Source organism: Bradyrhizobium sp. Bra64 (assembly GCF_024519875.1).
GTDB classification, from domain to species: domain Bacteria; phylum Pseudomonadota; class Alphaproteobacteria; order Rhizobiales; family Xanthobacteraceae; genus Bradyrhizobium; species Bradyrhizobium japonicum_G.
The window spans coordinates 169,083-223,746 of sequence record NZ_JALJRD010000004.1; the positions used below are offsets into that span (position 1 = coordinate 169,083).

The 54,664-nt window shown below is 64.6% G+C and carries 62 protein-coding genes and 1 riboswitch (2 of these 63 only partly in view); of the genes, 30 read left to right on the plus strand and 32 right to left on the minus strand.

Features of this window, described 5'->3' with window-relative positions; all coding sequences use genetic code 11:
• The 5 genes from NR187_RS15740 to NR187_RS15760 all read right to left on the minus strand — a co-directional run.
• Positions 1-102: the 5' end (the start) of an outer membrane protein gene (locus NR187_RS15740; RefSeq protein ID WP_211381534.1), read on the minus strand. The gene continues 723 nt to the left of window position 1, outside the view; 102 of the gene's 825 nt are visible here — the first part of the coding sequence; the start codon lies at positions 100-102; its stop codon lies beyond the left edge, outside the window.
• A 167-nt stretch (positions 103-269) separates the two neighbouring features.
• Positions 270-1,100, minus strand: coding sequence for an outer membrane protein (locus tag NR187_RS15745; protein ID WP_211381533.1), 831 nt, complete (start codon positions 1,098-1,100; stop codon positions 270-272).
• 228 nt (positions 1,101-1,328) lie between these two features.
• Entirely contained in the window at positions 1,329-2,576 is a 1,248-nt protein-coding gene (locus tag NR187_RS15750) for an MFS transporter (RefSeq protein WP_211381532.1), read from the minus strand.
• Positions 2,577-2,860: 284 nt separating this feature from the next.
• Positions 2,861-4,204 (minus strand): phosphoglucosamine mutase, encoded by a 1,344-nt coding sequence (glmM, locus tag NR187_RS15755; RefSeq protein WP_211381531.1) that lies wholly within the window; start codon positions 4,202-4,204, stop codon positions 2,861-2,863.
• Positions 4,205-4,422: 218 nt separating this feature from the next.
• Complete coding sequence (locus NR187_RS15760; RefSeq protein WP_199580841.1) at positions 4,423-4,590, minus strand: hypothetical protein; 168 nt, start codon at positions 4,588-4,590, stop codon at positions 4,423-4,425.
• A 123-nt stretch (positions 4,591-4,713) separates the two neighbouring features.
• Between NR187_RS15760 and NR187_RS15765 the strand changes: the two genes are divergently transcribed.
• Entirely contained in the window at positions 4,714-5,850 is a 1,137-nt protein-coding gene (locus NR187_RS15765; RefSeq protein ID WP_211381530.1) for an alpha-hydroxy acid oxidase, read from the plus strand.
• A 245-nt stretch (positions 5,851-6,095) separates the two neighbouring features.
• Here NR187_RS15765 and NR187_RS15770 read toward each other — a convergent pair whose 3' ends face one another.
• From NR187_RS15770 to NR187_RS15780, 3 genes are all read right to left on the minus strand, one after another.
• Positions 6,096-6,929, minus strand: coding sequence for a shikimate dehydrogenase (locus NR187_RS15770; protein ID WP_211381529.1), 834 nt, complete (start codon positions 6,927-6,929; stop codon positions 6,096-6,098).
• Positions 6,930-7,024: 95 nt separating this feature from the next.
• Positions 7,025-8,779, minus strand: a complete 1,755-nt coding sequence (locus tag NR187_RS15775; protein WP_211381528.1) for a SulP family inorganic anion transporter — start codon at positions 8,777-8,779, stop codon at positions 7,025-7,027.
• Between the two features lie 76 nt (positions 8,780-8,855).
• Positions 8,856-9,128, minus strand: a complete 273-nt coding sequence (locus NR187_RS15780) for a helix-turn-helix domain-containing protein (RefSeq protein WP_211381527.1) — start codon at positions 9,126-9,128, stop codon at positions 8,856-8,858.
• A gap of 334 nt (positions 9,129-9,462) precedes the next feature.
• On the opposite strand from NR187_RS15780, the gene NR187_RS15785 reads away from it, so the two are divergent.
• Positions 9,463-9,684, plus strand: coding sequence for a hypothetical protein (locus tag NR187_RS15785; protein ID WP_372703115.1), 222 nt, complete (start codon positions 9,463-9,465; stop codon positions 9,682-9,684).
• A gap of 86 nt (positions 9,685-9,770) precedes the next feature.
• Here the strand turns inward: NR187_RS15785 and NR187_RS15790 are convergent, their stop codons facing one another.
• On the minus strand, positions 9,771-11,699 hold the full coding sequence (locus NR187_RS15790) for a diguanylate cyclase (RefSeq protein ID WP_211381526.1): 1,929 nt from the start codon (positions 11,697-11,699) through the stop codon (positions 9,771-9,773).
• A 712-nt stretch (positions 11,700-12,411) separates the two neighbouring features.
• Between NR187_RS15790 and NR187_RS15795 the strand changes: the two genes are divergently transcribed.
• Entirely contained in the window at positions 12,412-13,335 is a 924-nt protein-coding gene (locus NR187_RS15795; protein WP_211381525.1) for a helix-turn-helix domain-containing protein, read from the plus strand.
• 79 nt (positions 13,336-13,414) lie between these two features.
• Here the strand turns inward: NR187_RS15795 and NR187_RS15800 are convergent, their stop codons facing one another.
• The 3 genes from NR187_RS15800 to NR187_RS15810 form a co-directional block, all read right to left on the minus strand.
• Entirely contained in the window at positions 13,415-15,463 is a 2,049-nt protein-coding gene (locus NR187_RS15800; RefSeq protein ID WP_211381524.1) for an elongation factor G, read from the minus strand.
• A 152-nt stretch (positions 15,464-15,615) separates the two neighbouring features.
• Positions 15,616-16,095, minus strand: coding sequence for a DUF992 domain-containing protein (locus NR187_RS15805; protein WP_211381523.1), 480 nt, complete (start codon positions 16,093-16,095; stop codon positions 15,616-15,618).
• Between the two features lie 157 nt (positions 16,096-16,252).
• Positions 16,253-17,455, minus strand: a complete 1,203-nt coding sequence (locus tag NR187_RS15810) for a pyridoxal phosphate-dependent aminotransferase (protein WP_211381522.1) — start codon at positions 17,453-17,455, stop codon at positions 16,253-16,255.
• A 559-nt stretch (positions 17,456-18,014) separates the two neighbouring features.
• Between NR187_RS15810 and NR187_RS15815 the strand changes: the two genes are divergently transcribed.
• From NR187_RS15815 to NR187_RS15840, 6 genes are all read left to right on the plus strand, one after another.
• Positions 18,015-18,665 carry a glutathione S-transferase family protein gene (locus NR187_RS15815; protein ID WP_211381521.1) on the plus strand — a complete coding sequence of 217 codons (651 nt, stop codon included), beginning with the start codon at positions 18,015-18,017 and terminating at the stop codon, positions 18,663-18,665.
• Between the two features lie 152 nt (positions 18,666-18,817).
• Positions 18,818-18,994 (plus strand): hypothetical protein, encoded by a 177-nt coding sequence (locus NR187_RS15820; RefSeq protein WP_211381520.1) that lies wholly within the window; start codon positions 18,818-18,820, stop codon positions 18,992-18,994.
• A gap of 37 nt (positions 18,995-19,031) precedes the next feature.
• A complete protein-coding gene (locus NR187_RS15825; RefSeq protein WP_211382440.1) occupies positions 19,032-19,226 on the plus strand; it encodes a hypothetical protein in 195 nt (64 codons plus the stop codon).
• A 129-nt stretch (positions 19,227-19,355) separates the two neighbouring features.
• Positions 19,356-20,168, plus strand: a complete 813-nt coding sequence (locus NR187_RS15830; protein WP_256807013.1) for a PAS-domain containing protein — start codon at positions 19,356-19,358, stop codon at positions 20,166-20,168.
• A 90-nt stretch (positions 20,169-20,258) separates the two neighbouring features.
• Positions 20,259-20,714, plus strand: a complete 456-nt coding sequence (locus NR187_RS15835) for a GNAT family N-acetyltransferase (protein WP_211381518.1) — start codon at positions 20,259-20,261, stop codon at positions 20,712-20,714.
• Between the two features lie 256 nt (positions 20,715-20,970).
• A complete protein-coding gene (locus NR187_RS15840) occupies positions 20,971-21,912 on the plus strand; it encodes an aldo/keto reductase (RefSeq protein ID WP_211381517.1) in 942 nt (313 codons plus the stop codon).
• Between the two features lie 18 nt (positions 21,913-21,930).
• Here the strand turns inward: NR187_RS15840 and NR187_RS15845 are convergent, their stop codons facing one another.
• From NR187_RS15845 to NR187_RS15860, 4 genes are all read right to left on the minus strand, one after another.
• Complete coding sequence (locus NR187_RS15845; RefSeq protein WP_256807014.1) at positions 21,931-22,254, minus strand: antibiotic biosynthesis monooxygenase; 324 nt, start codon at positions 22,252-22,254, stop codon at positions 21,931-21,933.
• A 68-nt stretch (positions 22,255-22,322) separates the two neighbouring features.
• Positions 22,323-22,694 carry an endonuclease domain-containing protein gene (locus NR187_RS15850; RefSeq protein WP_211381515.1) on the minus strand — a complete coding sequence of 124 codons (372 nt, stop codon included), beginning with the start codon at positions 22,692-22,694 and terminating at the stop codon, positions 22,323-22,325.
• 63 nt (positions 22,695-22,757) lie between these two features.
• Entirely contained in the window at positions 22,758-23,975 is a 1,218-nt protein-coding gene (locus NR187_RS15855; RefSeq protein WP_256807078.1) for a DUF1501 domain-containing protein, read from the minus strand.
• Positions 23,976-23,980: 5 nt separating this feature from the next.
• Positions 23,981-25,549, minus strand: coding sequence for a DUF1800 domain-containing protein (locus NR187_RS15860; RefSeq protein WP_256807015.1), 1,569 nt, complete (start codon positions 25,547-25,549; stop codon positions 23,981-23,983).
• Positions 25,550-25,664: 115 nt separating this feature from the next.
• Here NR187_RS15860 and NR187_RS15865 point away from each other — a divergent pair, with 115 nt between their 5' ends.
• Positions 25,665-25,871 (plus strand): cysteine-rich CWC family protein, encoded by a 207-nt coding sequence (locus NR187_RS15865; RefSeq protein ID WP_256807016.1) that lies wholly within the window; start codon positions 25,665-25,667, stop codon positions 25,869-25,871.
• Between the two features lie 32 nt (positions 25,872-25,903).
• Here the strand turns inward: NR187_RS15865 and NR187_RS15870 are convergent, their stop codons facing one another.
• The 3 genes from NR187_RS15870 to NR187_RS15880 form a co-directional block, all read right to left on the minus strand.
• On the minus strand, positions 25,904-26,602 hold the full coding sequence (locus NR187_RS15870) for a glutathione S-transferase family protein (RefSeq protein ID WP_211381513.1): 699 nt from the start codon (positions 26,600-26,602) through the stop codon (positions 25,904-25,906).
• A 175-nt stretch (positions 26,603-26,777) separates the two neighbouring features.
• Complete coding sequence (locus NR187_RS15875) at positions 26,778-27,008, minus strand: hypothetical protein (RefSeq protein WP_211381512.1); 231 nt, start codon at positions 27,006-27,008, stop codon at positions 26,778-26,780.
• Positions 27,005-27,784, minus strand: coding sequence for a sulfite exporter TauE/SafE family protein (locus NR187_RS15880; RefSeq protein WP_211381511.1), 780 nt, complete (start codon positions 27,782-27,784; stop codon positions 27,005-27,007). The genes NR187_RS15875 and NR187_RS15880 overlap by 4 nt, the downstream gene beginning before the upstream one ends.
• Positions 27,785-27,950: 166 nt before the next feature.
• Between NR187_RS15880 and NR187_RS15885 the strand changes: the two genes are divergently transcribed.
• The 3 genes from NR187_RS15885 to NR187_RS15895 all read left to right on the plus strand — a co-directional run bounded on the left by NR187_RS15885 (position 27,951) and on the right by NR187_RS15895 (position 29,486).
• The gene (locus tag NR187_RS15885; protein ID WP_256807017.1) at positions 27,951-28,868 is read left to right on the plus strand and encodes a LysR substrate-binding domain-containing protein; all 918 of its coding nucleotides are present in this window, start codon (positions 27,951-27,953) and stop codon (positions 28,866-28,868) included.
• A 122-nt stretch (positions 28,869-28,990) separates the two neighbouring features.
• Positions 28,991-29,209 carry a hypothetical protein gene (locus tag NR187_RS15890; RefSeq protein WP_211381509.1) on the plus strand — a complete coding sequence of 73 codons (219 nt, stop codon included), beginning with the start codon at positions 28,991-28,993 and terminating at the stop codon, positions 29,207-29,209.
• A 46-nt stretch (positions 29,210-29,255) separates the two neighbouring features.
• Positions 29,256-29,486 (plus strand): hypothetical protein, encoded by a 231-nt coding sequence (locus tag NR187_RS15895; protein ID WP_211381508.1) that lies wholly within the window; start codon positions 29,256-29,258, stop codon positions 29,484-29,486.
• A gap of 33 nt (positions 29,487-29,519) precedes the next feature.
• On the opposite strand, the gene NR187_RS15900 is transcribed toward NR187_RS15895, so the two are convergent.
• A complete protein-coding gene (locus tag NR187_RS15900; protein WP_211381507.1) occupies positions 29,520-30,761 on the minus strand; it encodes an FRG domain-containing protein in 1,242 nt (413 codons plus the stop codon).
• 343 nt (positions 30,762-31,104) lie between these two features.
• On the opposite strand from NR187_RS15900, the gene uvrB reads away from it, so the two are divergent.
• Positions 31,105-34,071 (plus strand): excinuclease ABC subunit UvrB, encoded by a 2,967-nt coding sequence (uvrB, locus tag NR187_RS15905; protein WP_306235503.1) that lies wholly within the window; start codon positions 31,105-31,107, stop codon positions 34,069-34,071.
• Positions 34,072-34,460: 389 nt separating this feature from the next.
• Here uvrB and NR187_RS15910 read toward each other — a convergent pair whose 3' ends face one another.
• From NR187_RS15910 to NR187_RS15920, 3 genes are all read right to left on the minus strand, one after another.
• Entirely contained in the window at positions 34,461-34,847 is a 387-nt protein-coding gene (locus NR187_RS15910; protein ID WP_211381505.1) for a hypothetical protein, read from the minus strand.
• Positions 34,848-35,054: 207 nt separating this feature from the next.
• Positions 35,055-35,252 carry an SEC-C metal-binding domain-containing protein gene (locus NR187_RS34980; protein WP_372703140.1) on the minus strand — a complete coding sequence of 66 codons (198 nt, stop codon included), beginning with the start codon at positions 35,250-35,252 and terminating at the stop codon, positions 35,055-35,057.
• Positions 35,253-35,354: 102 nt separating this feature from the next.
• Positions 35,355-35,597: a hypothetical protein gene (locus NR187_RS15920; RefSeq protein WP_211381504.1), complete on the minus strand. Its 243-nt coding sequence runs from the start codon at positions 35,595-35,597 to the stop codon at positions 35,355-35,357.
• A gap of 297 nt (positions 35,598-35,894) precedes the next feature.
• On the opposite strand from NR187_RS15920, the gene NR187_RS15925 reads away from it, so the two are divergent.
• The 5 genes from NR187_RS15925 (at position 35,895) to NR187_RS15945 (ending at position 39,210) form a co-directional block, all read left to right on the plus strand.
• Positions 35,895-36,347 (plus strand): nuclear transport factor 2 family protein, encoded by a 453-nt coding sequence (locus NR187_RS15925; RefSeq protein WP_256807018.1) that lies wholly within the window; start codon positions 35,895-35,897, stop codon positions 36,345-36,347.
• Between the two features lie 203 nt (positions 36,348-36,550).
• The gene (locus NR187_RS15930) at positions 36,551-36,991 is read left to right on the plus strand and encodes a nuclear transport factor 2 family protein (RefSeq protein ID WP_256807019.1); all 441 of its coding nucleotides are present in this window, start codon (positions 36,551-36,553) and stop codon (positions 36,989-36,991) included.
• A gap of 270 nt (positions 36,992-37,261) precedes the next feature.
• The gene (locus tag NR187_RS15935) at positions 37,262-38,176 is read left to right on the plus strand and encodes a hypothetical protein (protein ID WP_211381501.1); all 915 of its coding nucleotides are present in this window, start codon (positions 37,262-37,264) and stop codon (positions 38,174-38,176) included.
• 314 nt (positions 38,177-38,490) lie between these two features.
• Entirely contained in the window at positions 38,491-38,913 is a 423-nt protein-coding gene (locus NR187_RS15940; protein ID WP_211381500.1) for a hypothetical protein, read from the plus strand.
• Positions 38,914-39,072: 159 nt separating this feature from the next.
• On the plus strand, positions 39,073-39,210 hold the full coding sequence (locus tag NR187_RS15945; RefSeq protein WP_211381499.1) for a hypothetical protein: 138 nt from the start codon (positions 39,073-39,075) through the stop codon (positions 39,208-39,210).
• Between the two features lie 39 nt (positions 39,211-39,249).
• On the opposite strand, the gene NR187_RS15950 is transcribed toward NR187_RS15945, so the two are convergent.
• From NR187_RS15950 to NR187_RS15960, 3 genes are all read right to left on the minus strand, one after another.
• Positions 39,250-39,396 carry a hypothetical protein gene (locus NR187_RS15950; protein WP_211381498.1) on the minus strand — a complete coding sequence of 49 codons (147 nt, stop codon included), beginning with the start codon at positions 39,394-39,396 and terminating at the stop codon, positions 39,250-39,252.
• Between the two features lie 200 nt (positions 39,397-39,596).
• On the minus strand, positions 39,597-40,079 hold the full coding sequence (locus tag NR187_RS15955) for a MaoC family dehydratase (RefSeq protein ID WP_211381497.1): 483 nt from the start codon (positions 40,077-40,079) through the stop codon (positions 39,597-39,599).
• Positions 40,079-40,531 (minus strand): MaoC family dehydratase, encoded by a 453-nt coding sequence (locus NR187_RS15960; RefSeq protein WP_211381496.1) that lies wholly within the window; start codon positions 40,529-40,531, stop codon positions 40,079-40,081. Before NR187_RS15960 ends, NR187_RS15955 begins: the two co-directional genes overlap by 1 nt.
• A gap of 181 nt (positions 40,532-40,712) precedes the next feature.
• Here NR187_RS15960 and NR187_RS15965 point away from each other — a divergent pair, with 181 nt between their 5' ends.
• Entirely contained in the window at positions 40,713-41,009 is a 297-nt protein-coding gene (locus NR187_RS15965) for a DUF4282 domain-containing protein (RefSeq protein ID WP_211381495.1), read from the plus strand.
• 119 nt (positions 41,010-41,128) lie between these two features.
• Here NR187_RS15965 and ychF read toward each other — a convergent pair whose 3' ends face one another.
• The 4 genes from ychF to NR187_RS15985 form a co-directional block, all read right to left on the minus strand.
• Positions 41,129-42,226 carry a redox-regulated ATPase YchF gene (gene ychF, locus NR187_RS15970; RefSeq protein WP_211381494.1) on the minus strand — a complete coding sequence of 366 codons (1,098 nt, stop codon included), beginning with the start codon at positions 42,224-42,226 and terminating at the stop codon, positions 41,129-41,131.
• Between the two features lie 5 nt (positions 42,227-42,231).
• Positions 42,232-42,837: an aminoacyl-tRNA hydrolase gene (gene pth, locus NR187_RS15975; RefSeq protein WP_211381493.1), complete on the minus strand. Its 606-nt coding sequence runs from the start codon at positions 42,835-42,837 to the stop codon at positions 42,232-42,234.
• A gap of 58 nt (positions 42,838-42,895) precedes the next feature.
• Entirely contained in the window at positions 42,896-43,612 is a 717-nt protein-coding gene (locus NR187_RS15980; protein ID WP_211381492.1) for a 50S ribosomal protein L25/general stress protein Ctc, read from the minus strand.
• Positions 43,613-43,774: 162 nt separating this feature from the next.
• A complete protein-coding gene (locus NR187_RS15985) occupies positions 43,775-44,329 on the minus strand; it encodes a hypothetical protein (RefSeq protein ID WP_211381491.1) in 555 nt (184 codons plus the stop codon).
• A 336-nt stretch (positions 44,330-44,665) separates the two neighbouring features.
• On the opposite strand from NR187_RS15985, the gene NR187_RS15990 reads away from it, so the two are divergent.
• Complete coding sequence (locus tag NR187_RS15990; RefSeq protein WP_211381490.1) at positions 44,666-45,016, plus strand: hypothetical protein; 351 nt, start codon at positions 44,666-44,668, stop codon at positions 45,014-45,016.
• Between the two features lie 57 nt (positions 45,017-45,073).
• Here NR187_RS15990 and NR187_RS15995 read toward each other — a convergent pair whose 3' ends face one another.
• The gene (locus tag NR187_RS15995; RefSeq protein WP_211381489.1) at positions 45,074-45,337 is read right to left on the minus strand and encodes an accessory factor UbiK family protein; all 264 of its coding nucleotides are present in this window, start codon (positions 45,335-45,337) and stop codon (positions 45,074-45,076) included.
• A gap of 157 nt (positions 45,338-45,494) precedes the next feature.
• On the opposite strand from NR187_RS15995, the gene NR187_RS16000 reads away from it, so the two are divergent.
• The 8 genes from NR187_RS16000 to NR187_RS16035 all read left to right on the plus strand — a co-directional run bounded on the left by NR187_RS16000 (position 45,495) and on the right by NR187_RS16035 (position 53,356).
• Positions 45,495-46,226, plus strand: coding sequence for a dienelactone hydrolase family protein (locus tag NR187_RS16000; RefSeq protein WP_211381488.1), 732 nt, complete (start codon positions 45,495-45,497; stop codon positions 46,224-46,226).
• Between the two features lie 206 nt (positions 46,227-46,432).
• Positions 46,433-47,278 (plus strand): prolipoprotein diacylglyceryl transferase, encoded by an 846-nt coding sequence (gene lgt, locus NR187_RS16005; RefSeq protein ID WP_211381487.1) that lies wholly within the window; start codon positions 46,433-46,435, stop codon positions 47,276-47,278.
• A gap of 21 nt (positions 47,279-47,299) precedes the next feature.
• The gene (locus NR187_RS16010) at positions 47,300-48,418 is read left to right on the plus strand and encodes a class I SAM-dependent methyltransferase (RefSeq protein ID WP_211381486.1); all 1,119 of its coding nucleotides are present in this window, start codon (positions 47,300-47,302) and stop codon (positions 48,416-48,418) included.
• Positions 48,415-49,182 (plus strand): peptidoglycan editing factor PgeF, encoded by a 768-nt coding sequence (gene pgeF / locus NR187_RS16015; protein ID WP_211381485.1) that lies wholly within the window; start codon positions 48,415-48,417, stop codon positions 49,180-49,182. Before NR187_RS16010 ends, pgeF begins: the two co-directional genes overlap by 4 nt.
• 122 nt (positions 49,183-49,304) lie before the next feature.
• Positions 49,305-49,919 carry a hypothetical protein gene (locus tag NR187_RS16020; RefSeq protein WP_211381484.1) on the plus strand — a complete coding sequence of 205 codons (615 nt, stop codon included), beginning with the start codon at positions 49,305-49,307 and terminating at the stop codon, positions 49,917-49,919.
• A gap of 202 nt (positions 49,920-50,121) precedes the next feature.
• Complete coding sequence (locus tag NR187_RS16025) at positions 50,122-51,075, plus strand: ribose-phosphate pyrophosphokinase (protein ID WP_211381483.1); 954 nt, start codon at positions 50,122-50,124, stop codon at positions 51,073-51,075.
• A gap of 221 nt (positions 51,076-51,296) precedes the next feature.
• Positions 51,297-52,325 carry a putative zinc-binding metallopeptidase gene (locus tag NR187_RS16030; RefSeq protein ID WP_211381482.1) on the plus strand — a complete coding sequence of 343 codons (1,029 nt, stop codon included), beginning with the start codon at positions 51,297-51,299 and terminating at the stop codon, positions 52,323-52,325.
• Complete coding sequence (locus tag NR187_RS16035) at positions 52,322-53,356, plus strand: ATP-grasp domain-containing protein (RefSeq protein WP_211381481.1); 1,035 nt, start codon at positions 52,322-52,324, stop codon at positions 53,354-53,356. The genes NR187_RS16030 and NR187_RS16035 overlap by 4 nt, the downstream gene beginning before the upstream one ends.
• Before the next feature lie 91 nt (positions 53,357-53,447).
• Here the strand turns inward: NR187_RS16035 and NR187_RS16040 are convergent, their stop codons facing one another.
• Positions 53,448-54,008 carry a 6,7-dimethyl-8-ribityllumazine synthase gene (locus tag NR187_RS16040; RefSeq protein ID WP_211381480.1) on the minus strand — a complete coding sequence of 187 codons (561 nt, stop codon included), beginning with the start codon at positions 54,006-54,008 and terminating at the stop codon, positions 53,448-53,450.
• Positions 54,009-54,084: 76 nt separating this feature from the next.
• Positions 54,085-54,243: riboswitch (FMN riboswitch) on the minus strand.
• Between the two features lie 411 nt (positions 54,244-54,654).
• Between NR187_RS16040 and NR187_RS16045 the strand changes: the two genes are divergently transcribed.
• Positions 54,655-54,664, plus strand: the 5' end (the start) of a protein-coding gene (locus NR187_RS16045) for a YbjN domain-containing protein (protein WP_211381479.1). Its footprint extends 491 nt past the window's final position; only the first 10 of its 501 coding nucleotides appear in the window; it begins with the start codon at positions 54,655-54,657; the stop codon falls past the right edge of the window.

Consider the following 54,664-nt stretch of genomic DNA (forward strand, 5'->3'; position numbering starts at 1 on the left):
GTCGGTGAAGCTGCCGCGCAGGATCGGCAGATCCGGCATGTCGGCCGCGTGCGCGGCAGATACCGTCCCCAACATTGCCGCCGCCAACAAAAGCCTACGCATTGCAACGCTCCATCGAACTCGAACTTTCGCCATGATCATGGCTCGTTAACCTTAACCAATGGTTGCGCCGGAGCCCTTCGTCACCGCTCGCCATGAAAAATACGCAACGCAAAACGGCGCGGGATGATCCCGCGCCGTTAAGAGGTCTTAAGCGATGAGGCTGCTGATCAGCCCTTGGTGACGAGCGGCGGCGGCATGTAGGCCGGCGGGCTGCTGAGATCCCAGCGCACGCCGAGCTTGATGTCGTGCGAGGTGATGTCCTTGATCTTGATCGAGCTCGGGCCTGAGCCGCTGTTGTCGAACAAGCGATAGTTGCCGGGCGCCGCGTCGCCGAGATCCATGTAGCTGTAGGCCAGTTCGACGGTGAACCCGGGATTGACCTTGTAGGCGAGACCGGCATGGGCCGCCCAGGCCAGATTCCACTTCCCGTTGTCGGCGAAGTAGGCGACGCTGTTGTTGAGGCCGGGGCTGTACGACACGCCGTCGTCGCGGAAGCCGCTGATCTTGTTGTAGGAGCCGCCGACACCGGCACCAATGAACGGAGTGATGCACCACCAGGTGCCGAGGTCGACGTAGGCGTTGGCCATCACGACCCACTCGGACTTGCTGCCGGTGTAATTGTTGACGCCGACGAAGCCAGGTCCAACGACGTTGTCGCTGCCGTGCAGATTGGCTTTGCCGCGATACTGGCCGATCACGTCGGCGCGGAACCAGTTGTTGAAGCGATAGCCGGCACCGAGGTCGAACAGCGGTGACGAGTCGAAGCCGAGCCCCTCCGTCGTCTTCGTGAACCCAGGCGCTATGGTGCCCTCGATGCTCTTGGCGCGCTGATTGGTCATGCCGACGTCGCCGCGCAGATACCAGCCGCCGAAGTCGGCGGGCGGAGCCGGCGGAGCGTACATCGGAGGGGGCGCCGCGATCGGCATATCGGCGGCGAACGCCATCGACGAGATCAGGGTTGCCGCACCCGCGGCAAGGAGAGACTTCACGCTACGCATTGGCTTCGTCCTTATGGCCGGTGAGGCAAAATGCAGATGCCTCACGTTCTGGAAACTCACAGGACGGACGATGGCAGCAAATGTTTAAGCGCCACTTAACCCTAATTTTTAAGGTTGATTTTTTCTGACCGCACACGCGGATGCGGCCAGAGCATTGCAAAAATGCAACGCATGCGCGCCGCAATTGCTAACGATTGATGAAGCCGCAATGCAGCGAAGCAGGATTTGTTAACGCGCGTGCCGCGGCAGCTTGGGCAGGAACACCGCAAGCAGTCCGATCGCCGGCAGATAGGCGCAGACCTGATAGACGAACGCGATCGAGGTGTGATCGGCGAGCTTGCCGAGCACGGCGGCGCCGAGGCCTCCGATGCCGAAGGCGACGCCGAAGAACACGCCGGAGATCATGCCGAAGCGATGCGGCACCAGCTCCTGCGCGAACACGATGATCGACGACGTCGTCGAGGAGATGATCAGGCCGATGATCACCGACAGGACCGCGCTCGCATAGAGGCCGGCATAGGGCAGCGCCAGCGTGAACGGCAGCGCGCCCAGGATCGAGATCCAGATCACGATCTTGCGGCCGAAGCGATCGCCCAGCGGTCCGCCGAGAAACGCGCCGACCGCATTCGCCGCGAGGAAGATGAAGAGGTACATCTGCGCGGCCTGGGTCGACACGCCGAAACGATCGATCAGGTAGAAGATGTAATAGCTCGACAGGCTCGAGACGTAGAGCTGCTTGGAGAACAACAGCGCCACCAGCACGAGAAGCGCAACGACGACGCGGCGCGAGCTCGGCGCATCGGGATGAGCCAGGGCCGCCACCGTCTTCTTCGCCTTGATCTGCGGCGCGTACCAGCGGCCGATGCGCCAGAGGATGAGAATCGCGAGGAACGCGATCGAGGAGAACCAGGCGATGCTGCCCTGCCCGAACGGCACCACGATCAGCGCGGCCAGCACCGGCCCCATCGAGGTGCCGAAACTGCCGCCGAGCTGGAACACCGATTGCGCAAAGCCGTAGCGGCCGCCCGACGCCAGCCGGGCGATGCGCGCGGATTCGGGATGAAACACCGCCGAGCCGAGCCCCACCAGCGCGGCGGCGACGAGGATGACGAGATATTGGTGCGCGGCGCTCAGCAGCAACAGGCCGAAGAAGGTCGAGGCCATGCCGATCGCCAGTGAATAAGGCTGCGCCTTCTTGTCGGTGTAGTGCCCGACCACCGGCTGGAGCAGCGAGGCCGTGAACTGGAAGGCCAGCGTGATCATGCCGATCTGCGCGAAGTCGAGCGCGTAGGTGTCCTTCAGGATCGGGTACACCGAGGCGATCAGCGACTGCATGGTGTCGTTGAGGAAGTGCGAGACGCTGATGCCGGCAAGCACGACATAGGCCGGCCCCGCACCCTTAGCGGCGGGCGCCACGTCGCTGACGACGACGGGCTCGGTCAGCGTTTCCTCGGAGACGACGACAGGCTTGTTCAATGGCGCATCCCGGCAGGCGCGGCGAACCGCCGCACTGCCTAACTACGATGCCAGCTGCGGCCGAACCACCGCCAATCGTCGATGGCTGGGATGCGCGTGTGCTCTCGTCGCTTACCCTCCCCTGGAGGGGAAGGGTCGGCTCACATTGAGCGCAGCGAAAATGTGAGACGGGGTGGGGTGACGATCCCTCCGCACCCCATACTGCCCGAGTGGAGAGATCACCCCACCCCGCTCGCGCTTCGCGCGAACGACCCTCCCCCTCCAGGGGAGAGGGTAAGAAGACCTCAGGCCGCTGCCTGACCCAACGCCGAGACGATGGTGTCGACGACGTCCTCGACCAGGATGCGGTCCTCGCCCTCGCCCATGACGCGGATCACCGGTTCGGTGCCGGAGGAGCGGATCAACAGGCGGCCGTGGCCGTTGAGCCGCTTCTCGCCGTCGGAGATCGCCGATTTGACGTCGGAATCATCGAGCGGCTTGCCGCCCTTGTGGCGGACGTTCTTGAGGATCTGCGGCAGGGGATCGAAGCGGTGGCAGACTTCCGACACCGGCCGGCGCAGCTTCTGCACCACCGCAAGCACCTGCAAGGCGGCAACGAAGCCGTCGCCGGTGGTGGCGTAGTCGGACAGGATGATGTGGCCGGACTGCTCGCCGCCGAGATTGTAGCCGCCGTTCAGCATCTGCTCGAGCACGTAGCGGTCGCCGACCGGCGTGCGCACGAGATCGAGCCCCTGGCCTTTCAGGAAGCGCTCGAGCCCGAGGTTGGACATCACGGTGGCGACGATGCCGGGCCGCGACAGCCGGCCGTCCTCCTTCCAGCTCTGCGCGATCACCGCCAGCAGCTGGTCGCCGTCGACGACATGGCCGCGCTCGTCGACCAGGATGACGCGATCGGCGTCGCCATCCAGCGCAATGCCGATGTCAGCGCGCATCTCACGCACTTTCTTCGACAGCGCTTCCGGCGAGGTCGAGCCGCAATCCTTGTTGATGTTGAAGCCGTCCGGCTCGACGCCGATCGGCACCACGTCGGCGCCCAGCTCCCACAGCGCTTCCGGCACCACCTTGTAGGCGGCGCCATTGGCGCAATCGACCACGACGCGCAGACCGTCGAGCGACAGATCGCGCGGCAGCGTGCGCTTGGCGAATTCGATGTAGCGGTCGTGCACGCCGTCGATGCGGCGGGCGCGGCCGAGACTCGCGCTCTGTGCGAGGCGCTTGTCGATGGGCTCGTCGAGCAGCTGCTCGATCTGCTTCTCGACGTCGTCGGATAGCTTGAAGCCCTGCGGACCGAACAGCTTGATGCCGTTGTCCTCGAACAGATTGTGCGAGGCCGAGATCATCACGCCGAGATCGGCGCGCATCGACTTGGTCAGCATCGCGACCGCCGGCGTCGGCATCGGGCCGACCAGCAGCACGTCCATGCCGACCGAGGTGAAGCCCGCGACCATGGCGTATTCAATCATGTAGCCGGACAGGCGGGTGTCCTTGCCGATCACGACCCGGTGGCGGTGGTCACCGCGCTGAAACGCGAGGCCCGCGGCCTGGCCGACCTTGAGCGCGAGCTCCGGCGTGATCAGTCCGTTGGCGCGGCCCCGAATCCCGTCCGTCCCGAAATATTTGCGGCTCATATCGTCCCCCACGCAACAACCAGGGTCCCCCAATACAACCGCGGGCTGCCCCAACGGGCCCCGCATCCCTGATTTGCTTAGGTGTTATAGAGCCATCGCGGCTAACTTGGCTTCAAAAAATATGATGAATCATTACGGAACCGGCCCCACCGCCGGCCCGCTAACGTCTTGTTAACATTATATTTCCGGCCGAAATGGCGAAACAGGGCGGAACCTGCCTAGCCGGAGCGCTTCACATGGCCGTCGCCGCGGCTCGGCGCCGGCTGCGTGACGTTGACCGGATCGGAGCCCGGAAAGGTCTCTTCCAGACCTTCCTCCAGCGCTTCCTCGAGATCATGCTTCTCCTTGATCTCTTCCGGCGAAGGTCCGGCGTGCGGCTTGGTCATGGCGCCCTCCTCTCAAACGATTTGGCTGTGCATCCAACCATGCTAGATGACCCCTCGATCTTCCGATGCAAGACTCCTGACACCAAGAGACTTTCCGATAGAAGACGGGCCGGGGAAACGTTCATGAAGCACATCACCTGTATCGACGATCTTCGCACGTTGCATCAGCGCCGCGTTCCGAAGGCGTTCTTCGACTATTGCGACCGCGGCTCCTATGCCGAAGAAACGCTGCGCGCCAATCGCGACGACATGCAAAACATCAAGTTCCGCCAGCGCATCCTGGTCGACGTCTCCAAGCGCGACACCTCCACCACGATCCTCGGCGAACCCTCGTCCATGCCGCTGATGCTCGCGCCCGTGGGCCTGCTCGGCATGCAGCATGGCGACGGCGAGATCCATGCCTGCCGCGCCGCGCAGGCCGCCGGCATCCCGTTCACGCAGTCGACGATGTCGATCTGCTCGATCGAGGACATCGCCGCCAATGTCGAGAAGCCGTTCTGGTTCCAGCTCTACGTGATGAAGGACCGCGGCTTCATCAAGGCGCTGATCGAGCGTGCGCTCGCCGCAAAATGCTCGGCGCTGGTGCTGACCGTCGACCTCCAGGTGATCGGACAGCGCCACCAGGACATCAAGAACGGCATGACGGTGCCGCCGGAATGGTCGCTGTCGAAGCTGATCGATTTCGCCACCAAGCCGGCCTGGGTGTCGGGGGTGCTCCAGGGCAAGCGACGCACCTTCGGCAATCTCGCCGGGCATCTGAAGGTCAGCGACGACATCACCTCGCTGTCGACCTGGATCAGCTCGCAGTTCGACACCTCGCTGAACTGGAAGGACATCGACTGGATCCGCTCGATCTGGCCGGGCAAGCTGATCCTGAAGGGCATTCTCGACGTCGAGGACGCCGAGCTCGCCGCCAAGACCGGCGCGCAGGCGATCGTGGTCTCCAACCATGGGGGCCGCCAGCTCGACGGCGCGCCGTCCTCGATCGAGGTGCTGCCCGAGATCGTCGATGCCGTCGGTGACAAGGTGGAGATCATGTTCGACGGCGGCATCCGCTCCGGCCAGGACGTGATGCGCGCGCTCTCGCTCGGCGCAAAGTCCTGCATGATCGGCCGCGCCTACGCCTACGGCCTCGGCGCCGGCGGCCAGGCCGGCGTCGCCAAGGCGATCGACATTATCCAGAAGGAGCTGCTCACCACCATGGGCCTGTGCGGCGTCAACAGGATCGACGAGATCGACGATCACATCATTGCGGTATGAGGCACAGAGGCGCGAAACGCGCGCCTCAAATGTCGTCCCGGATCTGCGCTTCGCTTGTCCGGGACGACCGCGAGGATGTGGCGGCAGCATCCGCCTCACATCGGCGGCGTCAGGCCGTCAACGGCCGACGCTGATGCGATTGGCTTCGAGTGATCCATCCGCCAGCGGCTTGACGAAGGCGATGATCTTGGCGCCGGTCTTCAGTTCGGCTTTCTCGCCGGGCACGGAGATTACGCGCTAATCTCTCAAGTCTTTGTGAGATCGGCCTCGACCAGCGCACGCAGCTCGGCCGTGACCTGCGGCCGCCGGCCGAACCACAGCTCGAAGCCGCGCACCGCCTGATGCAGCAGCATGCCGAGCCCGTCGGCGGTCTTCAGGCCGCGCGCTTTCGCGGCCGCCAGCAGCGGCGTCACCAGCGGGACATAGACGAGATCGGCGACGACGGCGCCATCCGGCAGGCGCGACACGTCGATTTCGAGCGACGGCTGGCCATGCATGCCGAGCGAGGTCGTGTTCACGAGAATTTTTGCGGCCGGCAGCACGTCGCTGATCCTGTCCCACATGACGGGATGCACGTTCTCGCCGAACTGCTTCACCAGCGCCTCGGCCCGCGCGATGGTGCGGTTTGCGAGATGGACGCGCTTGAAGCCGCGTTCGAGCAAGCCGAACACGACGGCGCGGGAGGAACCGCCGGCGCCCAGCACCACCGCCTCGGCGGCGCCGTCCCATCCGGGCGCACTGGCATCGAGATTGCCGAGAAAACCTTCGACGTCGGTGTTGGTCGAGCGCAGCTCGCCGTCCGCAAACCACAGCGTGTTGGCTGCGCCCACGGCCATGGCGCGGGCATCGGGCGTCGACAGCGCCAGCACGCCCTCCTTGTGCGGGATGGTGACGTTGGCGCCGACGAAGCCGCGCAGCGACAGCCGCAGCACGAAATCGCGCAAATCATCGGGCGGTACCGCCTCGATGACGTAGCCGCCCTCGATACCCAGCGTGCGCAGCCAGTAATGATGGATCAGCGGCGAGCGCGAATGCGCGGCCGGCCATCCGATCAGACAGGCTGCGGGAGCCTTGGTCACGGTCGTCCTCCCCTCGGGTCGTTTCGGAGGCGATCCATTTCGCGTCCCGCAGGCTCTGTCAAGCGCGCGGGCGCCGCATCGGGAGGGGCGCGGCGCTAGGTCGTGCCCGCGTCACCTGCCGCGGGCTGCGCCGCGCCGCCCTTGATGTCGGCGACCGCACGCGCGATGGTCTCGCGATAGCGGGCGCGCGGCGGCGTGACGCCATGGGTGAGCAGCGCGCGGCGGACCGTGGGCGATGCCCCGGTGATGAACAGCCGGATCCCCTGGCGGTGGGCCTTGGCGGCGACGCGGCCGAGCACGTTTGCCGCGGTGGAATCCAGGAACGGCACGTCGGCGAAATCGACCACAAAACCCTTGCGCTTGTCGGCGACGCCGTCGAGCACGCTTCCGATCGCCGAGGCCGCGCCGAAGAAGAACGCGCCGGTGATGCGGTAGACCAGCACGTCGCGATCGACCGCGAGCGCGGGATCGTAGGGCACGCGCTTGCCATTGCCGTCATCGGGACGATCGGCGACTACCAGCGGCGAGCGCTCCTCGATGCCGGTCATTTCCGCCATGCGATGGATGAACAGCACCGCGCCGAGCGCGAAGCCGACCAGGATCCCCTCGGTCAGATCGCGGAAGATCGTGAGCAGGAAGGTTGCGAGCAGCACGACGGCATCGCCCCAGGAGGAGCGCAGCAGCGTCGTGAATTCTTGCTTCTCCGCCATGGTCCAGGCCACGACGACGAGCACGGCGGCGAGTGCGGCCAGCGGAATGTAGCTTGCGAGCGGCGCCGCGATCAGCATGAACAGCAGCAGGAAGACCGAATGCAGCATGCCCGCGAGCGGTCCGCGCGCGCCGGCGCGGATATTGGTCGCGGTGCGCGCGATCAGGCCGGTGACGCAGATGCCGCCGAACAGCGCCGAGCCGACATTGGCCGCGCCTTGCGCGACCAGCTCGCAATTGGAGCGGTGACGGCGTCCGGTCATGCCGTCGGCCACCACGGCGGACAGCAGCGATTCGATCGCGGCCAGCAGCGCGAAGGAGATCGCGTCCGGCAGCACCGCTTGCACCTTGGCAAGCGAAAACGCCGGCAGCGCCGGCGACGGCAATTCGCGCGGGATGCCGCCGAATCGCGATCCGATGGTCTCGACCGGCAGCGACAGCACGGCGCTCGCGACCGCCGCAAACACGACCGCGATCAGGATGCCGGGCCAGGACGGCCGCCAGCGGCGCAAGGCGGCGATGATGACGATGCTGCCGATTGCGACGGCAAGCGCTGACGGATTGACGGTAGGCAGGCCTTTGGCGAGCGCTGCGAGTTTCGGAACGAACTCGCTGGGCTCTTTCCCGGCCAGCGTGATCCCCGAGAGATCGCGGAGCTGGCTCGCAAAGATGATCACGGCAATGCCGGCGGTGAAGCCGACCGTGACAGGATATGGAATGAACTTGATGTAGGTGCCGATGCGCAGGAAGCCGGCGGCGATCAGAAAAAGCCCAGCCATCAGCGTGGCGAGGATGACGCCGTCGGCGCCGTGACGGTCGGCCGTCGCCGCAACCAGCACAATGAAGGCGCCGGCCGGTCCACCGATCTGGAACCGGCTGCCGCCGAGCAGCGACGCGATGAACCCGCCGACGACGGCCGTGTAGAGGCCGCGGTCCGGCGTCACACCCGAAGCGATCGCGATTGCCATCGACAGCGGCAGCGCGACGATCGCGACCGTGAGGCCCGCGAACACGTCGGCGCGAAAGTCCGCGACGCCGTAGCCCTCGCGCCAGACCGTGACGAACTTTGGCAGATAGAGTTCTGCAAATGTCGGTCGACGAAGCTGGTGCAGCTTGCCTGCGTGTTCGCCTGTGCTGCTCATGCCCACAATGCTCCGATGCATCGTGCGTGCGACGATGCGCTAGCTCATCCTGATCCCAGGCACGATCATCTTCCGATCAAGCCCCCACACGGCGCGGCGGCCCCGGCTCCTTCAGGCGAACACCACGCCCGCCGCTTTCGCTGCGGGCCTGCTCACCGATCAGCTCGACGCCGGCCCGGTCGAACGCCTCGACCACTTTCATCAAGGTCTCGACCACGCCACGCACATTGCCGGTGCTGGCCTCCATCCGCTGGACGGTCGGCAACGAAACGCCGGCAAGCTCGGCCAGGGTTTTCTGGTCAATGCCGAGCAGCGCGCGGGCTGCCCGCATTTGGAACGACGTGATCACCTTGGCCTCACGTATCAGATCTTATAAGTGATATCTAGTACATGTACAATGATTTAAAATACATCATATGTGGGCAAGCGCAAGAGCCAACATCTCCCCGCTTTGCCGGCGGGGGCGGTCGGATCGGTCCGGTGACGGGAGCATCGTCCGGTGCGATCCGGGGGGAGCACTCCTTTGCTACCAGCGAATGTCCGTCCGACTCGTACGACCATCGCGCGCCTTCGGCTTGCAAACCAGATCGCAGTTGCTGAGCCCGCGCGCGCCCCCACTCGCGCTGCAAGCGCCCGCGTTTGAGGAACTGTTCTCCCAGCGGAACGTTGGAGCGTTTTTCGGCATGGAGATCACCATGGCGCAGCGGCGTCGGATCAAACAGGTAACGAGTCTGGAATCCAGACTGGCAAGGGAAGCCGCCCGTTTGCGGGAAGAAGCGAAAGTGCTTCCCCCCGGCGTGGAGCGCGAGCACCTGCTGAAAAAGGCTCGCCAATGCGAGACCGGGTCTCACTTGAGCGAATGGCTCCGTGCGCCCGGCATGCAGCCGCAAGATTTTGCGGAATAACAAAGGCATCTGTCCAACGGTACATCGACGAACGGCGGCCGGTGCCTGAAGAAGACGCGTCACGTGGTCTTGGCTGGGTGACTCCGTCAGGCGTCATTGGAAGTCCTCTGCAAGTCTGACAAGGACGGCACCAGGGAGGGCGTCCGCAAACGAGCGGATACCAGCCTCGAACTTGCCATCGTGCAGTCTCGCCCCTGTTCCTTAGCGTGATACAGGGCTATGTCGGCATCGCGGACGAGAGCCCGTTCATCAATCGTAGCGTCGCTCTTTTGGGCGACCCCTACGCTGATCGTCAAATAGCTTCGCGGCGCCCGCGGATGGTAGACTTGCAGCCGCCTGATCAGCACTCGAAGGGCATCGGCCACTTTGACTGCCCTCTCTTCGTCCACGCCTGGTAGAACCATGGCGAACTCCTCCCCGCCATATCGCGCCGAAAGCCCTCCTGTGTTCGCAGTAGCACTTCCAACGACTTCAGCGACGCGCTGGAGACAGTCATCACCGGCCTGATGACCCAAGGTATCATTGAAGTCTTTGAAGTGGTCGATGTCGATCAACAGCACCGAGAGAACTGGATACTTGACGTAAGCCTCGCGAAGGAAGGCGTCGAAGCTGCGCCGGTTGGCGAGCCGCGTTAGACCGTCTGTCGTGGCGAGCTGCGCCAGCTTCAGGTTGGCGGACGACAACTCGTCCTCAAGGCCCTTCTGCTCCGTGATGTCGCGAAGGACTCCAACGATCTCTAACTCACCGCCAAACGATTGCTCTGCCAGCTTGAAGTGGGCGTCCAGCCAGGCCATGGCTCCATCGCCTCGCAGCACGCGGAACCGAACTGAGCTGTAGGCCCTTGCCTGCTTCAATTCGCGGCTCGCGGCTATTACCTTTTCGCGGTCATCGTCATGCACGACATCGAGGCATGAGCGCCCCAGGAAGACGTTCTCGGTCATCCCGAGCACCGGCACCACGGACGGAGACACGTAACGGAGGACTCCGTTTCGGTCCATCACGATCACGATGTCGGCGATGTTGTCCGCCAACAGCCTGAACCGGGCCTCGCGTTCCCGCAGCGACCGCTCGAGTGCCGTCCTGAACCTCAATTGGCTGCTCAACAGCCCCGCCATCCCGATGATGATTGCCACCAGCACGCCTGCCACAACTGCGTCCGAGATGAGATCGGCACGCCAGTTAGCGAGCACTTCATTCTCCGATCGCGCCACCGTCACGACGATCTGGTATTCGGGGTCCCGCTCGTATGCGATGTATTTGGCGAGACCGTCGAACGGCGAGGTGATCTTGTAGGCTCCCGCGGAGCTTTCACTCAGGCGCTTCTGAAAGAGCGAGGTGTCGGCGAACTTTCGACCTGCTTCCACGATTGGCCAACGAGCGAGCATCGTTCCATCGGTAGACAGGAGACTGATGCCGCCCTGGGTGCCGACGCCGAAGGACGAGTAGAAACTGCTGAAGTAACCGCAGTCGATCGCGGCCACCACGACACCTGCGAACTCGCCGCTTGGCGTGGTGATCCGCTTCGACAAGATGATGGAAGGCTGGCCGCTCATCCTGGAGATGATCGGCCCCGTCACGAGCATCTTCGAGCTGGGATTGTCGCGGTGACGCGCAAAGTACGGGCGATCGGAATTGTTGTGCTCCGGCAGGCGTTCAAATGACGAGTATCGCCAGTTGCCCTCCGCGTTAAGCACGCCGATCTCTCGGATTTGCGACAGGGTTCGAGTGGTGGCGATCAGATGGGCATTGAACCGCTCTGGCAATGGATTTTGATACTTCAGCAGGTCCGCCATTCCCGTCATGGCCACGTCAGAGGCCTTGAAGGTGTTGGTCGCGTGCCGGGCGAGCGAACGAGCCAGATTGTTCAGATCTTCTTCTGCCCGGACCAGGGTTGCGTTGCGAGCGACCGAGGTCTTCCAGGAGACCAGACCAAGGACCGAGGCCAACATCAATGCCAGGAATGCGCCGACCATCAGTTGCGGCTTGCGTTGAATCGACTGATGGATATGAGCCATTGCCGTCTGGTCCGTTCGGATGCACCCGAATGATGATCATCATGCAAGGCTTCAGACCGCCTAACGATAGCCCGCTGCTTCGAGAAAAGTGCGTGCCTTCGCTAACGAGACGTTTGGAGTCCTAACGGAATCCGGCAAGCGTTCAGCTTGATCTGGATCAATGCAGATCCACCGAACGAGAATAAGATTTTACCGCTGCATTTTCCGGCCACGATGGGAGCACGCGCTATTCTCGCCGAAATCCGATAAGCGGGCCGGTTGGGACATTAATCATTAGATGATATCCATCATAGTGCACCCTCCGTATCGCCAGCGCCCAATCGAAGCGACAAGGAAATGTTGGAATGCCCAACATAATACCCCTTCCTGCAGTCCGGGGGCCGCTTGCGCACCCCGCGGTCAAACGACTTAACGGCATCAGGGAAGCTGTTGCGAGCCTCGACACAGTGCATCTGAGCACTGCGGCTGACCTGTCTCGCGCCCTCGCGGCACTGGACGCGGCAAACAAATGTATCCGAATTGTATTGAGTGATTTTCGAGACGTGCCGACGACGGCGCAGCTGATCGAACAGTCAGCTGCTTTGAATTTGTTGATCGAATCTGCTCGCGAGAAAGTTGCTGATTTGCGACCATGCGCCACCTAAGCGCCCTTGACGGCTCTCAAGATCAAGCCGGGTGCTCCCCGGGTTTTTGCGGACTGAGACGCTCGGCGGTGCTGCGGACCGATCACTTCGCGACTTTTGAACAATTTCGCCCGAGCGGCATCCTCGGCACTTCAAGAACGGTCGCGCTCGATCCTGCGTCAGCATCCATTCATCGCGCGACGCTGGCTTTGCCGGAGTGCCGCTTGGTGCTGCAACGATCGTTCGCTCGCGAATATGAAGGCGATCTCGGCTCTGATACCTGCGGCTTGGTCGTGCCAATGTCCGACGATCATTGCCACACCGTAAACGGTCAGCAAGTCAGAGGCGATGGAGTTGTCCTTCTGCGGGGAATTGTGCCCTGCCGTGTGGTCGAACCGTATCCAAACACATACGCGCTGGTCCGCCTCGGGACGGCAATGCGCACGAGAGGGTGGGCGGACGTCGAGCAGGGCTTGGGCCTTTTTGGCGCCACCGCTCAACAGATGCATTATTTGCAGCGGGTCTTGTGGAACATCGCCAAAGCGGCATCCGCTTGCCCGGTAGCAGATGACTTCGCGCAACAAGCGCCTGACATGCAGGAAACACTGTACGCCGCTCTGGACGACATCCTGATCCGCCCAGACGCAATAGAATCGCGTCCGAGGTCCTATGATCGCCATCTCAAATTCGTTAGCCAGCTCGATGCCATGATCCAGGAAGCACCCGGCGTCGCGATGTACAGCGAGAACTTGGCTCTCGCCCTCGGAACTTCCGTGCGAACGTTGCAAGCCGCGATAGTGGCCGTTCACGGCATCTCGCTGCACAGATACATTCGGATAAAAAGGCTTTGGATGGTTCGCCGTGCGTTGGCAAAGGCCCACCCGGGAACCAACATCAAGGCCGCCGCTGCCGCTCATGGCTTCTGGCACATGGGGGAGTTTTCGCACACCTACAGAGTTGAGTTCGGGGAGCCGCCGTCCGAGACGCTCATGCGAGCCCGAGGAAAGGCATAGGCTGCTCACCCCACCTCCCCCTCGAGAACGGGGAGAGGTGGAGTGAGAGAGCGATGCCTCCCTTATCGCGCGAAGCCGATCACGCCGCGTGCTGATGCGCGGCGATGATCTGGTCGGCGGCGCGGCCCGTGACTTCGGCCATGTGGTCGAATGTGCGGGTGAAGCTGCCGGCGCCGGCCGTGGCCGACCGCAGCTCGACGATGAGCTCGCCTATCTCGGCTTCCGGCATCATGGCGCGGACACAGTCCCAGCCGCTCCAGCCGTCGCGGGTGTCGAAGCCTAGGATCTGGCCACGCCGCGCCGACAGGATCGCGTTGATCTTGGCGGTGGCATCGGTCGGGCAGACGATCTCGACCACGTGGATCGGCTCCAGCAACACCGACTGGCATAGCGGCAGGCCTTCGTTCAGCCCGATCCGCGCCGCGGTGCGGAAAGCGAGGTCGGAAGAATCGACGCTGTGATAGGAGCCATCGGTCAGCGTCACCTGCAAATCGGTGACGGGGAAGCCGAGCGGGCCGCGCGTGAGCCCGTCGACGACGCCCTCTTCCACCGCGCCGATGTAGTTGCGCGGCACTGCGCCGCCGACCACCTTCTCGGCGAACTTGAAGCCGTCGCCGCGCGGCAGCGGTCTGATGTCGAGCACGACGTCGCCGAACTGACCGTGGCCGCCGGACTGCTTCTTGTGGCGGCCTCGCTGGATGATCGGCTTGCGGATGGTCTCCTGGTAGCCGATCGCAGGCGGATGCGAGGTGACCTTGACGCCGAAGCGGTCGCGCAACCGCTCGCCGGCGACCCGCAAATGCATCTCGCCCTGCCCCCACAGCACGGTGTCGTGGGTCTGGGCATTCTGCACGACCACCAGCGAGGGGTCCTCCTCGTGCAGCCGCGCCATCGCCTGGCCGAGCTTCACATCGTCCTTGCGATCGGTGGCAGCGATCGAGACCGCGAGCACCGGCGCTGTCGGCTCCGCGGCGACCAGCGCTGCCGGCGGCGACTTGCCGTTCGAGACCGTGTCGCCGGTCTTGATCAGATCGAGCTTGGCGAGCGCCACCGTGTCGCCGGCGTCCGCCGCGGCACGCTTGGTGTCGTAGGCGCCGGTGACGGCGAGGATGCCGGAGATGCGGCTGGTCCCGCCGGAGGAGGATTGCAGCGTGGCACCGTCGTCGAGATGGCCGGCGAGCAGCCGTGTCAGCGAGAGCTTGCCGCCGTGCTGGGAATGCAGCGTCTTGAAGACGAAGCCGAGCGCGTCCTTGCTCTCGGAAACGCCGAGACGTTTTGCGGTTTCCTCAATGCCGGGCGCCTCGTGACGCAGCGCCTTCATCAAGCGCAGCACGCCGTTCTCGCGCGCGGCCGCGCCCAGCAGCACGGGACAGATCAGCCCTTCGCGCAATTCACGGGCGAGATCGTCGAACACGGCATCACGCGGCGGCTGGATGTCCTCGAGCAATTGTTCCATCAGCGCATCGTCGTGATCGGCGAGCTTCTCCAGCATCGAGAAGCGGGCTTCCTTCTCGCGATCGAGATCGCCGCCTTCGAGCCCGATGACCTCGGAAGCCTTGTGCTCGCGATAGATGAACGCACGCTCCAGCGCGAGATCGACGAAGCCCTCGATCAGCTCGTCCTTCCAGATCGGGATCTGGCGCAGCACCAGCGGCACGCGCGAGGCGGGCTGGAGCGTTGCGAGCGTCTCGCGGATGCGCTTGTTGGCGCGGTCGATCTTGTTGAGGAACAGGAAACGCGGGATCTTCATCTCCTCCAGCTCGCGCAGGATGATCTGAAGTTGCGGCAGCTTCTTCTCGTCGGCTTCGCAGACCACGATTGCGGCGTCGACCGCGGGCAACGCGGCGCGCATGTCGTGGGCGAACTCGACGGAACCCGGACAATCGAGGAAGGTGTAGCTGTCGCCCATGAAAATCGTGGTGGCGGCAGTCAGCCCGACGGTCATCTTGTGATGGCGGGCCTCGGGCGCGGCGTCGCCGACGGAAGTTCCGGCATCGACGCTGCCGGCGCGCGGGATGGCGCCCGTTCGCGCCAGTATTGCTTCGAGAAGTGTGGTTTTACCGCTTTGGAAAGGGCCCACCAGCGCTATGCACCGTGGACCTCGGGGACTTCTGACGTCTTGTCCCATTTCGCCGCCTCCTTGGTGTGGAGCTCGGCCCATGATTGGGTCGGCAAACGCAGATGCTCTGCCCGTCCCCGAGATTTGGCAAGCGTCAAACGTCGCTGCGGTGCGTCGATGCCGGGATCGTGCCGGCCGGCGCGATTCCCGTCGCGAATTCGTCAACGGCCCGGACGAAGTTCCAGGCTCTCGAGGCCGGCGGCGACGTTGAGGCCGACCTGGCCCTGCACGCTGAGCGGCTGGAGCGCGATCGAATTGTTGGAGCCGCCGACCAGCACGTTGCCGCCGAGGCCGACGCCGACCGACGCGCTGCCCTGCGCGCCCGCATAGGTGCCGGAGAGATCGCCCGGTCCGAGCCGGTCGACCGGTGCGAACACGCCCCAGGCCAGCGCCGTCTCCTGGGTGATGCCGATGTCGAGGCCGACCTTGCGAATGGTCGCGACGTAGCGGTCTTCGGGCAGACCCTCGGCGCGCAGCACGCAGCCGAGATGAGTCACCGATCCCACCACGAAGCCGACGCTGGCACCGCCGCGGCATTCGAGCACGCCGACCCGCACCATCCGCTGTTGCGCGCTCGTGCTCGCGACGGACGCAACGAGGCTGGCGGCAGCGAGCCCCGCGAAGATGAACGAACGACGCATGAAATGTCTCCGGCGATGAATGCGATGGGAGCAGAAAGGGCGCGGTAAAAGCCGCGCGGGAGTTCTATGCCACAAGTGTGATGCCGGTGCCAGATTTCGTGAAGCAATAAAAAAGGCCCGCCGAAGCGGGCCTTGTCGATGTGTTGTCGCGACAGGCTCAGCGAAGATTGCCGCAGAAGCGCTGGATACGCTTGCAGGCATCTTCGAGGTCCGAGGTCGCGGTCGCGTAGGAGATGCGGAACGCGGGTCCAAGGCCGAAGGCCGAGCCCTGCACGACAGCGACGCCTTCGGTCTCCAGCAGCTCGGTGACGAAGGTCTCGTCATTGTCGATCACTTTGCCCGACGGCGCGGTCTTGCCGATCGTCCCGGCGCAGGACGGATAGACGTAGAACGCACCCTCGGGACGCGGGCACTCGATGCCCTTGGCCTGGTTCAGCATGGAGACGACGAGGTCGCGACGCTCCTTGAACACCTTGTTGTTGGCGGGGATGAAGTCCTGCGGACCGTTCAGCGCTTCCACCGCGGCCCATTGCGCAATCGACGACGGGTTCGAGGTCGATTGCGACTGGATGGTCGCCATTGCCTTGATGAGCTGCGCCGGACCGCCGGCATAGCCGATGCGCCAGCCGGTCATGCAATAGGCCTTCGACACGCCGTTCACGGTGAGCGTGCGGTCGTAGAGCTTCGGCTCGACCTGCGCGACTGTGGTGAACTGGAAGTCGTCGTAAACGAGGTGCTCGTACATGTCGTCGGTCATCACCCACACATGCGGATGCCTCACCAGCACGTCGGTGAGCGCCTTCAGCTCGGTCCTGGTGTAGGCAGCTCCCGTCGGGTTCGACGGCGAGCACAGGATCACCCATTTGGTCTTCGGCGTGATCGCGCGCTCGAGCGCCTCGGCCTGAAGCTTGAAGCCGGTCGCGGCGGTGCAGACCACCGACACCGGCTCGCCGCCGGCGAGCGCCACCATCTCGGGATAGCTGACCCAGTACGGCGCGGGGATGATCACCTCGTCGCCCGGATTGATGGTCGCCATCAGCGCATTGTACAGCACCTGCTTGCCGCCGGTGCCGACGATGATCTGGTTCGGCTTGTAGACGACGCCGTTCTCGCGCTGGAATTTCGCGATGATGGCTTCCTTCAACTCGGGGATGCCGTCGACCGCGGTGTACTTGGTCTTGCCGGCTTCGATGGCGTGGATCGCGGCCAGCTTGATGTTGGCGGGCGTATCGAAGTCGGGCTCGCCGGCGCCGAGGCCGATGACGTTGCGGCCCGCCGCTTTCAGCGCACGTGCTTTATCCGTGACCGCGATGGTCGCGGACGGCTTCACACGGTCGAGCGCAGCGGCAAGGAAGGACATCGTCATCTCCTGACAAGCGTCGTGAACCCTTTGGCTTCACGACTCTGATTGTGGGAATGCGTGACCTTAAAACGAGTGCCGCTGCACCGCAAGAAACTTCGGTCCGATCTTCGGTCCGATCTTGCAAAAGTTTGCGGATCCGGAGCGGTTCAATGCGCGACTTCCCGCAATTTCCCGCAATTTTGCCGGGCAAATCGCTCATATCCGGCAAGACCTGTCCTCGGAGCAATTTTGCGCCCATCGCAGGCCTTGAAGTCGACGGCGGTCCGACGCTCGAGAGACGGGCGGAGTGTCGGGCGGATCGACGGCGACCGAGGCGATCACGTCCGTTCAACTCTCTCACGCGAACGCGCCGCGCGATGTGCCCGCGCGTTGACGCAAGCGTGAACCGAATTGCATGCTCGCACGGAAATGATCTTCCGCCGCGTTGCAATGCGGTAGGGTTTTCGAGTTTTTCTACTGGCTGACCCTTGCAGCGGATTCGCATCGGCATCATTGTTTAGCCGCGTCGCGAGGCAACAAGCGCCGCGCCTTCCCGTCTTCCGGAATCATTCTCAGAATGTACAAGCTCTATTCGATGCAGCGCTCGGGCAACAGCTACAAGGTCCGCCTTGCGCTGGCGCTGTTGAACGTGCCTTACGAAGCGGTCGAGGTGGACATTCTGCGCGGCGAGAGCCGCACGCCGGACTTTCTGACCAAGAACCCGTCCGGCCAGGTGCCGCTGCTCGAGGTCGGCGACGACCGCTATCTCGCCGAGTCCAACGCCATCCTCTGGTATGTTGCCGTCGGAACACCGCTCGCGCCGGAGAACCGGATCGACCGCGCCGAAGCGCTGCAATGGATGTTCTTCGAACAGCACGCGCTGGAGCCGAACATCGGCGCCGCCTATTTCTGGCTGTCGCTGGTCAAGGGCGGCCGCGATCTCCAGACCCACTCCCTGGAAGACTGGATGGAGCGTGGTTATGGGGCGCTCCAGGTGATGGAGAACCACCTCAAGACCAACGCCTATTTTGCCGCGCGGCAGCTCACGGTCGCCGACATCGCGCTGTACGGCTACACCCACCTCGCCGACCGCTGCGACTTCGATCTTTCGACCTTCCCGGCGATCCGGGACTGGCTGAAACGGGTGGAGGCTGCCCCCGGCTTCGTGGCGATGGACTGGCGACCGGCCGATGTCGAGGCCCCCGCCAGCATCGCTGCGGGCGCCTGACGGGCGCCCGCTCCAACGAATAGCGGGCACAAGCGTGACCTTTGCCGCATTGTCGCCATTTTCGGCAGGATAGCCGCCGCAATATTGCCGGTTGAAACAGGGAAATTGCGCGAGTCGCGGGTGATTCGCTCGTGCGTTGAAGGATTTAGACAATGACTCGGGCGTCCGGCACGGCAGGCTTTCAAGGCCATCCCGCTACCGTTTCGTCTTCCCGGCTGACCAACGCGGTCGCGGCCTCGCTTGCCGTCGCCGCGCTCTCGCTGTGCCTGATCGTCACCCTGACGGTGCTGTCGACCAAGGCGACCATGGCGATGGGCCTGCCGGTCTGATTCCCGTTTCATCCTGGACCCGCCTTCAAGGCGCCGCGTGGCCCGCGCCGACCGGCATCGCGACAGGACGTCGATGAAATCACCTGTGTTAGTCGTTGCAATCACCCTGACTGCGGCCATCCTCGTCGCGGCGTCGCTGTTGATATTCGTCGGCACGCGCAAAGGCCCGGGGATATCGACGCTGAACGCGCCCGCGCTGCAACAGCGCGAGCGGTCCGTGCATTTGGTCTAAAAACAACCGAAAGCTTTGCGCTTGCAGGCAAGCGCACCTTAAGCGCCCCGCACGAAATCGCATTGCGCTCCTGCAACCATGGGTCAGTCTGGCGGCCTTATCTCGTTCAGGGAGGAACGGGCCAGGCTCATGCGGTTCGGATGGCGTGCCATTTCCGGTCCGGCGCTGACGGCAGCGATCACGCTGCTGGCGATCCTGCTCGATCGTTTTGTCCCCGTCCCCTCGCCTGCGCCGCTGTTCGTCTGCGTCGTAGCCTTGGCCGGCGCATTGTCGGGCTTCGCCTCCGCCATGAGCAGCGCGGCGCTCGCGGTGATCGGCGCAGCGCTGCTGTTCCTCGCCCACGGCGCCGGCCCGTTCCATGCGCCGGCAGATCTGCTCCAACTCGGCCTGCTCGCGATCACTGCCGCGGGCACTGCGGGGATCACCGGCGTGATACGCGCGCGGCTGCTCGGCACGTTCGCCGCCGAGCGCCGCAACCACGCCACCACGGCGCGGCTGTCGGCCGCGCTCGACCGGATCGATATCGGCATCGTGCTGCTCGATGCCGAGACGCGTGCCGAATTCATCAACCGTGCGTTCCGCGATTATTTTGCGGTGCCGGACGACGTCGCCGACGGCAGGCCGCCCTTCATCGCGCTGATGTATCACGGCCGCGACACCGGTGCATTCGAACTGCCCGAGGACGAGCTCGGCACCTTCATCGCCCAGCGCATGGAGACGGTGCGGATCGGCGATGCCACGCCGTTCGACATCGCCTTGCGCAACGGCGAGGTGCTGCGCTTCGTCTGTGCCGCGCTGCCCGATGGCGGCCGCATGCTGAGCTACACTCCCGTGACCGACCTCGTCCGGCACACCGATGCGCCGTCGCGCGCCGACTACTACCGCTCGCTGCGCGATCCCGCCAGCCGCAAGCTGATCCGGTACTTGCGCGTCGCGGAGTGAGGCACAAGCGCGATTGATTGATGCGCCGATCATCACGTATGAAGGACACCTCACCGGCTCTTTGCCTGGCGTCCTCCTGCGGAAGTTCACATGTCGCTCACCATTCGCTCCGTCACCAAGCAGGACTATGATCAATGGCTGCCGCTATGGGACGGCTACAACGCCTTCTACGGCCGCTCCGGCCAGACCGCGCTCGCACCCGAGGTCACGCGCATGACGTGGCAGCGCTTCTTCGACGCCTATGAGCCGGTGCATGCGCTGGTCGCCGAAGGCGACGGCCGTCTGCTCGGGCTGACGCATTACCTGTTTCATCGCAGCACCACCGCGATCGAGCCGTCGTGCTATTTGCAGGACCTGTTCACGACCGAGGCCGCACGCGGCAAGGGTGTCGGCTCGGCGCTGATCCATGGCGTCTACGAGCGTGCGAAAGTCGCAGGATCCCCGCGCGTCTATTGGCAGACGCACGAGACCAATGTCACGGCACAGAGCCTGTACGACAAGGTCGCCGAGCGCTCCGGCTTCATCGTCTATCGCAAGATCTTCTGATCCTCGCGGTCGCGGCCTGTGGATAACTTTACCTGTCACCGGCGCGTAACACTCCGGGATTAGGCTGCACCTGCGTCTGATCAGGCCCCCCGTCACCGATCAAGCGCCCCAAAGCGGTCCCCGTCAGTCGCCGCGTCTGACAGGGGCCGCATTTTTTTGTCCGCTCTGCCGGCATGGCAGCAGCGCAGCGGGCCGCTTGCTGCCGCGGCGCGCGGTGGTCACAATGCGCCGCTGACCATCTCCGACAGGATCTTTCATGGAAATTCGTAATCTCGGCGCCTCCGGCCTGCGCGTGTCCGCGGTCGGGCTCGGCTGCAACAATTTCGGCCAGCGCATCGACCTGGAGGCCTCGCGCAAGGTGATCCACCGCGCGCTCGATCTCGGCATCACGCTGTTCGACACCGCCGACATCTATTCCGCAATGGGCGGATCGGAGACGGTGCTCGGCACCGTGCTCGGCGATCGCCGCAAGGACATCGTGCTGGCGACGAAATATTCCAAGCCGATGGCGGAGGACGGAACCAGGCAGGGCGCCTCCCGCCGCTACATCATGAACGCCGTCGAGGCGAGCCTGACGCGGCTGAAGACCGACTACATCGATCTCTACCAGCAGCACGATTATGATCCGCTGACGCCGATCGAGGAGAGCCTGCGCGCGCTCGACGATCTCGTCCGTCAGGGCAAGGTGCGCTACATCGGAAATTCCAACTTTCCGGCCTGGCGCATCGCGGAGGCGGAGTACGTCGCACGCGCGATGAATGTCAGCCGCTTCGTCTCCTGCCAGGACGAATATTCCCTCGTGGTGCGCGACATCGAGAAGGATTTGCTGCCGGCAGCAGCGGAATACAAGCTCGGATTATTGCCGTTCTTCCCGCTCGCAAGCGGGCTTCTGACCGGCAAATACAGGAAGGGCGAGGCCGCGCCCGGCGACACCCGCTTCGGCCAGACGCCGCGGCTGCGCGACCGCTACGTCACGCCGCGCAACGAGGACATCGTGGAGAAGCTCGCGGCCTTCGCGAAGGCGCGCGGGCACAGCATGCTCGAGCTCGCCTTCTCCTGGCTTGCCGCGCGGCCGCAAGTCTCCAGCGTGATCGCCGGCGCCACCCGCGTCGAGCAGGTCGAGGAGAACGTGAAGGCGATCGCGTGGAAGCTCGGCACGGAGGATCTCGCCGAGATCGACAAGATCACCCTGGGCTGATCCTAGCGGCGCGGCGCGTTACTTCGCGCCGCGTCCGACCGTCTGCATCACCTCGAAGCCCTCGAACTGGGGATGACCGAGATAGGTCGGCTTGGTGTCGCCAGCCCGCGCATGCGCCGCGCGAAACGCCTCGGACCTGGTCCACGCCTCGAACGCCGCGTAATTCGCCCACACCGTATGCGAGGCATACAACGTGTGGTCCTCGAGCTCGGGGCCGCGCAGCAGATGGAATTCGACGAAGCCCGGCACCTTGTCCAGGTGGGTGTCGCGCGAAAGCCAGACCTGCTCGAAGGCGGCCTCGGAGCCCTTGCTGACGCGGAAGCGGTTCATGGCGATGTACATCGTCGATATCTCCTACCAGGCACATAGTCGTAAGGGAGGCACCGCTCTCTCACTCCCTCGCCCCGTTCTTACGGGGAGAGGGTGGGGTGAGGGGCCGCCTCCGCGAGTTCGGTTTGAATAATGGTCAAAACGCCCTCGATATTTCCGAGCACGTCGTTGTTCCAGAACCGAAGGATCTTATATCCTTTTTCGCGCAGGCGTTCATCCCGGATCGCATCTGCTGCCGATTCATTGTGCTGCCCGCCGTCGACTTCAATGACGATCCGCTTCTCACGGCACACGAAATCGCAGATGTAGCCGATAATAGGCTCTTGCCGGACGAACTTGTTGCCGTCGATCCGCCGACCGCGAATGCGATTCCAGAGAACCGTCTCCGCATCTGTTTGATCGACGCGCAAGCGTCGCGCGAGTCGGATGGATTTGTCGCTATGGCCGCGCATTGCCTTGCCCCTCACCCGGATCGCTGCGCGATCCGACCTCTCCCCGCAAAGAGCGGGGAAAGGTTAAGTAACCAGCCCCTTCATCGGCCTTGCGCTGGCGCTGTCTGGGAACACGGTCTCGGCCAGCACGCGGTCGGACAGGCCGAACTGGTCCTGCAGCACGCCCTTGATCACGGAGCGCAAATCGGTGGTGGGCTTGAGGTCGCGTGCCTCAAAGAGGTTGGCGGGCTTGAGGCCGGGCCAGTCGGAGATGACGCGGCCGCCCTTCACGGCGCCGCCGGCGAGCAGCGCGACGGTGGCCGTGCCGTGATCGGTGCCGTCGGTGCCGTTGATGCGCGCGGTGCGGCCAAACTCGGTGGCGACGACGACGACGGTATCGCGCCAGCGCTCCCCCAGGCCGCTCTCGAATTCGGCGAGGGCGCCATCGAGCCCACCGAGCAGGAAGGCGAGACGCCCCACAGGGCCGCCTTCATTCGCATGCGTGTCCCAGCCGTCGAAGGCGAGCGCGGCGATGCGCGGGCCGTCATCGGCCGCCATCAATTTGGCCGCGCCGCGCGCGACCTGCCGCATCTGCGCGACCTGGTTGCCGGGCTTCGGCTTCATGTCGTTGCCGCTGGCGGCCCTTTCCAGCTGAAGGCCTTGCGAGAGCACCGATGCCAGCGCGGGATCGCGGTGACGGTAGAGATTGACGAGGCGCATCGCGGTGTCGTCATCGGCCTGTGGCAGCGCCACCGGCGCCCAGCCGACGGTCGGCGCATTGCCGCGCAACACCAGTGGCGTGGTGGGGCCGACCGCAAGACCTGACGAGACGCGCTCGCCGCGCGGCAGCGCTTCGAGCGCGCGGTTGAGCCAGCCGGACTGGACGCGGCCCGGGCCGGCATAGCCGCTTTCGAGCACGTCCTGGCCGTCGAAATGCGAGCGGTCGCGATAGGGCGTCGCCACCGCGTGGATCACAGCGGCTTGCATGTCGCGATACATGCGGGCGAATTCCGGCATCGCCGGATGCAGCGCGAAGAAGGAGTCGAGCATGATCGCGGGATGCGCGCCGTCCGCCGTGAGCGCGATCGAGCCGTGCAGGCCGGCGTAGTCGGGGTCGCCGACCGGCGCGACGGTCGAGAGCCCGTCGAGCGCGCCGCGCAGGATCACGACGACCAGGCGGGGATCGCGCCCTTCGGCCGCGCGCGCGAATTTCGGCAAATAAGCCCAGGCCGCGAAGGAGGCGCCGCCGAGCAGAAGGCCGCGGCGCGAGGTGAGCAGCCGGTTCTCGACGCAATCGATCATCATCATCATCTCCGCTGCATTTCCGGCGACATCAACAGCAGCGCCAGCGCCTGCTGCCGCGACTCCGCGCGTTCGATGGTCCGCCGCGTCTCGATGGATGCCGCATCCGCCGCGGCGAATTCCAGGAGGTCGAGCGGATCGATGTTGTTACCGAGGCGCGCGCCGAGCTGTGCGGCGATATCGAGCCTGAGCTTGATGCCTTCCGGCGCGGCCCAGGCCGCAGCGGTGTCAGGGAAGCCATTGGGACCGGCCGGCGCCCACATGGGCTGGCCGAGCAGATTGAGACCGTTCAGATAGGCGCCCGGATCCTCCGGCACGCGCGCGAGCAGCCGGCCGCTCGCGACCAGGAAATCGTAAGGGCTGCGCATCTTGGTCAGCGGCGCCTTCCACGCCTCGTCGGAATCGACGAGCGCCGTCGCCATCGCCCTGAGATCGCCGTCGGTCTTGACGAAGACATCGCGCAATCGCGCAACGAGCGCGGGTGGCGGATCGTCGGCGACGAAGTGACGGACGAATTTGACGGCGACGAAATTCGCGGTCGACGGATGTCGCGCGATGTCGGCGAGCGCGGCTTCGCCCTGCGCCAGCCCCGTCGCCTCGTAGGTCTTGCCGAGCAGCGTTTGCGGCCCGGGCTGGTGCGCATTGGTGTTGAACACGAAGGAGCCGGGTGTGCCGAGCTGCCCCTGCCGGCCGGCAAAGGTCCAGCCGGTGATGATGCGCGCGAGCGAGGTGACGTCCTCCTGCGTGTAGCCGCCGCCGACGCCGAGCGTATGCAGCTCCATGATCTCGCGCGCGAGATTTTCGTTGAGCCCGCGCTTGCGATTTTGTCCCGCGCGCGACTCCGGCCCGAGCGATTGCTGGTTGTCGAGAAAGAACAGCATCGCCGGATGCTGCTCGACCGCCTTGAGCATGTCGGCGAAACGCCCGAGCACGTGCGGCCTGATCGCCTCGCGCTCGAAAGCACCGGCCCAGATTCGCGCCAGCTCACCCTTGCTCGCGGAGATGCAGAAATGATTCGACCAGAACACGACGAGACGCTCGGTGAAGCCGCACTCGACCAGCGTCGCGCGCTGCAACCGCGCCAGCGCCTCGGCGCGAAAGGTCTTCTGGATGACGTTGAGCGGCTGCGGGGCCGGCTTTGCGGCGGGCGGCGCGGCGACGTTGGGCTGCATGGCGTCCGGCCTCGCCATATTGTCGGTCGGCTTGTTGTCAATCGGCTTGGCCTCGGCCATCTGGCCGGCGATCTCGGTTGCGACTGCATTGAGCGAGAGATTGCGGCGCAGCCCGGGCTTCTGATCGGCCGGCGTCGCCGCCTCGGCCGGCGCGCCGGCTTTGGCGGCGGCCTCGCGCGCCTGCTTGACCTGATCCTGATAGGCGAACACGGCCTGCCCGAGCTGCGGCGTCGATTGCAGGCCCGGCGCTTCCAGCAGCACACCGTTGGGACGCGCGAGCTCCGCCTTCACGAAGCCGCGCGGATCGGACGCCGCATTGATGAGATCGCCCGAGGCCCCGCCGCGGGCTCCGAAGCCGAAACGATTGAGCGCAACGAGGGCGGCTTGCGAATCGCGGGCCATCGATTTGTCCTTCGCGCCGTCCTGAAGCGCTTTCCGAGCTTGCGCACAGCGCATAATATACCGCAGCGAGAGATGAACCCGACATGAAAATGATGGCCAAGCCGTTGCGGAAATCATGACAAATCCGAAACAATCTCCAATGCCGGAACCACGCCGCCTCGCCTGCTCCCGCTGCGGCACCGAGTTCGGCTGCGATCTTTCGGGGACCTGCTGGTGCGCGGAGGAAACGGCGCGCCTGCCGATGCCGGTCAAGGGCGAGGATTGTTTGTGCCGGGAATGTCTAAGGAAGGCGGCGCGGAGCCCGGATGGAGCGCAAGCTTAATCCGGGCTGGGGCAGTATCGTAGCAACCGAGCTTACACGGCGTGCCCCGGCGACTTCCGCGCCATGCCATCGAACGCGTCGAGCAGCTTCTCGCGCCAGGCATACACCGGATCATCGGCTTCCAGCAGCTTGAACGGGCTCGTCACCCGCGCCCATTGAAAACCGCCGAACACGATGTAGTCGGCATAGTTCGGCGCATCGCCGCCGATGAAGGGCTGCTTTTTCAGCGTCTGCCGCATCACTTCGAGCGACTTGCGGAAGGCGACCACGGCCGCGTCGCGGCTGGCCATGATCTCTTCCAGGGTCTTGCCGCCAAAGCGCGCCTCGCGCGACTTGCGGAAATAGTCCGCGTCGACGTCCGCCAGATTCTTCGGGATGTCGGCGATGATCAGCGGAAAGATGCCGCCGACGATGGCGATGTCGCCCCAGGCGTTGAGCATGCGCGCCATGGCGCGGCCGCCCGTGCCGCCGAACAGCGACGGGCGATCAGGGAAATTGTCTTCGAGATAGTTCGCGATCGCCCAGGAATCGACGACGGGCTTGTCGTGATGCAGGAGCACAGGCACCTTCTCCGAGCCGTGCGGCGCGATCGCGCTCTTCTCGGTGAAGCGCCAGGGCAGGGATTCCGCCGAAAGCCCCTTGTGCGCCAGCGCCATCCGCGCGCGCCAGCAATACGGGCTGAACGGGCGCGAGGCGTCGGTGCCGACGAGTTCGAAGAGCTTGAGCGACATGGAAAGGCAACTCCCGCCGGACCTCATCCTGAGGAGCGCGGAACGCGCGTCTCGAAGGATGAAAGCCCGATCTCGACCTCGCCCTTCGAGACGCGCGCAAGATGCGCGCTCCTCAGGGTGAGGGTCTCCCATTCTGGATTGCTTCGCTCGCGCTCGCAATGATGATGTGGAGACATCACCGCCCATTCATTCGCAGCAACTTCTCGCCGTCCTGTGTCACTGCGATGATCAGCCCGATGCCGGGCAGCGTCTCGCGCGCGACATAGCCGCGCTCGGCGGCGTCTTCCCAGATGGTGAGGCGCGGGCACGAGGTCTTCCAGGTCGCGATCACCTCGGCATAGGCGCGCGGCTCGCGTGCGACCCATTCGACGAAATCCAGCACCAGCGGATCGGCGGTCTCGCTCATTGCAAACCTCCCTTGTCGAAAGCCGCCAGCACCGGCGTGCGAACCAGCAGCCAGCCGCCATAGGCGATGTAGTAGCAGGCGATGGTGGTGATCAGCTTGTTCGACCAGGCCACGAATTGCTGGTCGGTCATGGCTTCGAGAATGCGCCGCGCCAGCGTCGTGCCGAGCATGGAGGCGAGGACAGCGACGCCGGCGAGCACGGGATCGAGCGTCGCGGCCTGGTCGATGATGCCGCCGAAATAGATCAGCTTGGTGAAATGGCTGACGAGCTGGCACATCGCCTTGGTCGCGACCTTCTCGCGCCGGCCGAAATCGCCGCCGAGGAAAAAAGTGTCGAGCAGCGGCCCCGAGACGCCGGTCATCAGCATGAGGCCCATGCAGATCGTGCCGTAGACCGCGCCCTGCGAGAGACGGTCGGGATCCGGCTTGATGTTCGCGGGCAGCAGCCGCGCCATGAACGGGGTGATGCCGAGCAGCAGCAGCGCCATCGGCTTGTCCGGCACGTAGCGGGTCAGCGACCAGGCCGCGAGCGCGACGGCAGCGCCGACCATATAGTTCGCGACCGGCCGCCAGCGGATATGCGCGCGCCACAGAAACGCGCGCCAGCCGTTCGAGGCCATCTGCGTGATCGCGTGCAGCACCATCGCGGTCGGCAGCGGCATCAGGGCCAGCAGCACCCCGATCAGGATCAGCCCGCCCGCCATGCCGAACAGCCCGGACAGGAAGGCGGTGCCGACCATCAGCAATCCAAGGGCCGCGATCATGATGGGCGTCAAGGGGGCTCTCCCGTGGTGGACCGGTCAGGAACGCAAGCTGCGCGCGCCCCCTCGTCCAGGCCTTCAACACATCAGCTGGAATTACGCCGATATTTCTGCCCCGCTTGCCCTGCCTTCGCAAACTGAGTTATCTTGGCCTGGCATCAGCTTTCCTGAGGGTGGTCATTTGCGGCGGCTGCTGTTTCTCAACGGCATCAAGGCGTTCGAGGCGGCGGCGCGCACCGGCAGCTTTGCCGCGGCCGGGCTCGAGCTCAGCGTATCGGCGGCCGCCGTCAGCCGCATGGTGCATATCCTGGAAGAACGGCTCGGCGTCGCGCTGTTCGAGCGCAAGGCCAACAAGCTGGTGCTGACGCAGGCCGGCCGCGCCTATCAGAGCGGGCTGACGCCGATCTTCGACGCGCTGGCGAGCCTCACCGCGCAGGTGACGGCGCCGTCCGGCGTCCGCGTGCTCACCATCGGCGTCGGCCACACCTTTGCGATGCGCTGGCTGATCCCGCGGCTGTCGGAGTTTCGCAGCGAGGAGCCCGACATCGAGGTGCGCTTCACCACCGGCGGCGCGGCGGTGCCGTTCGGCGAGGACTGGAGCTGCGGCATCAAGCTCGGCACCGGCGACTGGCCGGGGCTGGTCGCCGAGCCCCTGTTTGCCGGCGACCTCACGCCGGTCTGCGTGCCTCGCCTCGCCGCGAGCCTGAAGCGCCCGGCCGACCTCAAGGGCCCCAGCCTGATCCGCGTCGAGCATTCGCCGGAGGACTGGCCGACCTGGCTGAAGGCTTCAGGCCTCACAAGGATCAGCGCGCGCGGCCCGGAGTTCCAGTTCTACGGCCAGGCGCTCCAGGCCGCCGCCGACGGCCTCGGCATCGCCATGGGCATCCGGCCCTATATCGACGACGATCTTGCCGCCGGCCGGCTGGTGGCGCCGTTCGACCTTTCGGTGCCCAAGGGCATGCGCTGGTACCTGCTCTATCGTAGCTTCCAGACTGAGCAGCGCGACTTCGCCGCGTTCCGCCGCTGGATCATGCGCGCGGCGTCGGAACCCGCCGCTCGGCCGGTCAAGCGGATCGGCCGTGGCGCGGCGCGGAACTGAAATTCAGCGGTTCCGCGGGCGAAAAAGCCCGCCGCTTGTGAACGGCTTCACATCCGGAAATCCGCAGATGTGGTCCCTTGACCCTCCAACAAGACACTTACGGGACACTCTGGGGACTACACATGACGACCCTCTACGACGGTTTTGACATCGAATCCTTCGAGGCCGGCAAGGGCCTCTGGCATGCCCGCATCCGCCGCGCGGATCTCAGCCTCGTCGCCATCGACGGCGTGCTGTTTCCGGCTATGGAAGTCGGCTTCGCCTGGCCGGACCCCGACGCCGCGATTGCCGACGCCAAGCACCATATCGATCGCTTCCGCCGCCGTGCCGACGACGCATAAGCGAGCGGACTGCAAGGGACAGGCAGCGTAAAAGGGGGAACCGGTCATGTCAGTCATCGATTTCGAAGACGCGCCGCGGCCGAGGATCTACGACCGCACCGTGCTGTCGAAATGCCCCGAATGCGACGGCGAGCTCTCGGTGCTCCGTGTGATCGGCGGCCGTGCCGGATGCGAGTACTGGACCATGCGCTGCACCGATTGCGGCGGCATCCATCTCGACATCCTCGAGCCGCATCAGGCGGCCGGGAACGACGAGGGGCCGCCGCCGGCGGCCTGAGATTCCAGCCTGCCGCGCACGCGCTTGCGAAGATCAACGCTCGCGAAACACCTTTGGTGCTCCCTTCAGTTCGGCAAGATCGATCTCCAGCATCGTGCCGTCCTGCTTGATCAATATCCCGACAGTGAAGGCGCCGTACGCCCAGAGCTGCAGGACGGCCTTGCCGTTGCGGGCAGGCTCCGTGCGTACCGACTTCGCGAATGAATCGTGAAGATGGAATACGACATCGCCCGAAAGCACCTTGCCTGCGCCACGGGCCGCGGACACAGTGAGGGTGATCCTGAACCAGTCGGTCTCGCTTTCGGCCACCTTCGCCGAAACTCTCCAACCACGATCGGCGCTCTTTCCGCCCCACTGCCCTTTTTGCGGATCTCTTGGATTGATCCGCAGATTCGGCGACGAGGCATCGACCTTCGCATTGCTCGCCGCGAGGGTGCCAGCGCGTGCCGTACCGGCCGAGGAGCTGACGACGACCGCCGTCGGCGACAGCGGCGTCGCGCGATACCCCTGAACCGCAACCAGACGCCTCGACAATCCATCGAGGTCAGCCATGATTGCCGCATGGTGGATGCCGCTGGCGTCCAGCTTTCTGCGGAAATCGGCCTTGCACTCCTTGCCGATCACGATCTGCCGCATTTCCTCGCTTGTATAGGGCTCATCAGGCTTCGGATGAACCGTGAAGAGTCCGCGTTGCGAGACCAGCCGCGGCGTGACGTAACCGGGGTAGAAGAAGGCGACATCTGTCACGCCAAAGGGAGACTGCTCTTCCAACTCCTTGGCCTTAACTTCGTCCGGCCGACGGATGATGTAGAGACCGGCATCCTCCTCGTCATTTCCCCACACTGCGAAGAACAAGGACACGGAGGGCGATTCCGACCAATCCAGCAGACGCGTTGGCACGCCATGATGTTGAGCAAGTGCAAGCCATTCCCAATTGCTGGCGGGCCGGACCGGCAGGAACGGCAACGCTTCGCGCTTGAACTGGTCAAACAAGGCCTGCTCGCGCACTTTGCTGTACTCATAGCCCTCTCGCTGACGGCCGACGGAGGTCACGAGAGGAAACCGCACCGAGGCAACACCTCGAAAGAGATAGTTGCCATCCAGATAATTCTCGATGCGGCTCTGGAACTCGGTCCAGCTCTGAACGCGCTCCCGGTGCCAGGGACGCTTATCGACCTGCTTATCAAGCTGCTCGCTCGTGGGCTTATCGGTCTGCGCGCTCGTTACACGAGCCTTGACGGCAGTCTTGACGGCAGTTTTGGCTCGCCGTGCCATCCGCCTCTCCTGAAAAATTCGATGTCAAAATTACTTTGGTGAAAGCCGTCGACAGTCGCAGGGAGTTCGGGAAAGGTTCCTCGCAATATACAATCATGGGATGTTTTGATTGACAATAGCGCTCTCTAGTGAGGCTCCGCGCGAAGTTTGCGACTTTCGCTGCGTGGGCCCGGCAGCGCACGATGAAACGGAGCTCGAGGCCCCAAATTTCAGACCGGGCGACACGCCGCACTTTGGTTCGCACACCTGCGCTCATCGCTGCTGCCAACCTGCTGTCAGCAGCCTGATCCCGGGACGGGCATTCGCCCTTTATTGCGAGGCGGACTCGCCCCATATTCGCGTCATGGCGAAGAAACCTGCTCCCCCAAAATCCCCGAAATCCAAGGCCCCGAACTCCAAAGCGCATCGGCCTGACGTGCAGCCGATCGGGCCGGCGCTGGCCGAACTGCTCAATCCCGCGATCAATCGCGGCGATGCCGGGCTTGGATCGGGCACCGGCCTGCAGCCGCCGCCGGACAATTCGCGCGACCGCCGCTCCGGCGGCGAGGCCGCCGCGCATCGCGCGCGGGCCTCGACGCCGAAGGAGTTTCCGCAGGATATGGCGACGGGCAGCGCGGCGCGTGGCTTACCCCTCTCCCCGACCCTCCCCCGCAAGGGCGGAGAGGCCGAAGGTCTTGGCGAGGCGCCGCAGGCCAATTACGGCACCGCGGCCACGATCCCGACGCTCGATCCGGAACTGGCGCGGCAGCTCGGTCTTCCCACCGAGGAGGACGACGCCGAGGCGCTCGCCCGCCCACCGCGCAGCAAGCTGGAAGCACTCGGCGTCAAGGCGACCGCGGAGGCGCTGGAATCGCTGATCCGCGAGGGCCGGCCGGAGTTCCGCGGGAACGACGGCTCGATGCAGGTGTGGACCCCGCACCGGCCGCCACGGCCGGAAAAGTCCGAAGGCGGCGTGCGCTTCGAGATCAAATCGTCCTACGAGCCGCGCGGCGACCAGCCGACCGCGATCGCCGAGCTGGTCGAGGGCATCAATCGCAACGACCGTTCGCAGGTGCTGCTCGGCGTCACCGGTTCCGGCAAGACCTACACCATGGCAAAGGTGATCGAGGCGACGCAGCGGCCGGCCATCATCCTGGCGCCGAACAAGACGTTGGCCGCCCAGCTCTATGGCGAGTTCAAGAGCTTTTTTCCGGACAACGCGGTCGAGTATTTCGTCAGCTATTACGACTACTATCAGCCAGAAGCCTACGTGCCGCGCACGGACACCTATATCGAGAAGGACTCGTCCATCAACGAGCAGATCGACCGCATGCGCCACTCGGCGACGCGCGCGCTGCTCGAACGCGACGACGTCATCATCGTCGCCTCGGTCTCCTGCATCTACGGTATCGGCTCGGTCGAGACCTACACCGCGATGACCTTCGCACTGAAGAAGGGCGAGCGCATCGACCAGCGCCAGCTCATCGCCGACCTCGTCGCGCTGCAGTACAAGCGCACCCAGGCCGATTTTACCCGCGGCACCTTCCGGGTCAGGGGCGACGTGATCGACATTTTCCCGGCGCACTATGAAGACCGGGCCTGGCGCGTGAATCTGTTCGGCGACATCATCGAGACCATCGAAGAGTTCGATCCGCTCACCGGCCACAAGCAGGACGAGCTCGAATTCATCAAGATGTACGCCAATTCGCACTATGTGACGCCGCGCCCGACGCTGGTGCAGGCGATCAAGTCGATCAAGTCCGAATTGAAGCAGCGGCTCGACCAGCTCCACGACCAGGGGCGCCTTTTGGAAGCGCAGCGGCTGGAGCAGCGCACCACCTTCGACCTCGAGATGATGGAGGCGACCGGAAGCTGCGCCGGCATCGAGAACTATTCGCGCTACCTCACCGGACGCCTGCCCGGCGAGCCGCCGCCGACGCTGTTCGAATACGTCCCCGACAACGCGCTGGTGTTCGCCGACGAAAGCCACGTCACCGTGCCGCAGATCGGCGCCATGTTCAAAGGCGACTTCCGCCGCAAGGCGACGCTGGCCGAATACGGCTTCCGCCTGCCCTCCTGCATGGACAACCGCCCGCTGCGGTTCGAGGAGTGGGACATGATGCGGCCGCAGACCGTCGCGGTGTCGGCGACGCCGAGCAGCTGGGAGCTCAACGAGAGCGGCGGCGTGTTCGTCGAGCAGGTCATTCGCCCGACCGGACTGATCGATCCGCCCGTCGACATCCGCCCCGCCCGCACGCAAGTGGACGATCTCGTCGGCGAGGTCCGCGCCACCGCGCAGGCCGGCTATCGCTCGCTGATCACCGTGCTGACAAAACGCATGGCGGAGGACCTCACCGAATATCTGCACGAGCAGGGCATTCGCGTCCGCTACATGCACAGCGACATCGACACCATCGAGCGCATCGAGATCATCAGGGATCTTCGCCTCGGCGCGTTCGACGCGCTGGTCGGCATCAATCTGCTGCGTGAAGGCCTCGACATTCCCGAATGCGCGCTGGTCGCCATTCTCGATGCCGACAAGGAAGGTTTTCTGCGCAGCGAGACCTCGCTGATCCAGACCATCGGCCGCGCCGCGCGCAACGTCGACGGCAAGGTGATCCTCTATGCCGACCAGATGACCGGCTCGATGGAGCGCGCCATCGCCGAGACCAACCGCCGCCGCGAGAAGCAGGTCGAGTACAACACCGCCAACGGCATCACGCCGGAGAGCGTGAAGAAGCAGATCGGCGACATCCTCAACTCGGTCTACGAGCGCGACCACGTGCTGGTCGAGGTCGGCGGCCACGACATGACCGACGACGTCATCTCGATCGGCCACAATTTCGAGGCCGTGCTCGGCGATCTCGAGACGCGGATGCGCGAGGCCGCCGCCGACCTGAACTTCGAGGAAGCCGCCCGCCTGCGCGACGAAGTCAAGCGCCTGCGCGCCACCGAGCTTGCCGTGGTCGACGACCCCACCGTCAAGCAGCGCACCGTGCAGGGCAAGGCCGGCGCCTATGCCGGAGCGAAGAAGTACGGCGACGCCGCGAATTTGCCGGTCAGCGCGATGAAGAAGAAGACCGTGAGCTCCGCGCTGAAGGCCAGCGGCGGCGGCAGCGGCTCGAAAGTGCACAAGCCGCATCTCGACGAGATGCACGGCCCGGAGTCGCTACCCTACCGCGAAAACCGCGCATTGCCGTCAAAGCCGTTCGGCGGCGAGAGCCGGATCATCCAGCCGACGGATTCAAGGCAGTCGGGCCCGGAGTTCGGGCCGGCGCCGAAGTCGACGGGCGGCATGCCGGGGCGACGGGGCGGGTGGAAGAAGAGGTAGGGCGGCGGAGCATCGTCCGCACCTCACCCCGCGATCGTCGCCAGCAGCGACAGCAGCCACTGATGCCATGAGCTGCAGCGAGGTTGCGGGCTTTGCGCGCCAGCGGGCGATCTTCTCGGAGGGGGACAGGCTGGCGTCGAAAAACTGCGCTTCGTAGCCGCTCGACCTTCGGGAAGGCCGATCCGACCGAGACGACGAAAATGCCGTAGAAGATCGACGCCAATGCAATGGTGAGCACGGGACTGCTGCCGCGGTAGACTCCCAGCAGCTTCACCATCAGGGATGCGGCGGCGAAGATCGGGAAGCCCTGAAGGATTGAGGTTAGCGCAAAACCTTCGAGCCAGTTGAGCGGACCGGGTTTTGGCGCGGTGATGAAGAGCATGGCACCTTCACCCCACGCTCGCCGTCACCACGGCCATCACCGACAGCAGCAGCACGATGGTCACGAGCTGGAGCGAGGCGACGGGCTGGGTGCGCCATGCCGTGATCTTGTCGGCGAGCGACAGATGGGCCTCGAAAAATTTGGGTTCGTAGACGGTCTTGAAGACTGCGGGGAAGCTCGGGCCGAACGTCACCGCGAGCATCGCATGGGCGAGCGAGGCGATGGCGACGAAGATGGCGACGCCGGGGTCGCCGACGAGGTCGTGGTTGCCGACCAGCTTGAGCAGGAAGGCGGCGGCGGCGAAGGTCGGGAAGCTCTGCAGCGTCGCGGTCAGCGCGAGGCCTTCGAGCGCGTTGTGCAGGCGGGACTTTCTGGCGGTGGCGAGGGCGGCCATGGCACGTCTCCCTGATGAACATGGGAATGACGTTAGGCGCGATGGTAGCGGGGCGATGTGAGGTGGGTCACGCCCCTCCTCACTGGCGGAACAAGGGGCGTGATGGATTCCGGGCTCGCGCTTTCGCGCGCCCCGGAACGACGAGTTGAAAGCGATCGCCGCGCTTCCACGGCTACTCCCTAAAAGTAGTATTTGCGGTTGGAGCCGTCATGGGCGCCGGAGGTCATGCAACAGGCCTTGAAACCTGCGTCCGGAACCGCAAGGGCAGAGGTCGTTGCGGCCGAGCTTTTCTTTCAGCTCGACGTCGCCGTGAACGACGCGGCTGCCCCGCTTGACGTGGGTTTCCGAGGGGAATGAATTCCCCCGCTTACGCGTGATGCTGAAAGCTGGGGAGGTTTTCGAGATCGCGAGACTTGCGCATGACGCCCTCCATCGGTTGGAAGCGCGGCCCGTTGCCGCGACGTCTCGCTACCACGACGCGAGCTGCGTGGAAAGGTGGCGACAGCGTTACAGCTTGCCCTGCCCGTTCACCTGGCTCTGCTGTTGCTGTTGCCGCTGCTTCTCCTGCTCATTGGCATGGTGCCGGCCGTAGAGGCAGCCGGCGGCGGCTCCGAGGACGCCGTGATGGCCGGCATAGTGGCCGGCGACGCCGCCGACGATGGCGCCCTTGATGCAGCCCTTGGCGTTGGCAGCGGAGGTTGCGCCGAGCATGAGAAGGGCGGCAGTGACGGCGAGAAGCGGGGATTTCATGGATCGATGTCTCCGGATGCGATGTCCCGCTATCAACGAGCGCAGGCGGGTCCGGGTTCCCTTGCGCAGACCCGGCAAGGCGCGCCCTCCGGTGTGCGCGCAACGTCACTCCCCGACGCGACGTCTGTTCGAACTCTTGCACGCGAACAGGCGCACAACCCGTAATTGTACCCCATGAACGCGGCATTGTGCTCGCGCGTCATAAGCTGCAATGACCCCCTGTGTTTTTGCGGATTGATGGATCGGCATACCCCACGATAGCGTTGGCAATCCGCAGCCGATGAGGGCGGGAGCAGCATGACGGTCGAATCGCTGAACAGGCAACGCGTGCTGCATCTGCTCGACGCCTTTGCGGGCGGCGATATCGAGGCCGCCCTCTCCTGCTGCACCGACGACGTCGACTTCCTCACGCACGCGCCGATCGACGTGCTGCCGCACATGGTGCCGCGCCACGGCAAGGCCGAATTGCGCGCGCTGTGGCAGACGGTCTGGTCGCGCTATTCGGAGGTTCGCTACAAGACGCCGCACATCCTCGCCGAGGGCGACGCGGTCGCGACCTACATGCACACCTATTTCAGGAAGCGCGGCAACGACCGCGTCGTGCAGTTCGACATGGCCGTGTTCTACACGCTGCGCGGCGGGCTGATCGCGCAGATCCGCGAGATCATCGATTCCTACGATCTGGTGCAGCAGGTGCTCGAGCGGGAGATCGGGCCGCTGATCGTGGGCGCGCCGGGGGACGGGGGGTAGGACCGCCGGGACCGGGAAAATACGGGGTTCTATTGTAAATCCCACACACCGCGATCAATTGTGCATTGCAAAAACGTGAATTGCGTTTTGGCCGAAATCTGGTATTTCGTTCGTATACAAATGAGTTGAGCGGGCCCCGCGGCACTTTGCCGTGCGCGGGGTTGTTTTTCGTTTTTCGCAAGCCAGCGTCAGGACTGCCCAAAATGACAGAGCACAGCCTCTGGCGTTTCTCGCGCGCGTTGCACCGCGCGATCAACGACAGGAATTTCGAGGACATCGAGGCCCTGATCGACGAGGACGTCGAGTGGGCGCTGTACGGCCCGATCGACATGTTTCCGTTCCTCGGCGCGCGCCAGGGCAAGGATTCCGTGCTCGACGTCATCCGCCAGCTCGCCGACAATTTCCAGGTCCGCCGCTTCGACCGCGAGAGCATCATGCTCGGCGTCGATTCCGCCGCCTCGATGCTGCGCTATTCGCTGACGGCGCTGGATTCCAACAAGCCGATCAGCTTGCGGGTCGCGCAGTTCGCCCAGTTCAGGGCGGGCAGGCTGATCAGCATGCGCGTGCTGATCGACACGTTCGACCTGGTCGAGCAGGCACTCGGCCGCGCCATTCATCTGCCGAAGATGAGCAGCGTCGGCTGAGGGGGACGCCAACGGGCCCCGCTTTCCGGGACCGATTGACTGATGCTCCCCACGACGCGTCCTGGCCTCCAGCCCCGCCGGATGCCGTCGTGGAGAAGCTCGTCATCGGGCGCGCGCCCTTCGCGCGGCCCGTTGGTTCGCGTCCGCGGCGCGAGCCGCCACAATTTCGCACCGATGGATCAACATGTTTTGCGCGGAATGGCGCATGGTCATCACCGAAGGCCGATATATAATATCGGAAGGCATGCGCCGGGGTTCGCGGGCAGGACGATGGAATTCTCGACAGGTTTTGGCTGGACCAGGCTGCCGGTGCTGGCGGCCATGTTCATTTTGGGATCGGTGCTGACGGTGTCGGCGCAGATCATTCCGCCCTTCTCCCCCGCCGCGACCGCGCCTGACGAGGACACCGAAGCGGCGGAAGCCCCCGACGTCAGCGATCCCGACGTGATGAAGGGCATCGACGTCGACAAGCTCGACTGGAGCCAGCTCGCGATCGACGCCGGCACGCTCAACGACATCATCGCCGCCAAGAAACGCGCGCAGGCCGCCGCCAATGACGGGCTGAACTGGTCGTCCAACGCCAATGCCAACGGCTCCTCGGCGGTGACGGTGAAGCAGTCGGTCTCCTCGTTCTGGGACGCCCGCATCGGCGCCGACATGACGGTGGCGAGCGAGCCGCGGACGATGTCCGAGCTGCTGGCGCAGAAGGCCACCAACGGCGGCAACCTGCCGCAATCCTCCGGCAGCGCCTGGGCAGCCGCGACCGCGCCGGGCGCGGGCGCGATCTGGGACAAGACCGCGGTGGAGGCCCGTGTCGATCCCGGCGCCGAGCAAAGCAAGCTCGGGGCGTCCCTGATCAAATCGGTGCCGCTGTCGGACGACACCTCGCTGACGCTCCAGAACGGCTACAGCGTCAACCAGCAGGGCACCACCGCGGTGCCCGGCGTCGGCGGGCACGTCACGCGCAATTACGAGACCGAGCAGTCCGCCAAGGTCACCCTCACCGACACCGGCACCAGCATCACCGCCGGCCAGACGCTGTCGACCACCGACGACAAATGGCTGCGCAAGGTCGGCGCCGAGCAGAAGCTGTTCGACAACGTCACGGTGTCCGGCTCGGTCGGCGAGACCTCGCAAGGGGCGATCAACAAGAGCCTGACCGCGGGTTTCAAGAAGAGCTGGTAGCCCGCGCACCACTCTCTCCCCTCATCCTGATGAGGAGCGCCTCTCGCGCGCGTCTCGAAGGATCGAGGCCCCGCTCCGGCAGCCGGGCCTGCATGGTTCGAGACGCGCTTCGCGCTCCTCACCATGAGGGGATCGGTTCTTCCCTGCGCCAGGCATTCAGACTCTCGTAACCATACGCCACGGCAAAGCCCCCGAATGGACCGCCCTTGCCGCACCTCGGCCAAGTTGCGGCCAAAATCCGACGCCCTAGTCCCTGACTGACGTCGTCGTGCGGGGGACACTCGCGCTGCGCTCAACGCGAACAGGGGAAAACGATGAACGCCATGCGTCCGGAAAAGACCGAAACCACCGAGACCGAGACGGTCGACACCAACCTTGCCGCCGTGACCGAAGTCGAAGCCGGCATCCGCGATTTCGTCCGCAACGACATCGCCTATCTGCGCCGCCCGGCCACGACCGCCACGGACGCGCCGCCGCTCGATCCGAGCGCGGAAGCCACCGTCACCAACGTCAATTCGCTGATCCAGCGCGTCGCCGGCACCTCGCTCGCCGAGATCGAGAACTTGATCTCCGAGCTCGAGAGCCTGCGCGACCTGCTCCATGCCGAAGGCCAGCGCGTCCAGCGCGAGATCTCCGGCTATGCCCAGCTCAGCCAGGCCGCAATGAAGTCGACCCGCATGATCGCCGACAACGTCGCGCAGTGGAAGCGCGCCGCCGACGGCCTGCGCAACAGCTGATCACTGGAAGGCATCACCAGCCGCCGCGTTCCGCAAGGAGCGCGGCGGTTTTGATTCTGGAGGGGTCTCGCGCCCGGACGGCCTTGAACTTTCCGCGCCGCCACGGCGACCAATGCCCAGCGCCGGTCCCTGTTGCGATTGGCCTCAGGGGAACATTTCATGGAAAGCATTCGGCCCGACAATACCGACCCCATACCGCTGCGGCCCGCGCCGAACCAGTTCGGCACGATCATGATGCGTTTTGTCGGATTGCTGGCGGTTGCGATCGCGATCCTGGCGTTCGTCTATAGCCGCTGAAGCGGGGCCCGATGCCGGCCCCGAAGAATTAACGAGATCTTACCGGGCGGCTTCCACGGTCGAGGCTTCCAGGGTGTAGCCGCCATCGGCATAGCCCTTCACCACCATGCCGGCGACCAGCATCACGGCCAGCGTCGCGGTAGCAAAGATGAATCCGACCAGCTTGAGTGCGCCGCGGTCTGCCATGGTCCTCGTTCCCCTGTACTCTGCCCAATTGGTTTCAATTAGACAGCGACAGGTTCATAATTGGTTAGCAACTCGATGGTTCCCCCAATTGCTTCGCGGGTAACCATGTTGCGCAGGCTTATGGCAGCCGTCCGGAATCGCGTCCATAGCGCGCGGGCAACACTCACGCACTCATTTGGACCGTTCATCCTGGAACAGATCTAATCGTCCTTCGGGCGCTTCGGCACGAAGGCGCTGGCGGTGATCGAATAGACCTCCTCGCCGCGCTGGTTGGTGCCGGTGGTGCGGGCGCTCAAAATGCCCCAGCCGGGGCGCGAGGCGGAGCTGCGCTTGTCGATCACGACGTTGACGTAAGCGACGGTGTCGCCGGCAAGCACCGGTCTGATCCAGCGCAGGTCGCGAAAGCCCGGCGACGGGCCCCACACCGCGACCTCCTCGCCGCGCGAAGCGGCCTCCCGCGCCAGACGCTGGCCGTCGGCGACAAGCAGGCTCATGCAGGCCGAGCCGACATGCCAGCCCGAGGCCGCGAGCCCGCCGAACAGCGAGTTCCTGCCCTCCTCCTCGTCGAGGTGAAAACGCTGCGGATCGAACTTTGCGGCGAAACTCTTGATCGACTCCGCCGTGAACGTATAGGCGCCGATCTCGCGGCGGTGCCCGATCTCGATCTCCTCGAAGAACGGCATCAGACCGCCCCCTCGCGCCGCTTGATCAGGATCGGCGAGGTCATCTCGCACAGCGCCTGCCCCGCCGCGTTGCGCGCGGTGCATTTGAACTTGACGATGCCGAGCTCCGGGCGGCTCTTCGATCCGCGCGCCTCCAGCACATCGACGTCGAGCATGAGGTCGTCACCGGGCCTGAGCGGCGACAACCACCGCACTTCATCGACGCCGGGAGATCCCAGCGAAGCGGCCCGGATAATGAAGCCGTCAGCCATCATCCGCATCATCAGCGAGCAGAGGTGCCAGCCCGAGCCGGACAGGCCGCGCAGCATGCTTTTGCCGGCGGCGTCCTCGTCCAGGTGCATCGGCTGCGGATCGAACTCGGCAGCGAACGCCAGGATCTCGTCGCGAGTGACATGGCGCGGGCCGAATGTTCCGTAACGGCCGGGCGGAAAATCTTCGAAGGTCAGGGTCATCGTGGGAGAGGTTTGAGGGAATGACAGATTGTGGCCGCACTTTGCGGCAATCTCAACCCGCCGGCCCGCATGGCTCGTGCTACATTCGGCGCGCCGGCGTTGGTCTTGAGTCGGATCAACCGAGGGCCAGGATTTTCCTGCAAGGCCCGGTTTGGAGCCTCGATTTGGCTTGGGGAGAGCGATGTTTTCATTCAGCGACCTGTTTCAGTGGGACCGCTTCATCACGCCGACAATCATCAAGACCTTCTACTGGCTGGTGATCGCGCTGATCTGCCTGTTCGGCCTCTCCGGCATCTTCTCCGGCCTCGCGATGATGGCGATCAGCCCGTTCGGCGGCTTCCTGATGCTGCTGTCGTCGATCGCGAGCGTCGTCGTCGGAATCGTGTTCTCGCGCATCGTCGCAGAGCTGATCCTGATCATCTTCCGCATCAACGAGCATCTCGGCGCGATCCGGGACCAGGGCGGCGGATTGCGGTGAGGCGGGTGGCGGCGCTGTAGGGTGGCAAAGGCGCAAAGCGCCGTGCCCACCATCTTTCGCGAGATAAGGGTGACGTGGTGGGCACGCTTCGCCCACCCTACGGCACTGCGGCCAGCGTCTTACGTATTGAACCTGAAATGCATCACGTCGCCGTCGGCGACGACGTATTCCTTGCCTTCGAGGCGCAGCTTGCCGGCGTCGCGGGCACCGGCTTCACCGTTCAGTGCGACGTAGTCCTCATACGCGATGGTCTCGGCGCGGATGAACCCCTTCTCGAAGTCGGTGTGGATCACGCCGGCCGCCCCCGGCGCCTTGGTGCCGCGATGGATGGTCCAGGCGCGCGCTTCCTTCGGGCCCACCGTGAAATAGGTGATGAGGTCGAGCAGCGTGTAGCCGGCGCGGATCAGGCGATCGAGGCCGGCCTCCTCGAGGCCCAGCGTCTCCAGGAAGTCGGCGCGTTCTTCACGCGAAATGGTGGCGATCTCGGATTCGATCTTTGCCGAGATGACGACGGCGATGGCGCCTTCCTTGGCGGCCTGGTCCTGCACCGCCCTGGAGAACGAATTGCCCGTGGCGGCCGAGCTTTCCTCGACGTTGCAGACGTAGAGCACGGGCTTGGACGACAGCAGGCCGAGCATCCCGAAGGCACGCCCCTCCTCCGCCTTGCGCTCGACGAGCCGCGCCGGCTTGCCCTCGCGCAGCAGCACCAGCGTGCGGTTGACGAGGTCGAGCTGCTCCTTGGCGTCCTTGTCGTTGCCCTTGGCCTTCTTGGAGAGGTTGTCGACGCGCTTCTCGAGGCTGTCGAGGTCGGCGAGCATCAACTCGGTCTCGATGGTCTCGATGTCGGCGAGCGGGGCGATCTTGCCCTCGACATGGGTGATGTCGGAATCCTCGAAGCAGCGCACGACATGCGCTATGGCGTCGACCTCGCGGATGTTGGCGAGGAACTGGTTGCCGAGGCCTTCGCCCTTGGAAGCGCCGCGCACGAGGCCGGCGATGTCGACGAAGGTGAGCCGCGTCGGGATGATCTGTCCGGACTTGGCGATCGCCGCAAGCTTGTCGAGCCGCGGATCCGGCACGGCGACCTCGCCGACATTCGGCTCGATGGTGCAGAACGGATAGTTGGCGGCTTGCGCCGCGGCCGTCTCGGTCAGCGCATTGAACAAGGTCGACTTGCCGACATTGGGCAACCCGACGATCCCGCATTTAAATCCCACGAGCGTTATTCCTTGCCGTTGTCGTCCTTGGTCAAAAACCCCTTCGCCTGCATGGCGAGATGAACCCTGTTGGCGAAGGTCGCGTCCGTGCCCTTGGCAACCAATGCCGCGTGCTCGGCCACCGCCTCGCAGAGCGTCACCACCCATTCGTTGTCGGCCTTGGCGAAGTCCGACAGAACGTGGCCGTGCACCAGCTCCTTGACGCCGGGATGACCGATGCCGAGCCGCACCCGCCGATAGTCGTTGCCGATATGCGCCGAGATCGAACGCAGGCCGTTGTGGCCGGCGATGCCGCCGCCGATCTTCACCCGCACCTTGCCCGGCGGCAGTTCGAGCTCGTCATGGAACACTGTGACGTCGGCCGGTGCGATCTTGAAGAAGCTTGCCGCCTCCTGCACTGCGCGGCCGGAATCGTTCATGTAGGTCGTCGGCTTGAGCAGGATCACGCGCTCGGTGCCGAGCGTTCCCTCCGAGGTCTCGCCCTGAAACCTGCGGCGCCATGGTGCGAAACCATGATGCCGCGCGATCTCGTCGACGGCCATGAAGCCGATATTGTGCCGGTTACGTGCGTATTTCGCGCCGGGATTGCCGAGCCCAACAAAGAGTCGCATGACGCGGCGCGCCCCTCGCTCGGCGCGCGATCAGAGACCGCGCGCCAGCTTTGGAAGATTACTTCTTCTTGTCGCCGCCGGCGGGAGCCTTGGCAGCCGCAGCAGGCGCAGCAGCACCCGCAGCCGGGGCCGCCGCACCAGCCGCCGGAGCAGCCGCAACAGCGCCCGGAGCAGCAGCCGCAGCCGCGGCCTTCTGCTCTTCGGCGTAACCGGACGGCGGCACGATGGTGACGAGGGTCGCGTCCTCACGCGTCAGCGCCTTCACGCCGGCCGGCAGCTTGATGTCGGCCAGATGCAAGGAGTGACCGATTTCGAGCGAGCCGACATCGGCCTCGATGTACTGCGGGATGCTCTCGACGCCGCACTCGAGCTCGATCACGTGCGCCACAATGTTGACGGCGCCGCCGCGCTTCACGCCGGGCGAACCTTCAGCCTTCACGACATGCAAGGGAACGCTGATGCGGATGGTGGCGCCTTCGCCGAGCCGCATGAAGTCGACATGGATCGGGAAGTCCTTGACCGGATCAAGGTGGTAGTCGCGCGGAATCACGCGGTGCTTCTTGCCCTCGAGGTCGATGTCGACCAGCGTGGTCAGGAACCGGCCGGCGAGGATGCGCTGGCGCAGTTCACGATCTTCAATCGAGATCGTCAGCGGGGGCTGGTTGTTGCCATAGATCACTCCGGGCACTCTCCCGGCGCGACGCTCAGCCCGGGCGGCCCCCTTGCCGCTCTTCGGACGTGCGGTCGCCTTCAATTCCTTGACGGTCGTCGCCATAACGTTAAGTCCTTGTTTTTGCAAAAGTTAATGGGCCGCAACGCGGCCCATGGTGCAGCTCGCAGCAAGCCTCCAGGGGTGCGGGGGCCGCGAACTTGGCGGGCTTTTACCCGGAAGATGCGGAAATGACAAGGAAATGCGGGGATTTTTTAAGGGGTGCCCTCAGAGATGGGCCGGAAGGGGAACGAAGGGATCTTGCCAGAAACCACGGCGGTGGGCAGTCACCATCCAGGGGAACTGACGGACCAATCCCTTCAGGTCGTATACGAGCCTGATGCGACGGCTGGCGATCGTATCATCCGGCAGCTTCTGCGACGCATCGCAGATGTGGGTCCCGCCACCAAAGCCAACGAGTGTCAGGATCGAAAGCGCTTTGCCGACGGTCATTGCGGTCGCAGCGAAATGCTTCCATGCGGGCCGGTCGGCCATGCCTATCCAGCTACAAGTATCGTATTCGAACCAATTGGGCAGCGGATTGATCAGCTCAAGGCCGGCAGATCCCAGATTGCCAATGCTGGCGAGGCTTTTCGCACTTGAGATCAAGGTGAGAGGCCCTTCTTCGGTACCGGCGACCTGGATAATGCGCAGCGAGAGTAATATCTGCTGAAGGGGGACTGGTGCCAGGCGGCCGATGGCGTTTCTGACCCTGGTGCCCGCTAATTCATAGATGATCCAGGCATCGATCGACCTCGTATTCGAAATAGCCCGCCGCGGCAACGAGGGTGCCGTCGGCGGCCCTTACGGTAATAAGCGACTGATTAGCCAAGGCGTCTCGGAGACTGACGTATGACGGAACGGGAAGCGTGTCCGTCTCGCCGGACTGGTAAAATCCTATCAGGTCGTCAAGCTCATCGCGCTTTGACGCGGCAATCAAAAACGTTTCCATGACTGCATACCCGCAGAAAGAGTCATGCTATCAAGCTTCTACCTCGAAGTGAAATTGCGGTAATGAGGTAGGGTGCCGACCTATTGCAATATGCAACATTATTGCATATTGTGCGTTGAGTTGCTTCGGGATGACTTGATTGCAAAACGCGAAGTTAGGCACCACAAATGGCCCCCGCTGTAAAGAATGCGGAGTCGAACGCCGGGTTTCGACCCCTGTCAATCGACGAGGAACTCGATTCGATCGATCATCAGGTGCTGGATCTGATGCGTCGCGTGGATGAACAGGCTCACTGGAGCAAGTTGATTGCCTGTGCGCTACGAGTCGGATTGACGCTGCGTGACATCGCAGAAGTACTCCCCTGCGCCGTTTCCACTGTTTCGCGCTGGCAATCCGGCCGCACCGCCCCGCCCGTCTTCATGAGGCTGCCGCTGAAGAATTTGCTCGTGAATATGGTCGAAACCCGACTGGTCGCGAGAGAAGCAGCCGAAACCCGCAAACTCCTCAGCGCAGGTTGACGGCGGTACCCGCCATTGCGCCAAGCAGGATCGTGAGAAGGCGGATCGTCACGCAGTTCAGGTTGCCGGAGATCCCCCGAGCTTCGCCTCCAGCGCCGCAATGCGCGCCTTCAGGGCCTCGTTCTCCTCACGCGCCAGACGGGCCATGTCCTTGACCGCCTCGAACTCCTCGCGCTTGACCAGGTCCATGTCGCGCAGGAATTTCTCGGCCTGGGTGCGCAATACCGTGTCGACCTCGCGCTTGACGCCCTGGGCCGCACCGGCGGCGTCGTTCATCAGGCGGCCGATCTCGTCGAAAAACCGGTTGTTGGTCTGGGTCATTGGCGGCCTCCGATAAACTTTGCGCGAACAGCTCGGAAGACAATGGCAATCCGGACAGGGCGGATCAAGGGCCGAGCGGCGGTATCCTTGTCATGCTCCGGTTTCCTTGCAATCGTATTCAACGTCCCTGCATAAGAAGAATCAGAAGGCGCACGAGATGATCGAGCAGCAGATCGCGATCCCCACCAAGGACGGCCACACCGCAACCTTCATCACCCATCCCGAACGTGGCGGGCCGTTTCCGGTCATCCTGTTCTACATGGACGCGCCGGCGATCCGCGAAGAGCTGCGCGACATGGCGCGCCGGCTGGCGACATCGGGCTATTACGTGATGCTGCCGAACCTCTATTACCGCTCCGGCGTTATGGAGCTCGGCGCGCTGCCGGCCGATCCGAACGCGCCGGAGCGCAAGCGGATGTTCGCACTGATGGCTTCGCTCACGATTCCGATGATCATGGACGACACCAGGGCGCTGCTCGCCTATGCCGAGGGTCAGACGGCGGCGAACGTCAAGCTGATCGGCACCGTCGGCTATTGCATGAGCGGCCGCTATGCCGTGAACGCCGCCACGCATTTCCCCGACCGCGTCAAGGCCGCCGCCTCGGTCTACGGCACGCAGCTTGCGACCGACCAGGATGACAGCCCGCATCTCGCAGGAAACAAGACCAAGGCCGAGCTCTATTTCGCCTGCGCCGAGACGGACATCTACGCGCCCGCCGAGATCATCGAGAAGGTCAAGCAGGGCATGAGCGGCGCAAAAGCAGAGGTCGAGATCTATCCCGGCACCCATCATGGCTTCGCCTTTCCCAGGCGGCCGGTCTATGACCGTGACGCCGCCGAGCGGCATTGGGAGCGTCTGCTGGCGCTCTATCGCCGCAATCTCGTGTGAGCAGCATGGATCAGTCTATCCGCGAACTCGGTGCACCTCTCCCGCTTGCGGGAGAGGTCGGCGCAACGCGCCGGGTGAGGGCTCTCTCCTCTGGGGGAGTCTTTCAGTGGAGGCATCCTCTCCCCAGCCCTCCCCCGCAAGCGGGGGAGGGAGCGCAATTCCGTCGGGGCCGCAGCTTGCCCATCAAACTCTAAGAGCAAGGCCCGATGCCCTTTCTGCTCATCGACTTTCCCGCCTTCAAACCGATCGCGATCGAGATCGGACCGTTCGCGATCCGCTGGTATGCGCTGGCCTATATCTGCGGCATCGTGTTCGGGTGGCTCTATGCGCGCTCGCTCCTGAAGAAGGAGCGCCTGTGGGGCGGGCCGGCGCCGATGTCGCTGCTGCAGATCGACGACTTCATCCTGTGGGTCACGCTCGGCATCATCCTCGGCGGCCGCACCGGCTACGTGCTGTTCTACAATCTGCCCTTCTTCATCGACCATCCCGCCGCGATCTTCAAATTGTGGGAAGGCGGCATGTCGTTCCATGGCGGCTTCCTCGGCTGCGTCGTCGCGGTGATGTGGTTTGCCTATCGCAACCGCATCCCGATCCTGTCGCTCGGCGACATCACCACCGCAGTCGCGCCGGTCGGGCTATTGCTCGGGCGCATCGCCAATTTCATCAACGGCGAATTGTGGGGCCGCGCCGCCGACCCGCAGCTGCCCTGGGCGATGATCTTCCCCAACGATCCCACCCAGCTGCCGCGCCATCCGAGCCAGCTCTACGAGGCCGGCATGGAGGGCATCCTGCTGTTCACCGTGCTCGCGGTGATGATCCGGTTCGGCGCCCTGAAGCGGCCGGGCATGATCCTCGGCGCCTTCATCCTGATCTATGGTCTGACCCGCATCGCCGGCGAGCATTTTCGCGAGCCCGACGTCCAGCTCGGCTTCCTCTGGGGCGGATTAACCATGGGCATGCTGTTGTCGATCCCGATGCTTATCATCGGCGGCATACTTATTGTACTGGCAGTGAGGCGCGATGCGCCCAAGCCCGCAGGGGCCATTCGTTAATTCCTTTCGAGAAGATGGACCGTGACCGAGCAGCCGCTACTCAACGAGATCAGGGCGCTGATCAAATCATCGGGCCCCATGCCGGTCTGGCGGTACATGGAACTGTGCCTGATGCACCCGCGCTACGGCTATTACGTCTCGCGCGATCCTTTGGGCCGTGAAGGCGACTTCACCACCGCGCCCGAGGTCAGCCAGATGTTCGGCGAACTCCTGGGCCTGTGGACCGCTTCGGTGTGGAAGCAGATGGGCTCGCCGCAATTCCTGCGGCTGATCGAGCTCGGCCCAGGCCGCGGCACCATGATGGCGGATGCGCTGCGCGCGCTCCGCGTGCTGCCGCCGCTGTACCAGGCGCTTCACATCCACATGGTCGAGGTCAATCCGGTGCTGCGCGAGCGGCAGAACGCGACGCTGTCGGGCGTACGCAACATCGCCTGGCACGACAGCATCGACGATGTGCCGGAGGGGCCGAGCATCATCCTCGCCAACGAATATTTCGACGTGCTGCCGATCCACCAGATGGTGAAGCGCGAGAACGGCTGGCACGAGCGCGTGATCGAGATCGATCCCAACGGCAAGCTTCAATTCGGCGCGGCCTCCGAGCCCACGCCGCGCTTCGACGTGCTGCTGCCGCCTCTGGTGCGCGCGGCGCCCATCGGCGCCGTGTTCGAATGGCGGCCCGATGCGGAGGTCATGAAGCTCGCCACGCGCGTGCGCGACCAGGACGGCGCGGCGCTGATCATCGATTACGGCCATCTGCGCAGCGACGCCGGCGACACGTTCCAGGCGATCGCGCGCCACAGCTTCACCGATCCCTTGAAGGCGCCGGGCCAGGCCGACGTCACCGCCCATGTCGACTTCCAGGCGCTGGCGCGTGCCGCCGAGGATGTCGGCGCCCGCGTGCACGGGCCGGTGACGCAGGGCGATTTCCTCAAGCGCGTCGGCATCGACACCCGCGCGGCCGCCTTGATGCAGAAGGCAACGCCTGAAATCGCCACCGACATTTCGGTGGCGCTGAAGCGCCTGACGGACACCGGGCGCAGCGGCATGGGCTCGATGTTCAAGGTGCTCGGCATCTCCGAGCCGCGGCTAACAGGCCTTGCCGGCCTCAGCGATCTCGAACAGGCCGGAGGGAACGGATGACACTCACTTCGTCGCTGCTCTCGGCGGTGCCAGGCCTGCGCCATGCCTTCTTCACCCGTGAAGGCGGCGTCTCCGGCGGCATCTATTCGGCGCTGAACGGCGGGCTCGGCTCCAATGACGACCAGGCCCTCGTCGCGGAGAACCGCCGCCGCATGGCTGAGCATGTCGGCGTTGCCCCGGAACGCTTTCTCAGCCTGCACCAGATCCATTCGCCCGACGTGCTCGTTGCCGAAACGCCCTGGCCGGGCGGGCCGCGGCCGAAGGGCGACGCGCTGGTCACCAGAACGCCCGGCATCGCGCTTGGCGTCTCCACCGCCGATTGCGGGCCGGTGCTGTTCGTCGACCCCGACGCGCGCGTGATCGGCGGTGCCCATGCCGGCTGGAAGGGCGCGCTGACAGGCGTGCTGGAGGCGACGATCTCGGCCATGGAAAAGCTCGGCGCCACGCGCGGCGGCATCATCGCCGCGATCGGCCCGCTGATCCGGCAGGACAGCTACGAGGTCGGCAACGAGTTCGTGGTGCGCTTCATCGAGGCGGACGCGGACAACGCGATATTCTTCATGCCGTCGGTGCGCGAGGGACACGCGATGTTCGACCTCGCCGGCTTCATCCGTACGAGGCTGGAGGCCGCCGGCATCCTGATGATCGACGATCTTGGTCTGGACACCTACGCCGACGAGCGCTTCTTCAGCTATCGCCGCTCGGTGCATCGCAAGGAGCCGGACTACGGCCGGCACGTTCACGCGATCGCGCTGGAGGGGTGAACACACGGGCAACCTCGTGTCATTGCGGGGCGATGCGGCCCGCATCGAACCCGGAATGACGTGGCCTGTGGCGCCCCCGCCCTAGACGTTAATGCGTTTTAACGATATCGCTGCCCTCCATAATGAGGGACGCGTCATTCATCTTGCGCCGTGCGGGCTCGCGCGTGCTGGCGGTCATGCTGCTGGCGGCTGCGACCGCGCTTGGCGGCTGCGCCGGTGGCGGTGGTGCCGCAAACTCCTATGCGATGGCGCCAAGCTCAGGCTCCGGGGCGACGGTCGCCTTCGAATCGATCGACGGGCCACCGCCGCAGGTATTCGACCGCATGGTTGGCGTGCTCGACAGCGAATCCAAGCTGCGCAGCCTGTCCGTCGTCTCCCGCGAGGGGACGGCTGCCTACCGCGTGCGCAGCTATCTCTCGGCCCAGATCGTGCGCGGCAGGACCGTGATCGCCTGGGTCTGGGACGTTTACGACGCCAACCAGCAGCGGGCGCTGCGGCTTTCCGGCGAGGAACCGACCTCGGCCAGGGGTGGCCGCGATCCCTGGGGCGCCGCCGACGATCTGGTTCTGCGGAAGATCGCCCAGGCCGGATTCAGCGGACTTTCCAACATGATCAACGGCACCCCGGATGCACCGGGCGCTGCGCCGGGCTTGCGGGGACCAGCGGTGGCGAGCGCCATCCCGGAGGCTCCGGCGGCCGGGATGCCGGCCTCGGCGCTCGGCTATGCCGACCGATAACCCCCGCTAAACCACGGCCCCAAGTATTCAGGAAGTTGCGGCCAAACCGTTGGCCCGACTCAGGATTTTCGAAGGGAAAACGTAGCATGCCGGGTTGCCATTGCTGCCCTCGGCCTGATATTTCCTCGCCCGTCGTAACCGTGCTCCGTGGGTATCCGAGATGTTGAACATCGTGTCCAGCAAAGCGCGGGAGGAAGCGTCCATGTCGGCCAAGAACGGCTCCATCAAGCTCGTCGCCGGCAACTCCAATCCGGCTCTCGCGCAGGCCATCGCGCAAGGACTCGACCTGCCGCTGACCAAGGCAGTGGTCCGGCGCTTCGCCGACATGGAAATCTTCGTCGAGATCCAGGAGAACGTCCGCGGCTCGGATGCCTTCATCATCCAGTCGACCTCGTTTCCCGCCAACGACCATCTGATGGAATTGCTGATCATCACCGACGCGCTGCGCCGCTCCTCGGCGCGCCGCATCACCGCGGTGCTGCCCTATTTCGGCTATGCCCGGCAGGATCGCAAATCGGGCTCGCGCACGCCGATCTCGGCCAAGCTCGTCGCCAACCTGATCACGCAGGCCGGCGTCGACCGAGTCATGACGCTCGACCTGCATGCCGGCCAGATCCAGGGCTTCTTCGACATCCCGACCGACAATCTCTACGCGGCGCCGCTGATGGTGCGCGACATCAAGGACAAGTTCGACCTCTCCAAGACGATGGTGATCTCGCCCGACGTCGGCGGCGTGGCGCGCGCACGCGGCCTCGCCAAGCGCATCAACACCCCGCTCGCGATCGTCGACAAGCGCCGCGAAAGGGCGGGCGAATCAGAGGTCATGAACGTCATCGGCGACGTCGCCGGCTACACCTGCATCCTGATCGACGACATCGTCGACTCCGGCGGCACGCTGGTGAACGCGGCCGACGCGCTGATCGCCAAGGGCGCCAAGGACGTCTATGCCTACATCACCCACGGCGTGCTCTCCGGCGGCGCGGCCGCCCGCATCGCCGGCTCGAAGCTGAAGGAGCTTGTGATCACCGACTCGATCCTGCCGACGGATGCGGTGACCAAGGCGCCGAACATCCGCACGCTGCCGATCGCCAGCCTGATCTCGGACGCGATCGCGCGCACCGCGGCGGAAGAGTCGGTGTCGAGCTTGTTCGACTAGTTCTTCCGATCCCGGAAGGTCTCATAGGGTGGGCAAATGCGCAAAGCGCCGTGCCCACCTTTTTCTTTTGTGATGAAGGTGGTGGGCACGCTTGCGCTTTGCCGACCCTACCGCCTCTCGCTCTGACGCGCCGCAGCACGCCTCACGGCCCCCCGGTTGTTGCCGCCCGCCGCCCATGACATCATCCGGATACCGAGTCATCTCTGCCCTCTGGATTCCTGATGCCAAGCCGGAAATTTGCCTGGGAGAAGCTGTCGGATGACGAGTTGCTCAAGCAGCGCCTCTCCAGCCTGAGAGTGACGGTCGAAGGCACCTGGCTCGAGGACTGCGTCAGCACGCTCCATGAGGAACTCGAAGAGCGGGGCATTCGGCTGCGGCCGCACACATGGATCTCGAGCGAGTGGTTCAGTCCGGGCGATGTGCCGGGCATCGCCATCCCCTTCTATCTCGCCCATCCCCGTCTGATGAAGCTCGAGAAGAAGATGATGTTCGACGTCGAGGGCGGAACCTGGCGCGAGTGCATGGCCATCCTCCGTCACGAGGCCGGCCATGCCATGCAGCACGGCTATCAGCTGCAGCGACGCCGGCGCTGGCAGCAGCTGTTCGGCCCGTCGTCGAAACATTACCCGCGCTACTATCGGCCCAATCCTGCCAGCAGGCGCTACGTCCAGCATCTCCGGCTGTGGTACGCGCAGAGCCATCCGGACGAAGATTTCGCCGAGACCTTTGCGGTGTGGCTGCGGCCGCGTTCGAACTGGCGAACGCGATATGCCGGCTGGCCGGCGCTGAAGAAGCTCGAATATGTCGACGAGCTGATGAGCGAGATTGCGGGAAAGCGGCCGCTGATCACCACGCGAGAGCGCGTCGACCCGCTGGGTCGGCTCGGCCAGACGCTCGAAGACCACTACAAGAAGAAGCAGGCGTTCTACGCCTTCACGCCGCCGAAGACCTACGACCGCGACCTCTCACGGCTGTTTTCGGCCGATCCGCGCCATCACCGCTCAAAGCCGGCTTCGGCCCTGATCAGGGGCCACCGCGCCCAGATCAGGCAATTGGTCTCGCGATGGACTGGCGAGAACCAGCTCACGCTCGATGCCGTTCTCGACGACATGATCTCCCGCTGCCGCGAGCTCGATCTGCGCGCCGTCGGCCCCGAACAGAAGCTCGTTCTCGATTTCACCGTCCTCGTGACCGCCAAGACGATGCACGCGCTGTTTGGCCCGTCTCGGCGCAAATGGATCGCGCTATGAGGCGACTCCGTATTCTGGTCCTGATGCATCCGGATTTCCTGCCCCCGGACTCCTCCGACGGGTACACCCCGCAGGAGATCAACACGTGGAAAACGGAATACGACGTGGTGAGCACCCTGCGCGCGGCCGGCCACGACGTCCGCCCGCTCGGCGCGCAGGAGGAGATCAAGCCGGTGCGCGAGGCGATCGAGGAGTTCAAGCCGCACGTGGTCTTCACGCTGCTGGAGGAATTCCACAACAACGTCGCCTTCGACCAGCACATCGCCAGCTATCTCGAGCTGATGAAGGTCCCTTATACCGGGTGCAATCCGCGCGGCCTGATCCTGGCGCGCGGCAAGGATTTGTCCAAGACGCTGGTGCATCACCGCCGGATTGCGGCGCCGGCCTTCGCCGTCTTCCCGATGCGCCGCAAGGTGAAGCGCCCGACGCGGCTTGCGCTGCCACTGATCGTCAAGAGCCTGAACATGGATGGCTCGTTCGGCATCTCGCAGGCCTCGATCGTCGACACCGACGAGAAGCTCGCGGAGCGGGTTGCCTTCATCCACGAGCGGGTCGAATCCGCCGCCATCGCCGAGCAGTTCATCGAGGGGCGAGAACTCTATGTCGGCGTGCTCGGCAACAACCGGCTGCGCGTTCTGCCGGTCTGGGAATTGAAATTCGGCAGCATGGGCGGGCGCAGGTCACGCCACATCGCCACCGAAAAAGCCAAGCACGACACCGACTATCAGGAGAAGGTCGGCATCGTCGACGGGCCGGCGAAAGACCTCGCTCCCGAAGTCACCGCGCGCATCCAGCGCGCGGCGAAGCGGATCTATCGGGCGCTTGGCCTCGACGGCTACGCGCGCATCGATTTTCGTCTCGCCGCCGACGGCACGCCGTATTTCATCGAGGCCAATCCCAACCCCGAGATCGCCAAGAGCCAGGAGTTCGCCACGGCGGCTCAACATGCCGGGCTCAAATATCCGGATCTCCTGCAGCGCATCCTGACGCTCGGGATCAGCCGGGCCAAGGCGGGCGTGTCATTGGGGTGATGCAAGATGGCCGCGATCGTAGAATGGCCCCTCATCCTTCGAGACGCGCTACGCGCTCCTCGGGATGAGGGGTGATGGTCGTCGCGCTGCGTTACACGATCCCCGCCGCGACCTGGCCGCGCAGACGCTCGAGCCCGAGCAACGTCTCCGCACAGGCTGCCGCGACCTCGACGCCCTTGATCGCAAAGTGCCTGCGGAAGAAATCGTAGTGCACCTCGGTCTCGTGGAATTGCTGCGGCGTCAGTACGGCCGAGAACACGGGCACCTCGGTGCGCAGCTGCACGTCCATCAGCGCCTTGATCACGGTGTCGGCCACGAACTCGTGGCGATAGATGCCGCCATCGACGACGAGGCCGGCCGCGACGATCGCGGTGTAGCGCCGCGTCTTGGCGAGCACCTGCGCGTGCAGCGGGATCTCGAACGAGCCCGGCACCTCGAACACGTCGACGTGGGTGAGGTGCCGCGCCTCGGCCTCCTTGACGAAGGCGATGCGGGCCTCTTCGACGACGTCGCGGTGCCAGCAGGCCTGCACGAAGGCCACCCGCTGCGGTTTTGCGAAGCGCGGGTGCTCGACTGCCGGCGGGTCCACGGGAACCGGCGGCTGGGTTGTCTGGGACGTTTCGGTTTGGGGGTCTTGCAACATCTGATTCATGGCTTTCCTCAGTTAAGGACCAGAATCAGGGCACACGGAACGACAAACAGCCGCATCCTGCGATGCGTCCGCCACCGACCGTTCTCTTTCATCCGGACTTTAACCGTCGGCTTCGGAGTTGCACCGAATCTGCTGACCCTTCCCTTCGGTGGAAACCTCGAGGAAGGCGCTCGCGGGCTTGGGCCTTTCGGCCCTTACCGCCGGTGGGGACTTTCACCCCGCCCTGAGAACATCGGCCGTCCGGAATGAACGGCCTAGCTGGAAATATGACGCCGGTTCGGGGCTGCAGCAAGCGCGTTCCGCATGGGAAAACCGCATGGTCCCATGCCGCTATGGCGGGCGCGGCCCTCGCGGGGCGGAATTAACGATTGGGCGCGCCCCCGGAATCCGACTCCGGTTTGTTCTTTTCGTTAATAATTGTGGCGGAGATGAGCTGTGGACGAACGAGTCCTGACTTGTGGACGGACTCGGCAGCCGGTTGCGCAGATTCCGCAAATCACATCAGTTGATCCGCGACAAGCCCGCGCTGATCCGAGGAGATCGCAACAGCGACTCCGAGGGATCGCCTTAACGACATTGAGGGAGCGCGCGCCGGACCAACCGCGTGCGTATCAAAGACAACAAAAAGGCAAGAGGTCGAGACGGCATGTCCCTGC

Bases quoted from the DNA above. Each gene is read 5' to 3' on its own strand.
- NR187_RS15960 (WP_211381496.1), bottom strand. From the start codon at position 40,531: ATGACCCTGACCTTCGAAGATTTTCCGCCCGGCCGTTACGGAACATTC.
- NR187_RS15865 (WP_256807016.1), top strand. From the start codon at position 25,665: ATGACAAATCCGAAACAATCTCCAATGCCGGAACCACGCCGCCTCGCC.
- NR187_RS15855 (WP_256807078.1), bottom strand. From the start codon at position 23,975: ATGATCGATTGCGTCGAGAACCGGCTGCTCACCTCGCGCCGCGGCCTT.
- NR187_RS15820 (WP_211381520.1), top strand. From the start codon at position 18,818: ATGACTCGGGCGTCCGGCACGGCAGGCTTTCAAGGCCATCCCGCTACC.
- NR187_RS15945 (WP_211381499.1), top strand. From the start codon at position 39,073: ATGGAAAGCATTCGGCCCGACAATACCGACCCCATACCGCTGCGGCCC.
- NR187_RS15930 (WP_256807019.1), top strand. From the start codon at position 36,551: ATGACAGAGCACAGCCTCTGGCGTTTCTCGCGCGCGTTGCACCGCGCG.
- lgt (WP_211381487.1), top strand. From the start codon at position 46,433: ATGCCCTTTCTGCTCATCGACTTTCCCGCCTTCAAACCGATCGCGATC.
- NR187_RS16000 (WP_211381488.1), top strand. From the start codon at position 45,495: ATGATCGAGCAGCAGATCGCGATCCCCACCAAGGACGGCCACACCGCA.
- uvrB (WP_306235503.1), top strand. From the start codon at position 31,105: ATGGCGAAGAAACCTGCTCCCCCAAAATCCCCGAAATCCAAGGCCCCG.
- NR187_RS15845 (WP_256807014.1), bottom strand. From the start codon at position 22,254: ATGTACATCGCCATGAACCGCTTCCGCGTCAGCAAGGGCTCCGAGGCC.
- NR187_RS15800 (WP_211381524.1), bottom strand. From the start codon at position 15,463: ATGGGACAAGACGTCAGAAGTCCCCGAGGTCCACGGTGCATAGCGCTG.
- pth (WP_211381493.1), bottom strand. From the start codon at position 42,837: ATGCGACTCTTTGTTGGGCTCGGCAATCCCGGCGCGAAATACGCACGT.
- NR187_RS15745 (WP_211381533.1), bottom strand. From the start codon at position 1,100: ATGCGTAGCGTGAAGTCTCTCCTTGCCGCGGGTGCGGCAACCCTGATC.
- NR187_RS15965 (WP_211381495.1), top strand. From the start codon at position 40,713: ATGTTTTCATTCAGCGACCTGTTTCAGTGGGACCGCTTCATCACGCCG.
- NR187_RS15925 (WP_256807018.1), top strand. From the start codon at position 35,895: ATGACGGTCGAATCGCTGAACAGGCAACGCGTGCTGCATCTGCTCGAC.
- NR187_RS15920 (WP_211381504.1), bottom strand. From the start codon at position 35,597: ATGAAATCCCCGCTTCTCGCCGTCACTGCCGCCCTTCTCATGCTCGGC.
- NR187_RS16040 (WP_211381480.1), bottom strand. From the start codon at position 54,008: ATGAATCAGATGTTGCAAGACCCCCAAACCGAAACGTCCCAGACAACC.
- NR187_RS15950 (WP_211381498.1), bottom strand. From the start codon at position 39,396: ATGGCAGACCGCGGCGCACTCAAGCTGGTCGGATTCATCTTTGCTACC.
- NR187_RS15775 (WP_211381528.1), bottom strand. From the start codon at position 8,779: ATGAGCAGCACAGGCGAACACGCAGGCAAGCTGCACCAGCTTCGTCGA.
- NR187_RS16025 (WP_211381483.1), top strand. From the start codon at position 50,122: ATGTCGGCCAAGAACGGCTCCATCAAGCTCGTCGCCGGCAACTCCAAT.
- NR187_RS15765 (WP_211381530.1), top strand. From the start codon at position 4,714: ATGAAGCACATCACCTGTATCGACGATCTTCGCACGTTGCATCAGCGC.
- NR187_RS15980 (WP_211381492.1), bottom strand. From the start codon at position 43,612: ATGGCGACGACCGTCAAGGAATTGAAGGCGACCGCACGTCCGAAGAGC.
- NR187_RS15890 (WP_211381509.1), top strand. From the start codon at position 28,991: ATGACGACCCTCTACGACGGTTTTGACATCGAATCCTTCGAGGCCGGC.
- NR187_RS16020 (WP_211381484.1), top strand. From the start codon at position 49,305: ATGAGGGACGCGTCATTCATCTTGCGCCGTGCGGGCTCGCGCGTGCTG.
- NR187_RS15790 (WP_211381526.1), bottom strand. From the start codon at position 11,699: ATGGCTCATATCCATCAGTCGATTCAACGCAAGCCGCAACTGATGGTC.
- NR187_RS15840 (WP_211381517.1), top strand. From the start codon at position 20,971: ATGGAAATTCGTAATCTCGGCGCCTCCGGCCTGCGCGTGTCCGCGGTC.
- NR187_RS15875 (WP_211381512.1), bottom strand. From the start codon at position 27,008: ATGAGCGAGACCGCCGATCCGCTGGTGCTGGATTTCGTCGAATGGGTC.
- NR187_RS15935 (WP_211381501.1), top strand. From the start codon at position 37,262: ATGGAATTCTCGACAGGTTTTGGCTGGACCAGGCTGCCGGTGCTGGCG.
- glmM (WP_211381531.1), bottom strand. From the start codon at position 4,204: ATGAGCCGCAAATATTTCGGGACGGACGGGATTCGGGGCCGCGCCAAC.
- NR187_RS15805 (WP_211381523.1), bottom strand. From the start codon at position 16,095: ATGCGTCGTTCGTTCATCTTCGCGGGGCTCGCTGCCGCCAGCCTCGTT.
- NR187_RS15870 (WP_211381513.1), bottom strand. From the start codon at position 26,602: ATGTCGCTCAAGCTCTTCGAACTCGTCGGCACCGACGCCTCGCGCCCG.
- NR187_RS15785 (WP_372703115.1), top strand. From the start codon at position 9,463: ATGGAGATCACCATGGCGCAGCGGCGTCGGATCAAACAGGTAACGAGT.
- NR187_RS15895 (WP_211381508.1), top strand. From the start codon at position 29,256: ATGTCAGTCATCGATTTCGAAGACGCGCCGCGGCCGAGGATCTACGAC.
- NR187_RS15760 (WP_199580841.1), bottom strand. From the start codon at position 4,590: ATGACCAAGCCGCACGCCGGACCTTCGCCGGAAGAGATCAAGGAGAAG.
- NR187_RS15810 (WP_211381522.1), bottom strand. From the start codon at position 17,455: ATGTCCTTCCTTGCCGCTGCGCTCGACCGTGTGAAGCCGTCCGCGACC.
- NR187_RS15995 (WP_211381489.1), bottom strand. From the start codon at position 45,337: ATGACCCAGACCAACAACCGGTTTTTCGACGAGATCGGCCGCCTGATG.
- NR187_RS15955 (WP_211381497.1), bottom strand. From the start codon at position 40,079: ATGCCGTTCTTCGAGGAGATCGAGATCGGGCACCGCCGCGAGATCGGC.
- NR187_RS15860 (WP_256807015.1), bottom strand. From the start codon at position 25,549: ATGGCCCGCGATTCGCAAGCCGCCCTCGTTGCGCTCAATCGTTTCGGC.
- NR187_RS16035 (WP_211381481.1), top strand. From the start codon at position 52,322: ATGAGGCGACTCCGTATTCTGGTCCTGATGCATCCGGATTTCCTGCCC.
- pgeF (WP_211381485.1), top strand. From the start codon at position 48,415: ATGACACTCACTTCGTCGCTGCTCTCGGCGGTGCCAGGCCTGCGCCAT.
- NR187_RS15910 (WP_211381505.1), bottom strand. From the start codon at position 34,847: ATGGCCGCCCTCGCCACCGCCAGAAAGTCCCGCCTGCACAACGCGCTC.
- NR187_RS15940 (WP_211381500.1), top strand. From the start codon at position 38,491: ATGAACGCCATGCGTCCGGAAAAGACCGAAACCACCGAGACCGAGACG.
- NR187_RS15900 (WP_211381507.1), bottom strand. From the start codon at position 30,761: ATGGCACGGCGAGCCAAAACTGCCGTCAAGACTGCCGTCAAGGCTCGT.
- NR187_RS15990 (WP_211381490.1), top strand. From the start codon at position 44,666: ATGGCCCCCGCTGTAAAGAATGCGGAGTCGAACGCCGGGTTTCGACCC.
- NR187_RS15835 (WP_211381518.1), top strand. From the start codon at position 20,259: ATGTCGCTCACCATTCGCTCCGTCACCAAGCAGGACTATGATCAATGG.
- NR187_RS15815 (WP_211381521.1), top strand. From the start codon at position 18,015: ATGTACAAGCTCTATTCGATGCAGCGCTCGGGCAACAGCTACAAGGTC.
- NR187_RS16030 (WP_211381482.1), top strand. From the start codon at position 51,297: ATGCCAAGCCGGAAATTTGCCTGGGAGAAGCTGTCGGATGACGAGTTG.
- NR187_RS15850 (WP_211381515.1), bottom strand. From the start codon at position 22,694: ATGCGCGGCCATAGCGACAAATCCATCCGACTCGCGCGACGCTTGCGC.
- NR187_RS15830 (WP_256807013.1), top strand. From the start codon at position 19,356: ATGCGGTTCGGATGGCGTGCCATTTCCGGTCCGGCGCTGACGGCAGCG.